The organism is Paenibacillus terrisolis (genome assembly GCF_056171975.1).
Map to the genome: position 1 here is coordinate 1 of NZ_JBKFGG010000046.1, position 50,802 is coordinate 50,802.

Sequence of the window (50,802 nt, forward strand, 5' to 3'; positions counted from 1 at the left end):
AGAGCAAGACAAAGAGCAAGACAAAGAGCAAGACAAAGAGCAAGACAAAGAGCAAGACAAAGAGCAAGACAAAGAGCAAGACAAAGAGCAAGGTAACAGGGTAACGAGGTAACGGGGCAACAAGCAAGGCAACGAGACAAAGAACAATAGTTATCGAAAAGGGAAAACTTACTGTCGACCGGGCAGTGGGTTTTCCCTTTTTACTCAAAATAAGAATAAATCCCTCTTTGCCCGGGGAAGTAATAGGTAAACTGAAAACTCAAAATTTTTAAGCATGTTCGCCACGAAAGGACAATAGTTTACTCGGGGAAGCCGCTGCTGCATTTGCTCTCTCTTATCCTTGACAGCCTATAGGCCCTTTGCTAAGATGGCAATAATATATTTTCGTAAGCGGCGTTTTCAGTCCTTTCAGATCGCATAATATAAGGAAATTTGACCAACCAAGGAATACAAAACAAGGAGGAAGTTTCAAGGTGTGGGAGAGTAAATTCGATAAGGAAGGTTTAACGTTTGACGATGTTTTGCTGGTGCCCCGCAAGTCCGAGGTTTTGCCCAAAGAAGTCGATGTGTCCACGAGATTGAGCGACAACGTGAAGCTGAACATTCCTTTGATCAGCGCAGGCATGGATACCGTAACGGAGGCGGTTCTCGCGATTGCGATCGCCCGTGAAGGCGGCATTGGCATTATTCATAAAAATATGACGGTTGAACAGCAAGCGGAGGAAGTGGACCGGGTAAAACGTTCCGAAAGCGGCGTTATCACGAATCCGTTCTCGCTGACTCCGGATCATTTGGTTTCCGACGCCGAGCAGGTTATGGGGAAATTCCGCATCTCCGGCGTGCCGATCGTAAACGAAGAAAATACGCTGGTCGGGATTCTCACCAACCGCGATCTTCGGTTCGTCCATGATTACAACATCAAAATCAGCGATGTCATGACGAGAGAAAATCTGGTGACGGCTCCGGTTGGAACCACCCTGCAGGAAGCTGAAGTTATTTTGCAGAAGCATAAGATTGAGAAGCTGCCTTTGGTGGACGAGCAGAATCACCTTAAAGGGCTTATTACCATAAAAGATATCGAAAAAGCGATCCAGTTCCCGCATGCGGCGAAGGATAAGCAAGGCCGTTTGTTGGTAGGAGCTGCCGTGGGGATTTCCAAAGACACCTTTGAACGCACCGAAGCGCTCGTAAAAGCCGGGGTCGATTTGATTACGGTCGATTCGGCGCATGGCCATCACATCAATATTATTGAGGCCGTAGCGGAGCTTCGCAGACGTTATCCGGATCTTACGATTGTGGCCGGCAACGTGGCTACCGGTGAAGCGACACGGGCGTTGATCGAAGCCGGGGCTTCCGTCGTAAAAGTCGGAATCGGGCCGGGGTCGATTTGTACGACTCGCGTCATTGCCGGGATCGGCGTGCCGCAAATTACCGCGATATATGACTGTGCAACAGTGGCTCGCGAATACGGTGTGCCGATCATTGCCGACGGCGGTATCAAATACTCGGGCGAAATCACCAAGTCAATCGCTGCGGGCGGTCATGCCGTGATGCTGGGAAGCTTGTTCGCCGGTACGGAAGAAAGCCCGGGCGAATCGGAAATCTATCAGGGCCGTCGCTATAAGGTATACAGAGGCATGGGTTCAATGGCCGCCATGAAGCAAGGAAGTAAAGACCGTTATTTCCAAGACGACGACAAGAAGCTGGTACCGGAAGGGATCGAGGGCCGGGTAGCCTACAAAGGACCTTTGTCCGATACGATTCATCAGCTCATCGGCGGACTTCGTTCCGGTATGGGGTACTGTGGCACAAAAACGCTGGACGAGCTTCGCAACGATACGCAGTTCATCCGCATTACGGGCGCCGGACTTCGTGAAAGCCATCCGCATGATGTGCAGATCACGAAAGAAGCTCCAAACTACTCGCTGTAAATTAACGATCCATTCATAAATATTCCATTCTATGGCAGGGCGATTTCCGTCCTGCTTGTCTTTTTTTGCGGTATGCCCTGTGATAGAATAGAAAAAGTAAATGAAAGACAATATGAGGGGAGCTTTATGGCATTGAAACTCACAAAGACTGATCGTGCTACTACAACAACGAAATGGCGTTCCTTGCGTAAAGGTGCGGCTTCCGTTTTGGTTCTGAACATGCTCTGTTTCTCCCTGGTTCCGACCATGGCGCTTGCTGAAGGCCAGACACAATCCGCTACGACAAATACGACAGCCAATGCGCAAGCTGGAACAACCACACTGCCTTCCGCCCAGTCCTTGGGATTAAAAGTCCGGTCTGCGATACTGCTGGAGCCGGTTTCCGGGCAAGTTCTCCTGAATGTGAACGGAGACGAACCGTTGCCTCCGGCCAGTATGACCAAAATGATGACCGAATATATCGTTGCCGATCTCGTGAAGCAAGGCAAATTTAAATGGGGCGACGTAGTAACGGTTGGAAAAAATGCTGCCGAAACGATCGGTTCGCGTATTTTTCTCGCCGAAGGAGATCAGCACACTGTAGAGGATTTGTACACCGCGATGGCGATTGCTTCAGCCAATGACGCTACGGTGGCACTGGCCGAATATGCTGCGGGTTCCGAGCAAGCTTTTGTAAAAATGATGAATGATGAAGCCAAGCGGATGGGGATGAAAACCGCCCACTTTGCCAATGCAACCGGCCTGGATATCGCCGATATGCCGGAGGAATTCCGCACGCAGGATGGGAAAGAAACCGTCATGTCCGCCCTTGATGCAGCGATTCTCGCTAAATATATCGTAACGGATCATCCCGATTTCAATCGTTTTACGACGATTCAAAGCAAGAAGTTCCGTCCGACGGACCGTGAACCGATGGTCAATCTGGACTGGATGCTGGAGGCCAACAAAAGCATCACTAACTTCAAACAATATGCGTACGATGGGCTTGACGGGCTTAAAACGGGGCATACCACAAATGCGGGCAACTGTTTTACGGGCACGGCCGTGCGTAATGGGATGCGCCTAATCAGCGTTGTTATGGGCACGACTACGGAATCTGCCCGTTTCGTAGAAACGCGCAAAGTGCTGGATTATGGCTTTAACAATTTTGAGACCAAACAAATCGTTCCTCCGAAAACAACGGTGACCGGCAACGAGACCGTTACGGTGAAGAAGGCGAAAAATACCGAAATTCCGGTTGTGACCGATCAAGCCGTCAGCTTTGTTGTGCCAAAAGGTGTGGATACCAGCAAGGTACAAGCCAAAGTAACGCTGGTGGACGCAGGAAGCCTGACCGCTCCGCTGAAGCAGGGCTCAAAGGTCGGTACGGTGGCGTATTCCTTCAAAGCTCCGGGAACGGATCAAACACTGCAAAAAACCGTGAACCTGATTACGTCGGAAGATGCGGAAAAAGCAGGATGGTTCAAGCTGTTTATGAGAGCCGTCGGCGATTTCTTTAAAGACCTGTTTAACGGAATTAAAAATCTTTTCTAAAGGTGTGGAACGCATAAATTCCGAGTAAACGGGTTGTATATTTAAAGCGAATATTGTAAAATATCAAGTTAGATTATTGTCGGGAGGCGTAGACATGGAAACAGGAACATCGCGTGTAAAAAGAGGCATGGCCGAAATGCAAAAAGGCGGCGTCATTATGGACGTTATGAATGCGGAGCAGGCTAAAATCGCCGAAGCGGCCGGAGCAACCGCCGTTATGGCATTGGAACGTGTCCCATCTGATATTCGGGCAGCCGGAGGCGTAGCTCGTATGGCGGATCCTACAATTATAGAGGAAGTTATGAAAGTCGTCTCCATCCCGGTTATGGCTAAGGCCCGGATCGGACATTACGTAGAGGCGAAAGTTCTGGAATCTCTTGGGGTAGACTATCTGGATGAGAGCGAAGTGCTCACTCCGGCGGACGAAGTATTCCATATCGACAAACGGGAATTCACCGTACCGTTCGTGTGCGGCGCCAAGGATCTTGGCGAAGCGCTTCGCCGCATCAGCGAAGGCGCGTCGATGATCCGCACCAAAGGCGAGCCGGGAACCGGAAATATCGTGGAGGCCGTTCGTCATATGCGCTTGATCAACAGCCAAATCCGCAAGGTACAGAACTTGTCCAAAGACGAGCTGTATGCGGAAGCCAAAAACTTGGGCGTCGCTTATGATCTTCTTCTGGAAGTGCATGAAAACGGCAAACTGCCGGTGGTTAATTTCGCCGCAGGCGGCGTAGCCACTCCGTCCGACGCTGCGCTGATGATGCATCTTGGCGCAGATGGCGTATTCGTCGGCTCCGGGATTTTCAAATCGGATAGCCCTGAGAAATTCGCCCGTGCGATTGTAGAAGCTACAACGCACTACACGGATTATAAATTGATCGCCGAAGTATCCAAAAACTTGGGTACGCCGATGAAAGGCATCGAAATTTCCAAGCTGTCGCCGGCTGAACGCATGTCCGACCGCGGTTGGTAAGAATCGGCCAGTATTAGCGAATAAACGAAAGAAATAGCTGATTATCTACCCCGGCTGATCCGTGAGGATCGCCGGGGTACACCAGTTAGGCTTGTCTAGAGAAAGAAGGTTTGTCATGAGAGTGGGAGTGTTGGCGTTGCAGGGCGCCGTAGCGGAACATATTCGAAGCATTGAGCTCGCCGGAGCCGAGGGAGTCGCTGTGAAGCGTCCCGAGCAGCTTGCCGAGATAGACGGTTTGATCATTCCCGGCGGCGAGAGCACGACGATCGGCAAGCTGATGAGAAAATACGGATTTATTGATGCATTGAGAGATTTCTCGGGACAAAGGAAGCCGATCTTTGGAACCTGCGCCGGCTTGATTGTACTGGCGAATAAAATTGAAGGCGGGGAAGAACCTCACCTTGCTTTAATGAATATCTCCGTATCGCGCAATGCTTTTGGGCGCCAGCGGGAGAGCTTTGAGACCGATCTGCAGGTCAAGGGGCTGGATGAGCCGGTCCGCGCCGTATTTATTCGCGCGCCTTTGATCACGGCCGTAGGGACCGGGGTTGACGTGCTCTCTACCTATCAGGAAGAGATCGTGGCCGCACGCGAAGGTCATTTGCTCGTTTCATCGTTTCATCCCGAGCTGACGGATGATTTCTCGCTGCATTCCTATTTTGTCGAGATGATCAAATCGGCCCGATAATAAAGGCTTTACATAAGGTTTTTCAGAAAGGGACGGTTCGTCCTGTTAAGGACGGCATTGCCGAGTGAACTTGAATTCCAAGTTTCCGGCGTTTCCCGTGCGGCTCGCTTGCTTTCACAAGTCAGCAGGTCTGCCAAGGGATGATTCTAGGAGGGACTATCATGTTGGATGTTAAAGTATTGCGAAATGATTATGCACGCGTTGAACAAGCATTGAAGAACCGGAAGAAATCGCTGGATTTGATCTCCGGTTTTCCACCGCTGGACGAGAAGCGCCGGGAATTGCTTCAAGAAAGCGAATCGCTGAAGAACCGCCGCAACACGGTATCCGCGGAAGTGGCCCAGCGAAAGAAAAACAAGGAAAACGCCGATGAATTGATTATCGAAATGCGTGAGGTTGGAGACCGGATCAAGGAGCTTGACGAGGAAGTCAGGGCGCTTGAGGTTCAAATTGACGAAATGATGCTGGCAATCCCCAATATTCCAAGCTCAACCGTACCGGTTGGAGCTTCGGAGGACGAGAATGTGGAAGTGCGCCGCTGGAGCGAGCCGAAATCATTCTCTTTTGCTCCAAAAGCCCATTGGGATATAGCGGGCGATCTGGACATTTTGGATTTTGAAGCGGCAGCGAAGGTTACCGGATCGCGGTTTACATTCTATAAAGGGCTGGGAGCCCGGCTGGAGCGGGCGCTGATCAACTTCATGATGGATCTCCACAGCAACGAGCATGGATATGAAGAAATGCTGCCGCCGTACATCGTCAATCGTGACAGCTTGTACGGAACGGGCCAGCTCCCGAAGTTCGAAGAGGACCTGTTCAAGCTGAAGGACAGCGACTATTACCTGATTCCGACGGCGGAGGTTCCGGTAACGAACTATCATCGCGATGAAATTTTGAACGCCGAGGATTTACCTAAATATTACGTAGCGTACAGTTCTTGCTTCCGTTCCGAAGCCGGGGCGTCCGGTCGCGATACGCGCGGCTTGATCCGCCAGCATCAATTCAACAAGGTGGAAATGATCAAAATCGTTCATCCGGAAACCTCGTATGATGAGCTTGAAAAAATGACTACCAACGCGGAACGCGTATTGCAGTTGCTGGGCCTGCCTTACCGCGTGCTGGCTTTGTGTACGGGCGATCTTGGTTTTACGGCCGCCAAAACCTATGACCTCGAAGTTTGGCTGCCGGAGAGCGGCATGTATCGCGAAATTTCCTCTTGTTCGAACGTAGAGGACTTCCAAGCACGCCGGGCGAACATCCGGTTCCGTCCCGAACCGAAGGCAAAACCTGAATTCGTGCATACGCTGAACGGTTCCGGCCTGGCGGTTGGGCGTACGGTCGCGGCGATTTTGGAGAACTACCAGCTCGAAGACGGCAGCGTGGAAATCCCTGAAGTTCTGCGTCCGTACATGGGCAATGTGCAGAAAATTACCAAACGGAAATAGCTTGCGAAGCCGCAGGCGATATGGTAGAATCTGATTTGTTACGCCAATCAGGTTCGCCTTTGGAGAGGTACCGAAGCGGTCATAACGGGGCGGTCTTGAAAACCGTTAGGGTGCAAGCCCACGTGGGTTCGAATCCCACCCTCTCCGTTTAATTTATAAGGTATAAGGACTTAAACCTTCGAGGTTTATAGTCCTTTTCTTTTTTATTTTAAAGGCCGTATTTTCAAAATCCAAAAATTTGATATGATAAATGCAAACGATTTATATTTGTGAGGATACTGCGATGCCGTTATTATTCATTGTGTTTTTGGCTGTCGGTATTTTTACCATTGCCGTTTTAGTTGTATTTATATTTGCAATCCTGCAGTTGAGAAAATCAAACGTATACAAAGTTTTGGCCGTCGTTACCGGTAGCTATCTGCTCGTTCTGATGGTTTTTTTTACATGGAGAATTGCAGATATAACACTATCTCCGACAGCAATCTCTAATGACGGCAGGACTTTTGTTTTTGAAGGCCACCGTTATGCCCCTGCCGGCAGCTCTGAAGGATTTCCGTACGGTCAGAATATAAAAAGGATTGCTCTGCTTAAATATCCGACCGAATCCAATGTAACGGATTTAATAAATAATATATTTTTTCCGTCAAGTCTTTACTCGGAGAGCGGCGATTTTGAAAAAAACGTGCTTTGGGAAAGAGGTCTTATGCTCGAGATAAAATACCGAAGAATGGAATGAGTAAGTACGGAATAATCGGCCTCGAAATGCTTGTATCGGATCTAGCTGGAGGCTGTTCTCATTTTTGTATAATACGGCGGCGTTCATCACACATTAATCCCAGCAGTCAAATTGACGTTTAAGGGAGGGCTTATTTCTCATGACGAAGCCTAAGTCATATACCACGCCGGGAACCGAAAGGGGCTCGGGCGAGCGCCGGGAACATGACCACCGCGGTCCTGAGCCGTTGTCCGGCTCCAAAAAGGTCAAGAACCAAAATCATGTCAGCCACAACAATCCGGAAGGAAGCTAGGAAGCGGATGTCCGAAAATCGCATAAATTTGCATGCCTCAGCCTGCCGCTGAGGTTTTTTTGCTTAATTTTGAATAAAGCAAGACATCAAGCCAAGATAATGTCATAATAAATGTAGGGTGTCCATAGCAGGAAACTGTATTTTTATGAAACGGAGCGATGAAAGAAAAACAATAACCTACCGGAAAGGATCGTGATGCTTTTGAACGCGGTTAATTCTAACTCTTTTCCTATGCCCCCGGCTTCTTCTCCTCAGCAGGCCCGTCAGCATAAACAGCGGCCTTTTAAAAGTACCATCTTTAGAGCTCTATTTATAATGATTGGAGCCATTCTCGTTTCCGTTGCGCTGGAGTTATTTCTGGTCCCGAACATGATCACCGATGGTGGCATCACCGGCATTTCGGTCATGACCTCTTACTTATCAAGTCTGCCCCTGGGTATCTTTTTGTTTTTGTTCAATCTCCCTTTTCTGATTATCGGATATAAGCAAATCGGCAAAACGTTCGCGATTTCCACCCTGCTAGGCATCACGGTCATGTCCATCGGTACGGCGCTGCTGCACCCGGTGGAGGCTTTTGTTCATGATACGCTGCTCGCTTTTGTATTCGGCGGCATTTTGCTTGGCCTGGGAACCGGGATTGTCATTCGTTTCGGGGGATCCCTGGACGGCACCGAGATTGTAGCTATTCTGATTTCGCGCAAGACCGTTTTTTCCGTCGGAGAAATTATTATGTTTTTTAACTTCTTTATCCTGCTCAGCGCCGGGTTTGTGTTTACCTGGGAGCGGGCCTTGTTCTCTCTGCTTGCTTACTATATTGCTTTCAAGACGATCGACATCGTTGTTGACGGTTTGAACGAATCGAAATCGGTGTGGATCATCAGCGACCAGATCGATGAGATCGGGGATGCCATTTTGAGCCGTTTGGGCCGTGGCGTGACGTATTTGTCGGGAGAAGGCGGCTTCTCCGGGGATCCGAAAAAAGTGATCTTTTGCGTAATTACCCGTTTGGAGGAAGCCAAGCTGAAAGAGATCGTCAACCATTACGATGAAAATGCATTTTTGGCCGTAGGAAATATCCATGATGTTAAGGGTGGACGTTTCAAGAAAAAGGCAATCCATTAATTTTTGCGAAATGCCCCAGATCCCTTCCAAATGGTTTATGATATGTAAAGGGTCATAAAAATTGCTATATAAGTTGAACTAAGGATTTAGGACGGAAATATTTCCCGTTTTTTGCAAGGCTGCTTTTCCTTTGTTCAACTTATGTAACTGTACAACTGGGGAGAGGAAAGTTTATATGCCTAAAAGGCTCTTCGTGTCTGGGCTTCTGGTGCTCATGTCGGCGATTCTCGTTTTGTCCGGCTGCAGCTCCAAGAAAGAACCCAAACAAGCTTTAAGCAGTGCCGCCGCTCATGCGGCAGAGATGAAGTCGTATGTGTTGCACAATCAGGTCAAAATCTCCGATTTCAGCTTGGAGTCCGCTGAGACCGTGACCGAACCCGGGGCATCGAATATGGGCGCCGTGCTGTCCATGCTGAAAAACGCGGAAATCAATGTGGATCAGATTTATCAAAAAGACCCGATGCAGACGGAAGCGAAGCTTGAGATCAAGCTGGCCGGCGATGTCGCGACCACTATAACGATCCCGTTCGTGATGACGGCGGAGAAGCTGTACGTGAAAATCCCGAGCATTCCGTTTCTTCCTTTGCCGGAAGGGATTGTCGGGAAGTTTCTCGAGTTGGATCTAGGTGAGCTTGCGAAGCAGAACGGCGGGACGTTTAACCCGGATCTACTCAATCCGGATAAAACGAAGAAGCTGACTTCGGAGTTAACGAATGCGGTGCTTGGCGAATACGACTCGGATAAATATTTTAAAACTATCGATCCGAAAGACGCAGATCTGCCGGATGGCTTGAAAGCGAAGCAGGTCATTCAGTTCAATGTGACGAATGAAACGATGAAGGACGCGGCGGCGATCCTTGTCAACCAGGCGCTTCCGAAGGTGCTGGATATTCTCGGCAAAGAAGAGTACCGCTCCATGCTGCAACTGAAACCCGAGGATATCGAAAAGGCGAAGAAGGACCTGCAAGCCGGCGGTTCCGACCCGTTTGGCCAGACGCTGAATAAGCTGAAGGAGAATTTGCAGATCCATCAGTTCACCGCAACGACGGCGGTGGATGCGAACGATTATCCGGCTTACCAGGACTTGATCGCCAATGTGGAAATGACCGATCCGGGTACGAAGGACAAGATGAAGCTGTCGCTGCAAATGAAGAGTACCCTTAGCCAGATCAACGAAAAGGTTTCGTTTGATATCGGTATTCCGTCCAAGCCGGACACCCTAACGCTGGACGAATTCGAGCAGCAAATGGCTGGTATGGGATACTAAAAATAAGCCAGAAGAAGAAAACCTCCAAGATCACGATTCTTGTGATTTTGGAGGTTTTTCGGTATTTTTGCGCAAGCAGCGGAAAAACAGAGTCAGCAGGGAGGCGCATTCTTCCTGCAGAACGCCGGCGGTAATTTCCGTCCGGTGATTAAAGCGGGGCTCCTGCAGCAGATTCATCAGCGTACCTGCGCATCCCGCTTTCGGGTCGGGAGCTCCGTAGATGACGTGAGGCACCCGGCATTGAACGATCGCCCCGGCGCACATGGGACAAGGCTCCAGCGTGACGTAGAGGCGACAGTGCAGCAGCCTCCAGGCGCCGAGGGCCTCGCTAGCTTCGCGGATGGCGATCATTTCCGCGTGTGCGGTTCCATCGCGGGAGCTTTCCCGTAAATTGTACCCTCGGCCAACAATTTCGTCTCCATAGACAATCACGGCCCCGATCGGGACTTCGCCGATAGATTCCGCCTTTTTGGCTTCAAGAATCGCTTCGTTCATCCAATGCTCATGAGAAAAAGAAGAAACCGGCGGCTCCGGGATAAAAGGGAGAGGCATGTATAAATTTTCAGCTCCTTCGGTTAATATTCACAGGGATTGTCCAACGAACAAGCATTCGTTGTTAACATGATGTGGGTAACATTGTGTATAACCAGTCACTTATCCCCATTGTTATACACATATTAGACGTAAAGAATGTTAGTATGTTCACAATCTGTGAATAACTTATTCGCGTAAGCCAATAAGAATTAGGTATTTTTACTTATTGTAGGGAAGTGAACTGGGAATTTCAACGTCTTTGCAAAACTTGTCGTAAAAGGTATGATGAGAGTGTGAATTGAGGTTCTACCAAAAATAGTAAAATTATAGCCTTCAAGGTGGGAAGCACTTGACTATAAAAACCAAATTAGCGGTTATTATCGCTGCTTTTGCCTTAATCGTGCTGGCTCTGAATATGACGCTTAGTTATTTTTTTACTTTGGATAATTTGCGAAACGAGAGCGAAGCGAACATGATGCTAACGGCGAAGCACATCGCTTTTTCTGTCGAACAAAGTCGATCCGTATACCAATATGTCAAATTAACCTTTGGCAGCGGGGATATGACGGAAGGCATTTTAAACATGACCAGTCCGGAAAAAATCGCCCGGGAAACGCTGAATGCGAACAGCAGCCTTCTGGAGATTACGGGCATCGATCCGGAGACCTTTGGCGCTAGAAAACAGTTGGTGTTTGGAACCTATCAGTTTAACGACGACAAGGTGGTTATTGAGGCATCACGGAAAGCGCTTGCTAAAAACATCAGCCTGCTATATGACACAAAAATAGATGGTCGGCATGTTTTGCAAAGCTTTGTTCCCATCCGTCCGGAAAACCAGGATCCCTACGTTATACGAATTATTTCAAGCTATTCGCCGATCGCGTCGGCCGTTTCAAAGCATCTGGCGTATGAAGCCGCGATTTCGATTGTTTTTCTTGTGATCGTTTTATCTGCCAGCTATGTGATTGCAGGGTGGTTGCTGCGCCCTGTTCAAAATATATTTTCCCGGGTAAGCCAATTATCCTCCGATCAATTTGAACAAACGTTCCAGCTTGACCGTAAGGACGAGCTTGGCGTGTTGGCGCGGCAGATTAATGCCATTGCGGATAAATTGGGCAAGCGCGCGCAGGAGATCAAGCGAAAAAACGAGGAGAACCTGTCGATGAAGGAGTTTCTGGAATCGATCATCAATCAGACTGCGGATGCGATCCACATCACGGATCTGGACGGCAAAGTCCTGCAGGTGAATGCGGCTTTCGAAAGTTTGTACGGATGGAGAAGCCAAGAGATCATCGGTTCCGTCCTTGATATTTTTCCTCACTATGAGGAGGAGGAATTTCCGGAAAGCGCCCGGAAAGGGGGATTGGACGTGTCCGATCCGCTATTGACCGAGACGGTGCGAAAGCGCAAGGATGGCAGTCTGGTTGAGGTCAGCATCAGCGTGTCTCCAATCTATGACCAAAGCGGGAGAATTACCGCTTATATCAGCATTTCCCGTGACATGACGGAGCATAATCGCATGGACGAGCTCCTTCGGCGTTCGGAAAAATTGACGACGGTAGGACAGCTGGCGGCAGGGGTCGCGCATGAGATTCGCAATCCGCTGACCACGCTGCGGGGATTCCTGCAGATACAGCAGCATGCCAAAACCGTGAATTCCATGCACACAGGGGTGATGCTCTCCGAGCTGGACCGGATCAATTTGATCGTCAGCGAATTTTTGATCTTGGCCAAACCTCAAGCCGTTCAGTTTCTGACAAAGGACATTCGGTTCACGCTGGGAGATGTCATTTCTTTACTGGACAGCGAGGCTCATTTGCGCAACATTGAATTTGAAGTTCATTTCGCCAAGACGCCAATTTGGGTACACTGTGAAGAGAACCAAATAAAGCAGGTGTTCATTAACGTACTTAAAAATGCGATGGAGGCCATGCCCGGCGGCGGAACGATCCATCTGCAAATGAAAGAGGAGGAGCACGACCAGGCAGTGCTTCAGGTTATTGATGAAGGCGAGGGTATCCCGAAGGACAGATTGCAGAGGCTTGGCGAGCCGTTTTTTACGAACAAGGAGAAAGGCACCGGGCTGGGACTTATGGTAAGCCAGCGAATCATTGAAAGCCATCGGGGTACGATGAAGTTTGCCAGTGAGCTCGGAAAGGGAACCGTGGTCACCATAACATTGCCGAGTGTTTCTCCGGAAGAGCCTGAACAAGATAACGGGGTGGAAATACATAATGAGAATCAATAAATTCATTAGCGAAACCGGTTTTTGCTCCAGACGCGAAGCGGATAAGCTGGTGGAGCAGGGGAAAGTGACGATCAACGGCGTCACAGCTCTTCTGGGCAGCCAAGCTGAGCCCGGGGACGATGTCAGGGTCAACGGAAGGCCCATCGAGACAAAGCGGTCTCAGCACGTATATATCGCGCTTAACAAGCCGGTTGGAATTACCAGCACGACAGAGCAGCACATCAAGGGGAATATCGTCGATTTTGTCGGACATGAAGAACGGATTTTTCCGATCGGGCGCCTGGACAAGGATTCGGAAGGATTGATTCTGTTGACCAGCGATGGAGATATCGTCAACAAAATCCTGCGTGCGGAAGGCAAGCATGAAAAGGAGTATATAGTAACGGCCGACAAACCGTTAACGCCTTCCTTCTTGAAGGCTATGAGCGAAGGTGTAAAGATCTTGGGTGAGAAGACGCTGCCCTGTGAGGTGACCCGTGTTGCGGAGCGTGTGTTCCGGATCATTCTTACGGAAGGGAAAAACCGCCAGATTCGCCGGATGTGCAGCGCCCTCGGGTATGAAGTGCGGAAGCTGCAGCGCGTCCGTATTATGAATATCCGTTTGGGCAATCAGAAAATCGGAACCTGGCGGGATTTGACGGAGCAGGAGAAACGCGAGCTGGGTCAGGCTCTGAATTATACTCTCTATTAAAATCGGTATTCACGCACGGCCGCTAAGTATAAGAAAGGCCCTCACTCTACGGTGAGGGCCTTTTATGGTGAAATATTAGCGCGCTGTGGTTGCGCCAAGCTGTTGTTGATTGCTGCTATCCTGATATTTCCGGATGATGGATACCTCAACCCGGCGGTTTTGGGCGCGTCCCGTCGCGGTGGCATTACTGGCGACAGGATGGTATTCGCCGTAGCCGCTGTTGCTGAACTTCTTGGGATCCAGATTGGTATTGAGCAGCAGAATCTTCATGAAGTTAAGGGCCCGGGCCGAGCTCAAATCCCAGTTGGAGGAGAACTTGTTGTTGGAAATCGGGATATTGTCGGTGTGGCCGGAAACGATGACTTCATAATCCGGGAATTGCTGGAGCATCGCCGAGATGGCTTTGGCGAGTATCCGGGCGTCCGGCTTCACTTCTGCTTCTCCCGAAGGGAACAAGGCTTTGTCGCTGATTGTGATCATGAGCTGGGATTGATTCAATTTCGTATCCAGCTCGTCGGTCAGGCCGTTGTTTTTGATATAATTGTCGAGCTGCTTTTTGAGGGCCTCCAAGCTTTCCTGCTCTTTACGCATCAGTTCGCTTTTATTGTTCATGGCGCCGTCAGAAGAGGGCTTTGGAATTTGTTTATCACTGATCGAATTTTTGGTGTTGCTGTTCATGGAGTTTTGATCCAGAACACCCATACCTCCGGTCAGCACGCTGTTAAACGCTTCGCTCATTTCCTCGAATTTGTTCGCATCAATGGTACTCATCCCGAACAGTACGATAAAAAGCGCCAACAGCAAAGTCATCAAGTCAGAATAAGGGAGCAGCCAGCTCTCGTCGGAGTGCTCCTCGTGATCCTGGTGCTTATTCTTTTTGCTCACCTTCACCCGCCCCCTTTTCTAGAATTTCCGCACGTTCGGCAGGGGTTAAGAAGACAGCCAGCTTCTGTTGAATGGCAATTGTGGATACGCCGGATTGAATGGATAGAAGACCTTCCACCATCATTAGCCGGATCTCCATTTCTTTCTTGGAGAGACGTTTCAGCTTATTGGCAATCGGATGCCATAAAACATAACCGGTAAATATACCAAAAATCGTAGCGATAAAAGCACCCGAAATCGCATGGGACAACCGTTCGATATCGCTCATGTCCGACAATGCGGCGATCAGGCCCACAACGGCTCCAAGTACCCCGAGCGTCGGCGCGTACATCCCGGCTTGGGCAAAAATGAGCGCACCGGCTTTATGCCGCTCTTCGGTTGCCGCAATATCCTCCGTGAGAACATCCTGGACAAATTCCTGGTCGTTTCCATCAATAATCATGCGCATACCGCCGCGAAGGAAATCATCATTTATTTCTTCTACCTTGGCTTCCAGGGCCAGCAGCCCCTCGCGCCGGGTAATGGTCGCCCATTCCATAAACAGCGTAATGAGTTCCGCCTTGCTGATCATTTTCGGTTTTACGACCGTCATTTTTAGCAATTTAGGGAATTTCTTCAGTTCCGTCATCGGGAAGGCCATGAACAAAGTGGCCGCCGTACCGACGAAGATGATGACGAAGGCTGCAGGGTTGGAAACCAGGCTTGCGATAGGCGCCCCTTTCAGGAACATCCCTACAATAAGCGCTATGAGTCCGAGAATAAGTCCGATAATTGATGAAATTTCCATTGTACACCTCGTCCTTGAGATAAATTGATTCCAATCTTTGGCCAAACCGCATCCTTGCAGATTGACTCCTTTGGTTTTTCCAAAAAAATGATTTATCTACTTTATCGACAGATTTCCGTTTTTTTTTAAGTGGTTTTTTCCGGTATAATAAGATCACAGCCTGAAGAACAGGGTCAAGAAGGGAGATTGTTGCCCGTGGGAGTAAAGCACGGTAGGGACTATGAATATATTCTGGCAGATTTGACGGCCGCAGTCGGCCGCATCTCGGATAGCTACGAATTTTTCGAAATGGAGCAGGAAGATTGGGAACGGTTGTCTGCTGAAGAAAAAAATGAGGTATGGGAGGCGCTGGCCGAGGATCTGTTCTACGGGCTTGGGACGGAACCCGTGATTTCGGTAGGAAGCGCGGTTGTGATTTACGATGCCGAGACGCATCGGATAAATTTCCTTATCGGGGAAGAAGAGCTTACCTCCATCAAGCTGGTTTGATGGCAAACAAAATATTTAATAATAGATGATGTTATAGAGTCTCTTTGGACTAAGGCGCATGAAGATGAGATCAGGGGAATACAATATGTAGCAAAGAGCCCGGCACAACATCAGTGAAACCGTTATCTAAAGGGAGCTCTTGAAGAGAACGGGGAGGAAGAAAAATGCCGTTTACACCGCAGGAAATAGAGGCGCACCTGGAAAAATTGGAAGGATGGGAGCTTGAGGAAGGACGCTGGATTTACCGAAAATATACGTTCTCCAATTTTATGAAAGGGATTGCTTTTGTGGATGAGGTCGCCGCCATTTCGGAGGCGTTTAATCATCACCCTTTTATCACCATTGACCACAAAACCGTGACGCTTCGTTTAACAACTTGGGAGGAAGGCGGAATTACGGCGATAGACATCAAAGAAGCCCAGCAATATAATGAGGCATTTGAAAAAACGCGTTCCGCCGATTGACGGGTCGAGGGCGATTAAATCGATAGCTTGCCAAAAAGCCCGCCAGGAACTTCAGGTTCCCGGCGGGCTTGCTTTGCTTTGCGCCGATGCCGTCATTTTTTCTCGGAGAGCCACATCGCGACGTTAGCAATTTCCTCATCTTTCAAACGATCTTTGAATGAAGGCATCATTCCGCCCTTGCCCTTGGTAATAATTCCATACAATTCGTCAGCCGTCAGCTCCGCTCCGATCTTCTGCAGGTTGGGACCTACCTGTCCCTGCAGCTGGTCTCCATGGCAACTGATGCAGTTCGCCTCAACCGTGGCTTGGGCTTGCTCGGCATTTAAAGTAACTGCGGGCATTTGAGGCTTAGCCTCCTGTTCGGTTTGCTCCCTGCCCGGCAGGGTGAACATCAGCACGACAGCCAAAGCGCATGCCGCGAAAAAAAGTCCGCTCATGATCCACTTTTGCATTCCATCGCCCCTCCATATGTAAGCTACCATTTCCATTATAACGGAACAATATGGTGGATCATAGCCTTTATGTCAAAAATAGCACACAATCAACGAAAAATACTGCCATTAAAGTGCAATTTATCATAGGCGATTTGTCGGTTTGGTCGAATGCAGTTGCGAGCGGCACTTACGCAAGACCGGGATCTCCACGGTAGACCATACAGTAAAAGGGTTTGGATACGCCTCCGGGGGTCATTTTCTCGTATAGGTCGGTGATCGTAAAGCCAGCTTTCTGGTAAGCCCGGATCGCCCGGTTGTTCCAAGTGAGAACCTCCAGATCAACCTCGTGGTCCGGATTTCTGCGAACCGCTTCTTTTACGATTGCGGAAACAAACGCCTTTCCGTGGCCGTGTCCGCATAATTCAGGCTTCATGCCAATTCCTAAGCGTGTTACGCCGGTAAGGGGGAAATATTGGGCGAAACCCGCCATTACTCCGTTCTCGTCTAAAACGGAAACATATTGCTCGGCCCGCAAAACCGGGTTGCCAAACTCCACATCAAGCGCTTTCATTTGCTCCCACGGGAGCCAGCCATAAATATCGTAAGGGGAGTCGTAACGCCAGGTGCAGATTTCCGCGCCATGACTTTCCTCCATGGGAACGACATGAAATTCCGGGATAAACTTATCCATCTTTGCGCCTCCTTCTAATGTAGGAATGCCGTCACTAAGATGAACTCCGTAGAATCTTGTAACCTCACTCTACCGGGAAAAGACGGGCTTGTAAATATTCAATTGAAACACGCAGGAAAACGGTAACCTTTCGCGGGCTTATCTCGTTATATAAGCAGGGAACAAAAAACCGCTCCGATTCCGGCAAGAATCAGGGCGGCTCCAAAATAGAGGGTCAAATAAAGATTCATGAAATCAGTTTGCGGCAAATACGGAAAATTTGTATTGGCTCAGAATTCTTTTCGCTCCAACGTAACGGTTGTTGTAGTAGTTGTTGCTCAGCTTGTCGATGCGGATGCCTTTTGAGGAAGAGGCGTGCGCAAAGCTGCCGTCACCGACGTAGATGCCAACATGGGATACTCCGTTGCCAAGCGTATTGAAGAAGACAAGATCGCCCGCTTTCAAGTTGCTTTTGGCTACCGGCGTTCCTTGCTTGTATTGGGCGGTTGATACGCGAGGAAGCTGAACGCCGATTTTGCTGAACACGTATCTGGTAAATCCGGAGCAATCGAACCCGGCAAGGGTGGTTCCTCCGAATTTGTAAGGTGTGCCGTATACGGATTTGACGACACTGCTCAAAGTAGTCGTAGTCGGTGTGGCCGCAAAGGCACTTCCGGCTCCCATAGTGAACACCAAAGCCAAACTCGTTACCGCTGCTGCAATCGTCTTTCTCATGATGTCTTGCTCCTTCCGAGGCCTGCGAGGTTAGCTTAAGGATTCGGTTGAAGGTTCCCTATGATCCCTTTGGAGCGAGATCAATTCACCCTGATGTGGTTCCCCCGTTTCCCGTGCACCGGGAATTCGGCAGTTTTGTTGTAGTATGTGCACAAAAACAAAGTTACAGCAAAGATTACAAAGTTGTTACTATTGCCTTTGGTTATTCTACCAAACGCGCCCAGCTTTGACAAGTTCGATGCCTGATATTTAAGAAAAAGAAGGCTTAAGTCCTGATTGAAATGGCCGTCAGCCGGGTAATGATTCCTAGATGGGAAATACCAAATAAATAGAAAAAACCCGCAAGAAAATGATCGAAGCATCGAATCACTTTCTTGCGGGTTTCCGGTTCCTGATTATTCTACGTTGTCTTGCTCAGCGGAATCTCCTGTAACGTCTTCATATTTGTCGGTACTCATAACGCGTTTAGCGCCAACATAACGCTCAACATAATACTTTTCGCTTAATTTGCTGATGACTACTCCATTGGAAGAGGAGGCATGAGCAAATTTCCCGTCGCCTACAAATACTCCTACGTGTGAAACGCCTTTGCCGGAAGTGTTAAAGAAAACCAGGTCGCCTGGGATCAACTCATCTTTGGAAACGGCGGTTCCCATTTTGTATTGAGAGCCGGATTGATGAGGAAGCTTGATACCAAGCTTAGAGTACACGTACATCGTAAATCCAGAGCAATCGAAGCCTGCTGTGGTTGTTCCACCGGATACATAGCTGGATCCAAGAGCCGAATCGACTACAGTGTCCAGTTTGGAATCCGCGAAAGCGCTACCAGCTCCAATTGTGAAAAGAATGGCAAAACTTACTGCTGCTGCGGCTAACTGTTTTTTCAAGAAGTTATGCTCCTTCCAATGCCTACGAGGTTAGCTTGAGGATTCGGTTGAAGGTCCCCTATGATTCCTGACTTCGGAATCAATTCACCCAAAATGGTTCCCCCGTTTCCCTGGCGAAGGGAATTCGGCTCTTAGTTCACACCTGAAATTACTAGTTCGTCATTCAGTAGAAGATTCTTGCCAAAGGTGACAAAAATGATTACAAAACTGTTACTGAAATTGTGCTGTTGTTATTGTAACAAATACAGGCATCTTTTGGCAATGGTTAATTAACAAGTTTAAGAGGGCACTTTAACGCACAAGGCCCCCGCGTATCCGCGGAGGCCTTGTGCTTTCAAGGTTTGAAAGTGGTGAAAAAAAATTAACTATTTTGTGACTTGGCTTGCCAGAGCCGATATTGAGAGGTGACTCTCCATATTTTAAACGCGCTGCGAATAAGAGGATAGGATTGCTGCAGAATCAGGGCGAGAAGGCCGGTCCAAATCCAAGAAACCGTGCCGAATAAAGTGAAAAGAACAAGTCCGAAAGCGATGAGAATCAGGGATATGGCGAGACCCTGAAGAAGATGCCTGAAACAAATCAACAGGGAATTCCATACACCGGCTTTGAACAAGTAGCCAAACAATGCGAACAGCAAGGTTTGCCGGATGAACCATCCGTAAGCGAGCCAGCCCAGCACATAGCCGAGGATCGTTAAGGAGGATGGCAGGTCAAGTCCTTTTTGCAGCAGGCCGGGCCACAGAGAGGTCAGCTTTGGAATAATCCAGAGCGAAGGCAGCAAAGTAAGCGCAAGCTCCAGGATATAAAAAAGGACAACCGGCTTCCAGAATTCCTTCATTCCCTGAAAAAGAGGAAGCCCCGTTCCTCTGGCGTCATTTGGAACAAGTCCGTAAAGAATTCCGGCCTGGATTAAGGGGGTCATCAGCAGACGGACCGCAGTCATGCCAATCAGCAGCCAGAAATACAGGCGTACATCCGGGTTGGTGCTTAGCCCGAGCTGTCCTTCGAACAGGAACAGGATCCGGCTGAGCCCGGTGGGCGGCGGGTCAGGGTATCTTTGCAGTACCTGGGTCACTGCGGTGTCGATGAGCCTGTAAAGGAAAATCCCCCACAGCAGCTGGTACAAAAACAGGATGATGACGGAGGGAAACTGGTTCTTCATCAGGCTCCAGCCTTGGCGCACATAGGTCATATCCTTCTCTCCTTAAAGTTTTGTGAGTAGGGTAGTTCAATAATTCATCTTTTGATCACAAAGCTAAGCATGAAGCCTAATCGGCATCGAATCTTGAATTGAGCCGGGCCTTCCGTTGCTCACGTAGGTTCAGCCTACGCTCCGCTACTCAGTCCCTAGCTTCATCCAACCTTCTCGGTGCTGAAAATCTGAATTATTGAACCATTTTTAAAGTTTCAAGCACTTCAAAACTACTTCGTAAGCATTCGCCTTTGTGAACGGATTTCTAATCCATTTGAATTAAATGAATCAAAGAAAACCAGGAGCAACAGCAATCGAAAGAATATTTCACACGGCTGCCGTTATGTGGATTCAATCTTTGGTTCAACTTATTTAGCTTTTAAGCCCGATCACCACAAGAACGAGCCGAGCACGGTCTCCAGCAGCTTGGTTACGCTGATATTGGAGCGGGTTCTGACTGGTTCGGGGACTTCGGCTTTCAAGTAATTGTTGATGTGCTTGTTTTCGAGCACGAGGGTATAGTCGGGATCGATTTGCACCCAGGCTAAGGGTTCTTTGTAATCCAGCTTGAGCTGAACCTTGCTGCCTTCCCCGTTCCACTGTTTCCGGACGATGTGACCGTCCTTGAAGGTGAAGAGCAGCGGCACTTTGGGGGCGGATCCGCCTTTTCGGCTGATATCGATCGTGGATTCGTATACTTCGGTGCCCTTCCGGTTGACCTGATTCACCGTGATTCGATCGACCGAGAAGTCGGCCATTTTCCCATCATAGACATACTGCGAGAAGTAGGTTTTCCAAGAGCGACCCGTAACCTGCTCGACAACCTGTTGGAAGTCCGCGGTTGTGGGATGCTTGAACCGGTATTTGATGCTGTAGGTCGACATAATCCGTTTCATCGTCCGGGTTCCCACACGCCGTTCGATATCAAGCAGAATCAATTTGCCGCGGTAATATGCGTTTTTGGCATAGCTGTCCCCGGATCCGTATTTCCAGGCGTTTTGCGTAAGTGAAGCCGGGGTTGTGATCAAAGCCGACTGAATCGGCAGATTCGGGGTAATGCCGAATTCCTGCTCCATCAATTTATCTTCCGCGTATGAGGTAAAAGCTTCGTCAAGCCAAGCTTCTTCGAACTCATTGCTGGCGACCATGCCGTAGAAAAACTGGTGCCCGATTTCATGAATAACCGTCCTTTCCAGTTCGTCGTAACCGGGAGTATCGCTGCTTGCGCCAAAGGCGGTAATCAGGGTTGGATATTCCATTCCTCCGGCTCCGTTCCCCAGTGCGGGGGGCACGACGATGGAGAGAGTGGAGTAGGGATAACGCCCGTACCATTTGCTGAAGTTGGACAATGCTACTTTGGCGGCGTAGAAGTAACGTTCCTTCAGATCCTCGTGGGCGGGATCCAAGTACAGCTTGATGCGGACCCCCGGTACGTCTGCGGACGAGAAGGGCTCTTCCGCGTAAACGAAGTCGGGTGAGGTGGACCAGGCAAAATCATGAACGTCGTCGGCGTAATATTGCACGAACTTTCGTCCGTTTTGAATAACCGCGGCCTTGGTCGGAAATCCGGTTGCCGCCACCGTGTATTTTTCCGGGACGTTGATTCTTACGCTGTATATGCCAAAATCGGAATAAAACTCGGAATTCCCGTGGTATTGGTGCAGGTTCCAGCCTTCCGTCGTACGGTCGCGCGTCCCCACAGGTTCATAGACGCACAGTTTCGGAAACCATTGGCCGGCCATGACGAAATCGCCCGCAGTCCCCATTCTGGCAAAGACCTTCGGCAGCTTGACGGTGAATTTCAGGTTCAGTGTGATGCTCTCTCCGCCTTGAACCGAGACGGGAAGCCGCACCTTCACCAAGGTTTTATCCTTTGAATTTCCGTCGTCGGGCTGGACGTACTGAATCCGGTGGAGCAAGGAGATTCCGTCGGTCGTCCGCAACTCCGTGAGCTCCATGGAGCCCCAGCCGTCTTTAGGCATGACATCGCCGCGGAGCTTGCCTCCGGATTCCTTCATAAAGGTTGAATCGCCCGAGGCGAATGCGTTGGGATATAAATGCAAATACAACTCATTTACGCTTTTTTTACCGGGATGGGTCCAGGTCAGCGACTCCGTGCCGGTCAATGTGCCTTCCTGCTCGTTCAGCTTCACGTCGATGTGGTATTCCGTGACCCGGTTGCTTAGCACCTCCGCCTTAGGCTGCTGAATGCTTTCAATCGGCGGGGCGACCGGCGTTTTGCTCGCTTTTTGGACGGCCCCAGGCTTGCCCTTTTCCGGAGCAAACGAAGACAGGTTCTGTTTTTGATGCTGATGAAGCGCAAAAAAGGCCGTTCCCAGGATGAGGCATAGAGAAAGGATCGAAATGCCGAAGATATTAGTTCGTCGGGTCATACAATGGATACCTCCCGTTGACAAGCATCTAAAGCATGTATATGTTTGCATCTGGGAGATTATTAGCTAAAATTAAATTAATCTGAACCGGCTCCAATCCGGCAGTGGGGGCTCGTGGAGGAATGGAGGGAATTATGGACAATTCGCAGAAATCGGATAAAAAAATATTCGCTTTGAACATTATCAGCAATAACGAGAAAAGCAAACATAAAGGTTTCGGCGCGGGTTCGATCGATTTGAACAGCATGTCCCCCGTCATTATTGACGGAGATGACATTTATATCGATACCGGCGCCATGCATGCCAAAAGCAAAGCGGAGAAGGGAATCAAGTTCTCGACGAACCGCGAGGACGTTCCCGAAGGACGGCAGGTATGGATTGTCTGGGTCGCGGTGGACCGCGGACCGGAGGGGCAGTTTTACGGCGGGATGACCGCCTGCGAGATGTGGATCGACGCCGAAGCGCGCCGCGGCTGGAAGATTCTTGCCGATCACGTCAATAAAATGGATTACGCGCTGAAGCGCAGAGTTATATTGGACGGGTTAACCGGCGAGCAAAAAGCGGGACTGAAAAAGCTGCTGATGGGCACGAATGCGGACTGGTGGGAGCGTACGCCGGAGGAATTGAAGGCGGTTTTGTAGAGAAGAAAAGTTTATAGAAAAGAAAATCAATAGCGATCATTCGTGTGATGGAACTGCACGAATGATCGCTATTTTTAACGAGCCTGATTTATCCGCAACGCTTTACCGCAGATCACTTTTTAGATAAATCATAACTTTTGGGGGTAACCGTGTTGACGCCGAAAGGCTTCCAGTCGAACTGAAGCACGGATCCCGAACGGCCGGTGTATTTTAAACCGTCATCAAGCTTGAAATCATAGGTGTCAATCATTTGAATGCTTTCCTGATCGAGCAGACTTAGATAAAGCTCCGTCTTCTCCCCTGTGGTACGGTCGATCAGCAGCAAAGTGCCTTGGGAATACGGGCGAATCAGCATGATGTCCTTATCCAGGACTTCCAGGCTGTAAATATCTTTCGTACCGCCTAATTGATCCATATCGATCGCTTCGGCAAGCGTGCCATTCGGCGTGTACAATTTGGCTTGATGACCGTCGCTCAGCACGATTTTGCCGTCAAACGTCAAGACGTTATTGTTCAGAATCACATAAGATGCCGGACTCCCGAAAGACATGGTGGATTGCTGCACGATTTTACCGTTATGGATCAGAACTCGGCACCAGTCATTCTTAAAATGGGGCTCGCCATAAGAGTTGCCAATATCGAGAACATAGGTGGCTGCGTCAACTTGCTTGGCTTCCATGCCTAACACGTCAGGGTATTTAAAGATGACCTCCCCCGCGCGCGAGGGCAGCTGGCCGCTCGGGCCGGCGTAAATCACGCCGTGCTCCCGGTTCATCCAAAACAGCATATTGCCGGTACGCGAAGTTGTATATTTCATTGCATAGTCGGTGCTTATTTCAGTTGGTTTTTTCGACGTGACGGTGATTCCGAACAGTTTGGCGAAAAGAGAGGCCGGGACATACGTTACTCCTTTTTTAGCCAGGACGGGGGCACCTAAAGTAACGGTCCGGTTTCCTTTTCCTTCGGCTTTGGAGCTTCCGATTTTCAGTTTGGCCCACTGCTGGATTCCGGTCACTTCAACCGTATTTGTCTTACTGTCGAATCCGGCCTGTAAATCAAGAAACATCGCCGTTTCTTTCAACGGCAGATAAAGCTGACCCGATTGCTTAAAAGTCGGGCCGGCAAGTCCGTATTCGTTCTGCACCTTCGCCGGCGCGGCGGCGTCCGTCCGGCCCGGACGCATGCCGGGTACGTTCCCGACGGTTATCGTGATGGACAACACAAGCATAGCGGCAGCTATTTTGACAAACGACCCTGAACGTTTCATATTTCGGTTGCCTCCTAATATGGATGGAATAGATATCCTACAGTTAGACGACTAACAATTGGAAAAAGTTGTGACACCCAGGAAAAAGCCCCCCTGTCAAAGACAGCGGGGCTTATGAAGGCATCGGATTAGGGTTGTTTCGCTTTTCCCAAAAGCACCGTGAGTCCTAGCAGAGTCACGATTATGGTCGCTCCCATATCGGACAGGACGGCGATCCAAAGCGTCAAATATCCGGGAATCGTCAGCAGTAGAGCAATCAGCTTAAGCGTCAGGGAAATACCGATATTCCAGGAAATGACCCGGCTGGTCAGCCGTGCAACCCGGATGGCTCCGGGGAGCTGCCCAAGATGATCCTGCATCAAAACAATATCCGCGGTCTCGATGGCACTATCGGTCCCTTTGCCCATCGCGATGCCCAGGCGGGAAGCCGCCAGGGCTGGAGCATCATTGATGCCGTCGCCGACCATGGCGACGTTCCAGCGTCCGGATAGTTCTTTGATCCGTTCAACTTTCTGCTCCGGCAGCAGGCCGGCGAACCAATCGGTGACTCCGCTTTTTGCCGCAACGGGACGGGCGGCCCGTTCATGATCTCCCGTCAGCATAACGGTATGCTTGATCCCGGCCCGATGCAGCTGGGCGATCACGTCCGGGCTTTCCGGGCGCAACTCGTCGGCGAGGCCGAACAGGCCAAGCACGCTGTTGCTGTCTGCGGCGAGCACAACCGTCAGGCCTTCCGCTTTTAAGCGTTCGAGGTCACCCGCAATCTTTTCACGAGCAGTTGCGGTCAAATAGACCTTCTCCAGCATTTCCTCGCTGCCGACAAAGTAACGGATTCCGCCCAAATCGGCGCTGAGTCCCAAGCCGGGATACGTGGTTAACTGGTTTGGCTTCGGCAGTCCGTCCGTTTGGGAGGCATCATTGTCGGAAGCAGGGGAAACTATGCCGGGAATAGGACCCGCCGGTGCGGCGTTTTCAGCGACATGGCGCATGATCGCGGCGGCCAGCGGGTGCAGCGAGCCGCTCTCCAAAGCGGCTGCGGCCTTATGAAAGCGCAGCGGATCATAGACGATTTCTCGGACGACTGCAGGACGCCCTTTGGTTAGGGTGCCGGTTTTATCGAACGCGATCGCGTCGATTTTGCCGAGCTGTTCCAGATGCATGCCGCCTTTCACAAGCACGCCGCTGCGGGCGCTGCGGGTCATCCCGCTTACCAGCGCGATCGGCGAAGAGAGCACCAGGGCGCAAGGGCAACCGACGATCAAAATCGCCAAACCTTCATAGACCCACTTCATCCAAGGCTCTCCCATCAGGAGAGGGGGAATGAGCATAATCAGCGCGGCCAGAATCATGATGGCTGGCGTATATACTCGCGCAAACTTATCGATAAAAAGCTCGGTAGGCGTCTTCGTATCCTGGGCCTCGCGGACTAGGTGCATGATTTTGGCCAACGACGAATCCTCGTAAGGCTTCGCAATCGTGATCATTAGCAATCCTTCCGCATTGATGCTGCCGCCAAAGACGGGAGTTCCCGGGCTCTTCGGTACAGGAATGGACTCTCCCGTGATGGCCGCCTCATCAACGGCGCTGTGTCCTTCAAGGACCGTTCCGTCCGAAGGAATACGTTCTCCGGCGCGAACGGCGACGATATCCCCGCTTTGAAGCTTGGCGATCGGTACGGTAACCTCTTCGCCCCCGCGGATGAGCGTCGCCTGCTTCGGAGCGGCGTCCAGCAGCGCCTTGAGCGACTTTCTGGCCCGGCCCATGCCGTAGCCTTCGAGCAGCTCGTTAAATCCGAACAAAATCGCAACCAAAGTGGCTTCTTCCCATTGCCCGATCAGAACGGCGCCCGTAATGGCAACGGTCATCAGTGAATCCATGTTGAATTTCAGACGAAGCAGATTCCGGAAACCTTTAATGAACGTAGGGTAGCCGCTGATCACCAGAGAAATGAAATAGACCGGGATCAACACGAACAGCGGAATAGAGCCGTTCAGCGCCAAAGCGGCGGCGTAAAGCAGGATGGAAAGACCAAGCGGCCAGAATTCGGACCAATGCAGCCCCGTCTTGTCCTCGCTTGCTTCTTCTTTCGCGGGGCTCAGTTCGGGTACAGCCGAACTTTCATCCGTAGAATCGTTCGCCTCCCTGGCATGCTCCGGCCGGATCAATGCAGCCCCGTCCTTGCTCAGAATGCGCTCGACAAGAGCGAGATCCACTTGCGGATGGATCAGCAGACGGCTGCTGTTGTACATCAGAGAGGCGTCTTTGCCGTGTTCGAGCTTTTGAATTTCTTCCTGCATTTCGCGCGTGCAATTGGGACAGGAGAGGCCTTGAACTTGATATTCGACACGATCTTCCAAACCTAATCCGGCATTGTTCATACCAATGCCCACTCTCTTTGGTGCTCCCGGGTCATCTTGACCAGAGCCTGAATGTGATGGTCGCTTAAGGAATAGAGCACGTTTTTTCCCTCTTTACGCGACTTGGCGATATTCATCAGCTTGAGCTGACGCAGATGATGCGACGCGGTTGCGACGGAGCTGTCCAAAATGGCAGCAATGTCGCATACGCACAGCTCTTCGCCGTCCTGAAGGAGATAGACGATTTTAACCCGGTTCGGGTCGGACAAAGCTTTGAAAATCTGCGCCATGCCGACAATCTCGGTTTCATTCAGTTTTTTTCGCAGTTCATCCGTCTTAACGGGGTTCGTACAAAATTGTTCGCAGAAATCATCCTGCGGTAGCGGGTTTGTAGCCATACGGACCGTCTCCTGTCGTAAGGATTTAATTGAAAACTCATGCTCAACCCAGAAATCAGTGCTTGACGGGGCTGATCGAAGAGGAAGCGTCTTCCTATTTCGTCTAACGAACCCAGGAATCCTTATTCGTCCCAAAACAGCACCAAATGCGTGTTTTCGGACCCAATAAGGGCTGTGGGATCCGTTACATTTCTCAAGCGCATGATTTCGCTAAAATAACGGCATTTCGATTCGTTAGAAGACTGACGTTCGCTGCATCTTCTTGTCAAGCACCGATTTCGGTATGGAGCCAAGATTTATGCTATATAAATTGAGCCAAAGATTGAACGTAAATCATTCAAATATTCATTTGATTGTTTGAATGTAGTATATCGCCTTTTCGTATTTTATTCAAACGATCGTTTGAATGTTCGCAAAAAAAGAAGACGCCTCGCAGCGCCTCAATAAATACTCAACATCGATTTTCATATTATCCTGTCCAAACCTGCGCATTCGGATCAATGACAGACACATAGCGGTTATCCCGAAAATAAAATCTCCACGGCTTGGCGGCATACTCTTCCGAATAGTCGATGTTCACCCGCGGGGCTTGCATGATGACGCTATCGCGCGCTTCCGCAGCACCCGCTTCAATCCAAAGCGGCCCGCCCGCCAAGGTCAGCGGCTGTCCGTTCAGCGATTTGTCGATTCCGAGCGCCCGGCACAGCTTGCCGGGGCCGCCGGACAAATCGGCAGGACGCCGTGCTGCGGTGCTGCGGTGCCTGCGCATCAGCGCTTCATCGTCCGCAGTTAGCGGCTCCACGGCCCGTATCAGCACCGCCTGAGGGTCTCCGGCGCCGCCGGTCACCACATTAAGGCAGTGATACATGCCGTAAATCAAGTAAACATAGGCGGCGCCGCCCTCGGCGAACATTACTTCCGTCCGGGCGGTTCTGCGCCCGCCGTAGGCATGGCTGCCTTTGTCGGCGATCCCGCCGTAGCTCTCCGTCTCGACAATACGGCAGCGGATATCGCCGTCCTCCGTCTTGCGGACGAGCGTTTGCCCCAGCAAAAGGGGGCCCGCCTTCAGCGCCGAAACTCCAAACCAAGCCCGGGGTAACGCGGCTTGGTTTTCCATACCGTTTCCCGTTCCCGGGATCGGATGATTCAACATAAGGGCCAGTCTCCTTCGCCTTCATTTGGTTCGTGCGTTTCCCTTATGTTACAAAACAATCCCGGGTTTAGTCCATCCACCAGCGCTTCAGATCGGCCCACCAGGAGTGGCTCTCCGGTTTTTCCTTGACCGGGATCGGTTCGGCCGCGCCGTCGTTCTTTCCATGCTCCGAGCAGAATTCCTTGGGTTCTGTCCCCTGGATGAACACCTCAAGCTTCTTTTCCGGGCAATCGGCAGTGGCCAGCTTGCCGGTCTCGGGATCGATGTAGACGCTGACCACACCGTCGGGGATCGGAAAAATCTTCGGCGGTACCTTTGACAACGCCTGCTCGGTATACTTGGCGAAGATCGGCGCGGCTTTGCGCGATTCCACTGTGCCGAGCGTCTTTCCCTTGTCATACCCGACCCAAACGGCGGTGGACAACTCCGGCGTAAAGCCAACCAGCCACGCATCCGTGCTGGTCGTGCCCGTTTTGCCGGCGACCGGGCGCTTGATCTCGCCCGAAACGCGGTTTCCGGTACCGCCGCTTTCAAAAACGCTCTCCATTAGATGTGTCAGCACATAAGCCGCTGCCGGCTCCACGATTTGCTCCGGCTTCGGTGTATCGGCCTGGTAGAGAACATGTCCTTCGTCATCGGTAATCTTCAGCACCGCGATCGGATTGACGCTGCGTCCCTGGTTGCTGATGACCGCAAAAGCCGTTGCCATCTCGAACGGGCTCACCGGCGAGGTGCCGAGCGCCAGGGACGGGACTGCCTGAAGCGGGCTGGTGATGCCCATTTTCCGCCCCATGTCGATCACCTGTTCGGGGCCGACCGTCATCATCGTGTTGACGGCGTAGATATTGTCCGAAGCGGCGATGGCCTGACCCATATCGATATCACCCAAATACTTGTCCCCGAAATTCTTGGGGCTGTATGTCTTCCGGTTGTCATCGTAATGGAACAGAGTCGGTTGGCTGCTGAATTTGCTTGCGCTGGTCATTTTCTCCGAAGCCAGCGCCGTTAAATACATGATCGGCTTGAAGCTGGATCCCGGCTGCCGGGTTGTGGCAAACACGTGGTTATACTGGCTTTGCAAGTAGTTGGCGCCGCCCACCAGCGCTTTAATGTACCCGTTCCGGGGGTCGATGGAGATCAGGGCGGTTTCCAGCCCCGAGGTTCCGCCGAGCTCGGAAGCGACAGCTTGTTCCGCCGCCTGCTGGGCATCGGGGTCAAGCGTGGTAAAGATATTCAGCCCGCCGTGATCCAGCAGACTTTCGTCGAAGCCTAAATTATTGACGACGATGCTGCGCACATAATCACGGAAATAAGGTGCTTTATCGACGGTCGTCCGCTGTTTGGGCGATTGAAAAGAGAGCATTTCACCATACGCCCGGTCTGCCTGGGCTTGGCTGATGTCTCCCGTGGCGACGAGCGCTCCCAAAACGGTCCGCTGACGGTCCTTGGCGTTTTTCATATAGTTGAAGGGAGAATAATAGGTCGGGCCTTTCGGCACGCCGGCCAGCATTGCGCTTTCCGCCAGATCGAGGTCCTTGGCGTGTTTTCCGAAGTACATTTGCGATGCGGCTTCAATGCCGTAAGCTCCGTGCCCATAGTAAATTTCATTTAAATACATGCGGAGAATGTCCGATTTGCTGTATTTCATTTCGAGCTGCGCCGTGTATATCGCTTCTTTGATTTTTCGGGACCAGGTGCGTTCATGAGTCAGGTAAAGGTTTCGGGCAAGCTGCTGAGTCAGGGTGCTTGCGCCCTGCACGGTTCCCATCTCTTTGATGTTGACGAGCATGGCCCTTGCCATGCCTTTGAGGTCGAAGCCGAAATGCTCATAGAACTGCCGATCTTCCGTAGCCAAAGTCGCTTTGACCAGCCAGGGAGAAATGGAGTCCAATGGGACGTTCTCCCGGTTTCGTTCTTCACCCGAGAATACCGCGATCGTATCTCCTTTCAGATCGATCAGCCGTGAGTTTCGGTCGGAATCGGCCACGGGGAGATCCGCCCGGTATAAATAGAAGAGCAGAATGCCGGCTGCGCATATCCCTAGGACTAAGGCGGATGCCGCAAGCTTAAACAACCGCGTGAGCCTGTGCCGTTTGCTTTTGCTGCCGTTTCTATCACTGCGAACGAGTCTTTGCAATAGAGAGGACCTCCTTTCTTTCCGGACAAGGATGTTACCCGGGTCATCATACTTTTCAGTATGGGAAAGTTTAGAAGGGAACATTCACGATAAATTGCTCAAATTGCTTGAAGAGACGCATGAAGAACGGTTCTTTTCATATAATCCCGTTTGTTTGGTACAATAATATAGCGCTAAACACAAATCTGGCGGAAAGAAGGGCTGAAGGGTGGAGTTGTGGTTTACGGAGAAGCAGACGCCCGTCTTTGGCATTACGGCTAAGATCCGGGAGACCTTGGTAACGGAGAAAACGGAATTTCAGGATCTTGCGATGATCGATACGGAACAATTCGGCCGGATGCTAGTGCTGGATGGTATGGTGATGACGACTGTCAAGGACGAATTCGTGTATCATGAAATGATGACTCATCCTGCGCTGAATACGCACCCGAGCCCCAGGCATGTGCTGGTTGTCGGAGGAGGCGACGGCGGGGTGATCCGCGAAGTGATCAAGCACCCCGAGGTCGAGAAAGCCATACTTGTCGAAATCGACGGCAAGGTAATCGAATATTCGAAGAAGTTTTTGCCGGAAATCGCCGGAGAGCTGGGTAACCCTCGGGTTGAGGTTCAGGTGAACGACGGCTACATGCATATTATTGAAAGTAAAAACAAATACGACGTCATCATGGTGGATTCCACCGAACCGGTAGGGCCGGCTGCGCCGCTGTTTGAGCGCGGTTTTTATCAGGGCATATACGAAGCTCTCAAGGACGACGGCATATTTGTCGCGCAAACGGACAATCCCTGGTTCAAGGCCGATCTCATTCGCAAAGTGAACAAGGACGTCAAGGAAATTTTCCCGATCGTGCGCGTGTACGGAGCGAATATTCCGACGTATCCAAGCGGCTTGTGGACGTTTACGATGGGCAGCAAAATGTATGATCCTCTGCAGGTCGACGAGACGGAGCTGCCGGAAATGCAGACAAAGTATTATACTCCCCGTTTGCATAAGGCGGCCTTCGCGCTGCCCAAATTCGTGGAGGATCTCGTGAAGTAAGACAAGGGCGGTGATTCGGATGAAAACCAGACCAACCATCAACCCGACGTCGGGATTGATTCTGATTATAGGCGTGCTTTTGATAGCATGGACCCTCAACGGCTTCGACTTATCTTCCTCGGACAAGGACAAGGGTGACCCCGGTTCGGGCACCAAGACGGATAGTCAAAATCAGGCGGCAGGCGTGCAAGAAGAGACGCAGGGGGCTTTATCAGGAAACGAGCCGGGCCCCGATTCGGCGGGGGATTTAGCCAATTCGCCTTATTTGCTGGATCGTTTGCCTTTCCGAGAGACCGAGGTCAAATCGGTTTCCGCCGAATGGAACGGCACAAAAAAGGAAATTCCCGCGAATCGGTTGTTCGTGTTGTTTCAAAGCCTTGGAGGAACTGATACGAGCACGGCGTTGGCAGCGTCCGAGCCGGAGGCCGTCAAACCGGCCGCAGTGCTGCATTTTACACTTCAAGACTCCGGTTTCGATCTGCCGTACGGTATGGAGGACAACACATTTCGGTGGAACAACCAGGCGTATTATGCGGATGAACAGGTCATGCTGCTGATGCAAGGGTTGTTCAAAGAGAATGCCGAACTGGCCGTTTTGGACGGATTCCTGGAGCAATCGCGGGTCGAGCAGGTTCAAATGGGAAGCCAGGATACCAAGGCGGTTGACGATAAAAAGACTCTCGTGGACGGCCTGGATTTCGCCGGGTGGGAGAAGCGGCTTGAGCAATCCAAGCCGGATGATCTTGTCTGGAGCAAGCCTTATTATGATAATGACGGGGGAACGGTTAAACAGGTCCGCAAGTTTAAAGACGGCGTGCTGGAGCTGAACCAAATGATCGTATTCACCGATCCGTCTCATCAAACGAAGGATGGAATCAAGGCAGGTGTTCCGGCAAGCGAAGCCGACGCAAAACTGGGGCCGGAAGCATTCAAGCTAAGCACCAGATGGAGCTATAAAGTTGGAGATTACTATCGGTTTCATTTATATATTGCGGACGAAATCGTCAAATACGTTGCTTTAAGCCAGCCGCTATAAAATATAACTTAACCTTCTGTAACGCCGCTTAATCCGCATGGGATGGCGGCGTTTTTGAGTGCATGCCGGGCCGTGCATATTGAATTACGGGGGCGAACTGGATATAGTAGTACAGTAAGAAACCATGTAAGATAGAATGGAGATAGACGGCATGCCGGAGATGAACCAGGTGATGATCGTGCTGACGAGCCGACAAGGCGGGGAAGAAACGGTCCAATCCATAAAATGCGAAGCCGCGGTCAAGGGCGATACCGTGTATATCCGGTACGAGGAGCCTGAGAAAGGACCAACCGGCGGGATCACCCGAGCGATGGTCAAAATATCCGGCAGCGAGCTTAAAATTATGCGCCACGGGGATGTGGAATCGGAGCAGACCTTTCGGGCCGGACGACGATTGCCGGGATTTTACCGCTCCACCTATACGAAGTTCAATCTGTCCACGGACACCGGACGACTGGAATCGCGGCTTGACGGAGCGCTCGGCCGGGTGGACTGGGAATATGACTTATATATTTACGATGAACTATCGGGACATTTCGACATCAGTTTACATATACGGGAGGAAGTTTGAACAATGACACACAATCCACTGGAGCAAATGAATCTGCAATTAAAAGAGGCGGTTCTTGAATCGATCGTCGCGGCGGGTCTCGCGGAGCGCGCGGAAATTCCGGCCATCGTTCTGGAAGTGCCAAAGGATAAGGCGCATGGCGATTTTGCGACCAACGCGGCCATGCAGCTGACACGGATCGCGAAGAAAAACCCTCGCCAAGTCGCCGAGGAGATTCTCAGCCATTTGGATTACGCCAAGGCCGGGATTGAAAAAGCCGAAATTGCCGGACCGGGCTTCATCAACTTTACGCTCGGCAAAGGATACTTGTATCCCGTCCTTTTGCAGGTTCACCGCCAAGGCAAGGACTACGGCCGGGTGAACAGCGGTCAAGGGCAAAAGGTTCAGGTCGAATTCGTCAGCGCCAATCCGACGGGCAGCTTGCATTTGGGACACGCCCGCGGCGCAGCGGTAGGGGATGCCCTGTGCAATGTGCTCGATTTTGCCGGATATGACGTGACCCGCGAATATTACATCAACGATGCCGGAAATCAAGTCGTCAACTTGAGCAAATCCATCGAAGCGAGGTACTTGCAGGAGCTGGGACAAGACGCGGAGATGCCGGAAGACGGCTACCACGGCGAGGACATCAAAGGTTTCGCCAAAGAGCTTGTCGCCGAACGGGGTGACGCGCTTTTGAAGCAATCGCCGGACGAGCGGGCCGCTTTCTTGCGCAAATACGGTCTTGAGAAAGAGCTTGCGAAAATTCAGCGCGATCTTGGGCGTTTCCGGGTCGGTTTTGACGTATGGTTCAGCGAGACCTCTCTGTATGAGGACGGTCAAGTCGAGGCGTCGCTTGCGGAGCTGCGCTCCAAAGGACAAACCTATGAGCAGGACGGAGCCACTTGGCTGCGGACGACGGAATACGGGGACGACAAAGACCGCGTGCTTGTCAAAAATGACGGGACCTATACTTATTTGACGCCGGATATCGCTTACCACCGGAATAAATACGACCGCGGCTTCGACCGCATGATCAACATTTGGGGCGCCGACCACCACGGCTACATTCCGCGGGTGAAGGCCGCCATGCAGGCGATCGGCAAAGATCCCGAGAAGCTGACGGTGCTGATCGCGCAAATGGTCAGCCTGTTCCAGGACGGGGAAAAGGTGAAGATGTCCAAACGGACCGGCAAGGCCGTGACGATGGTCGATCTGATGGATGAAGTCGGCGTCGACGCCATCCGCTATTTCTTTACGATGCGCAGCATGGACTCGCATCTGGATTTCGATATGGATTTGGCCATTTCGACTTCAAATGAAAACCCGGTTTATTATGTGCAATATGCGCATGCCCGGATTTGCAGCATTTTCCGCCAGGCGGAAGAGCAAGGCATCGCCGTTCCATCGCCGGAAAACGTCGATTTAACAAAGCTGACGGCGGAACACGAATTCGACATCCTGCTCAAACTCGGTGAGCTGCCTGAGGAGATCGGAACGGCTGCGGACAACTTTGCGCCGCATCGTCTGGTCCGGTACGTGTATGAGCTGTCTTCCTTGTTTCACAGCTATTATCGCGCGGAACGCGTTATTACGGAGGATGCCGAACAAACGGCGGCCCGGCTTGTGCTGCTTGGCGCAGTCCGCACGGCTTTGACCAACGTTCTGGCACTCATCGGCGTTTCTGCACCGGAGAAGATGTAACGCCGGAGCCTTTCAGCCATAAAAGTTGAAATCGCCTTTTTCCGTCAAACCCGGCGGAAAAAGGCGTTTATTTTTAATGTCCCCCAAATGGTGCGTTATCTCTAAATCCCCACTTCTTCGTTACGTCGTCCGGCGGGCCGGCTTTGTCCGCATCAGTCGCGCGGCGTTCACTTCACCCGCGCTGGCTTTGGTTCTCGTAGCCGTAGTTCCGGCGAGCGGACGAGCGGTCCGGCGCAGCCGCCGTTTGATCTCGCCCGGCTTCAGGTCGGGGTATTCGGCAAGCAGCAGAGCGATGGTCCCGCTGACATGGGAAGTAGCCATAGAGGTGCCGTTCATTTCGCGATATCCCCCACCGATCCAGGAGGAGGTTATTTTTTCGCCGGGCGCATAAATATCGATCAAGGAGCCGTGATTGCTGAACGAAGCGATGCGGCCGTCTTTCCCGGTGGCTCCGACAGAGATCGTCTGAGGATAACGGGCCGGATAATCGACGCTCCGGCTCTTTTTGTCATTGCCGGAGGAAGCGACGACGACAGTCCCCGCAGCGTGGGCTTTGCGGATGATATTTTCCAGGGACGGACTGTTCGTTTTCATCCCGAAACTCATGTTGACGATGTTCATCTGATTGCGGACGCACCAGTCGATGCCAAGAATGATATCCGAGACATAGGCGGAGCCGTTGTGGTCAAAGGCTTTCACGGGATATATCAGGGAGCGCGGCGCCACGCCCATCATGCCCTGTGAGCCGCCCGCAGCGGCGATGGTGCCGGCGATGTGGGTACCGTGGCCGTTGTCGTCATACGGCAGACTGACCCGGTTGAGCAAATTGATTCCCCGAGCCAGAGAATGGCGCAGATCGGGGTGGTTGTAATCCACGCCTGTGTCGATAACGCCGATGCGAACCCGGTATCCTGTGGATACGGACCAGGCTTCCGGCGCCCCGATTCGCCTGACACCCCAAGGGATTCCGGAATTTTGCCCTTTCCCGGCGGGGTCGAGCGCGTGAACGCTGATTTTTGTATCCTCCTCCAGGCGGAGGCCGTAATGGGAGCAGGCTGCTTCTCCACGAAAACCAAGGGGACAGATCAGAACCTGAAGCAGGGAAGAAGTGCGTACCCGCCGTAATGCCGAGTACCGGCTTTTCAGCTTAAGGAGCTGCCGGACACATTCGGTGTATTGGGCCGGGTGCGGAAAGCGGATGATGTACCGTCCGCCTTTTCCGGAGGTATCCAAGTGATTGTTCAAAAACTTCAGGAATCCGGAGTAGTCCATTATGAGTAGCCCCTCCTGACGAAACGTGTTGCAGTATATTATGACAACGCCCTAACCCTGGAATGGGGAAGCGGCCCTGTTTTGCGGAAATGGGCATCCGAGCTTAGGCAATCATCCGGAGGAATATCGAAGATAGGCACTTCCCTCACGTGTCAAAGCGGAAATCTGGACATAGGATGAAGGGAAGGCTTTAAAACGCCTTCACCATCCTAATGGAGACCCGAGGTCCCATTGGGGGAGGGTACAGTCAAGAGGCGGTGAACCCGGGGTTCCCGTCTCTTTCCCATGGACGAATCCGGGCACCGCTTCGATGTATTTTTAAAACTTGCAATTTGGTTCCAAATAGGTTTTACTTAGGTGTGATATGGATATGTTAGTGAAGATAATCAATCATAGATTGGTTCTGTCTTTGCTTGATAGTTGAACATTGCGTGAGAGGAAGTGTCCGTAACGTGAGTACCCCGCTCAATTTGAAAATCGACCCGGAGAAGGTTCACGAAATACCGATGGTCGACTTAGCTTTTATGATTTTGAAAGCGGCCAATACACCGTATTACTACCGTGATCTGATGAACGAGGTAGCCAAAGTCCGCGGCATGTCCGAGGAAGAAATTAACGAAGCGATCGCACAATTGTATACGGAAATCAATATCGACGGCCGTTTTGCCTGCGTTGGTACCAACCTGTGGGGCCTGAAACGCTGGTATCCGGTTGAACGTTCCGAAGATCCGCTTGGCAACGCCAAACGTCCGCGGATTATCAACGACGACGATGACGATTTGGAAGAAGACGACTTCACGGAAGAGGAAGACAACTACGCTTCCGACGACGATGAGGACTTCGATTCCATGGATGAGGATTCTGAAGACGAGTTGTTCCCGGAAGACGACGACGATGACGTCGATGAAGTGGAAGATGAATCTCTTCTGGAAGACGAAGAACTGGATGAAGAGGACGAAGAGTTGTCCGAAGAGGAAGAGTCGGAAGAGGAAGAAGAGTTTGAAGAAGAGGACGACGATCTCTAAGCCGATTTTCATTCGCCCGGAAGCATTGCTTCCGGGCTTTCAATTATCCTGGAATTACCCCTGATCTTGACTTGACAGAGGCTAGGGTAACGGGTAAACTATTGCATGGGCTTATGATTCAAACCTATAAAATATGAATTTTAAAAAGTGCCCCGACCTATTCGGGTGTCACTTTTTTGTTTTTTTAGGCCATTTTGGCTATGATTTACCGGTCAATGGGTTACGCTAAAGATCTAAGTCGCCTGAATTTCTGGAATCTGGGTTTTCTGAAGATGTACTACTTTAGGGGGTTTTTGGACTGTGGCAAAATATATTTTCGTGACAGGCGGTGTCGTTTCCTCACTCGGCAAGGGGATTACGGCCGCATCGCTCGGCAGGCTGCTTAAGAACAGAGGATTAAAGGTAACGATCCAGAAATTCGATCCTTACATCAACGTCGATCCGGGGACGATGAGCCCTTATCAGCACGGGGAAGTTTTCGTAACGGACGATGGAGCTGAGACGGATCTTGATTTAGGGCACTACGAACGTTTTATCGATATTAACTTGTCTAAAAACAGCAACGTAACCACCGGAAAAATCTATTCATCTGTGATTGGAAAAGAACGCCGCGGGGAATATCTGGGCGGTACGGTTCAGGTCATTCCGCACATTACGAACGAAATCAAAGAGCGTGTGTTCCGGGCCGGCCGCGAGGCGGGTTCGGACGTGGTCATTACGGAAATCGGAGGCACGGTTGGAGATATCGAAAGCCTGCCGTTCCTTGAAGCGATTCGCCAAATCAAAAGCGATATAGGCCGCGAGAACGTAATGTACATCCATGTTACGCTTATTCCATATATCAAAGCTGCCGGCGAAGTAAAAACCAAACCGACGCAGCATAGCGTCAAAGAGCTTCGAAGCATCGGGATTCAGCCGAACGTGATCGTCTGCCGTACGGAGCATGAACTGTCGGACGACATGAAAGCCAAGATCGCTTTGTTCTGCGATATTGACGCCAGCGCGGTCGTAGAGTGCCGGGATGCCGACACTTTGTACGAAGTACCGCTTAACCTGCGTGAAGAAGGACTCGATGAAATCGTGGTGAACCACCTTAAACTGACGACGCCGGCTCCTGATTTGCGGGAGTGGGAAGGCCTGGTTTCACGGATCAAAAAGCTGGAGAAAACGGTTGAGATCGCCATTGTCGGCAAATATGTGGCGCTGCACGATGCTTATCTGAGCGTAGTGGAAGCCTTGTCCCATGCCGGCTTTGACGCAAACGCCGAAGTGAAGATCCGTTGGGTGAACGCGGAGGATGTTACGCACGACAACGTGGATGAACTCCTGAAAGGCGTCGGCGGCATTCTCGTGCCGGGCGGCTTCGGAGACCGGGGGATCGAGGGCAAAATCACGACGATCCGTTATGCGAGAGAGAACAAGGTACCGTTCTTCGGTATTTGCCTCGGCATGCAGGTAGCGGTGATCGAATATGCCCGTTCTCTGGCGGGACTGCAGGGCGCGAACAGCTCGGAAATCAATCCTTCGACCGAATATCCGGTGATCGACCTCCTGCCGGAGCAGAAGGATATCGAGGATTTGGGCGGCACGATGCGTCTTGGTTTGTACCCGTGCAAATTGATCCCGGGATCGCTCGCCATGCAGTGCTATGACGATGAGCTGGTGTACGAAAGACACCGTCATCGCTATGAGTTCAATAATGTTTATCGCGAAACGATTGAAGCGGTGGGTATGCGCATATCCGGCACCTCGCCGGATGGCCGCCTCGTGGAAATCATCGAGCTTCCGGATCATCCTTGGTTCCTGGCGGTGCAATTCCATCCGGAATTCACGTCCCGTCCTAACCGTCCGCAGCCGCTGTTCCGCGAATTCGTAAAAGCATCGATTACGCACTTGTCTTAATTTGTTAATCGAATGATAACGCCTAAAAGGCAGCCGTGTGAAATGTTCCTCCGATCGCTGTTGTTCCCGGATTTCTTTGATTTAATGAATTCAGATATTGTAGAAATCCGCTCACGAAGGCGACCGCTACCGTTTCTTCCGGAACATTTCACACTCTTGCCGTATGGCTCCTATTATTTCTTTTTCTTCCATGCAAACATGTCTCAAACGACGGTTTCCGGCGGCTTTCCGAACCCTGACGAAATTTCGAGTCTCTTTTTTCCAGTTTAGAAGGGATTTCCTAATTGGGGGCGAATTATTAGATTTAACCGGAATTCAAGGGTGGACGCGTAGGAGGTTTGTTCAGTGGAAGAAAAGAAAGTGTTAATTGTCGACGATCAGAACGGAATCCGCATTTTATTGATGGAAGTGTTCAGCAGCGAGGGGTATAAGACGTTCCAAGCGGCGAACGGCAAGATGGCATTGGAAATCGTCCGCAGCGATTCGCCGGATTTGGTGCTTTTGGACATGAAGATTCCGGGAATGGACGGACTTGAAATCCTCAAGCACATTAAGGACGCCAACCCTGCGATCAAGGTCATTATGATGACGGCCTACGGTGAACTGGATATGATTAAAGAAGCCACCGAGCTTGGTGCTTTGATGCATTTCACCAAGCCGTTTGACATTGACGAAATGCGCATGGCGGTCAATATGCAGTTGAAAGGCGCAGTCCGTTAATTCTTACGATGAGGGGCCCTGAAGGGGTTCTCCAGCCTGTTCGAGATTTCTCGGGCGGGCTTTTATTTTTGCGCAGTGAGAATGCCCGCTTTTCCCAAAATCAAACACATCCCGTTCACAATCCGGAGGGAAAGCATGAATAGTATTTTTGCCCGGTTGTGGTATAATAAACAAGTGTGAATGTCGGCAATTAATACAGATAAACCCTATCAGCTTAGGAGGATTGAAAACATGCCATTAGTATCTATGACAGACATGTTGAGTAAAGCACTTGAAGGTAAATATGCAGTGGGTCAATACAACATCAACAACCTGGAATGGACTCAAGCCATTCTTTCCGCTGCGGAAGAAGAAAAATCCCCGGTCATTCTCGGCGTATCCGAGGGCGCAGCTCGTCACATGAGCGGTTTCTACACTATCGTTAAAATGGTGGAAGGTCTCATGCATGACTTGAAAATCACCGTTCCTGTTGCGATCCACCTTGACCATGGCTCCAGCTTCGAGAAATGTAAAGAAGCGATCGACGCAGGTTTTACTTCCGTTATGATCGACGGTTCCCATCATCCGATCGATGAGAATGTAGCTATGTCCAAAAAAGTTGTAGAATACGCTCACTCCAAAGGCGTTTCCGTTGAAGCCGAAGTCGGCACCGTTGGCGGACAAGAAGACGACACGGTTGGCGGCATCATCTACGCGAAACTGGAAGATTGCGTTCGCATCGTCAAAGAAGCCGGCGTAGACGCTTTGGCTCCTGCTCTTGGTTCCGTACATGGCCCTTACCATGGCGAACCGAATCTTGGTTTCAAAGAAATGGAAGAAATCCGCGATGCCGTTAAGCTTCCGCTCGTTCTTCATGGCGGGACAGGCATTCCTACCCATGACATCAAGAAATCCATTTCCTTGGGTACTTCCAAAATCAACGTCAACACCGAAAATCAAATCGAGTTCTCGAAAGTTGTCCGTGAAGTGCTTGCCGCTAAACCGGAAGCTTATGATCCTCGTACTTTTATCGCACCAGGCCGTGAAGCGATCAAACAAACCGTTATCGGCAAAATCCGCGAATTCGGCTCCAACAACAAAGCCTAATTGTCTGGATTTATCGGCTGTATAGCTGAATAGCGTGATTTGGAAAGCACACCGCTAGCCGGTGTCTTTCCATTTTCACCGCTATATTTGGCGGCAAATCTCTTTTTCGACGCAAAATAAGTAGGGGGACCCTTAAGCTTATGGAGAAATTAATGATCAGCGGCGGACGCCCGCTGCGCGGCAGCGTGTCAATCAGCGGCGCCAAAAACAGCGCGATTGCGTTGATTCCGGCGGCGATCCTGGCAGAATCCGAAGTGGTGCTCGACAATTTGCCGCTTTTGAGTGATGTTGCGGTCTACTCGGAAATTTTGGAGGAACTGGGTGCTCGAGTTTTGCGGGAAGGCAGCTGGATGAGCATCGATCCTTCCAATATTAAATCTATTCCGATGCCAAACGGCCCGGTGAAGAAACTTCGGGCTTCCTATTATATGATGGGTGCATTATTGGGACGTTTCAAAGAGGCGACGATCGGTCTTCCGGGTGGATGCAATTTTGAACCTCGGCCTATCGATCAACATATTAAGGGTTTTGAAGCGCTAGGCGCTACTGTTACCAATGAACATGGTTCTATTCATTTGCATGCCAAAGAGCTCCGCGGCGCGAAGATTTATCTCGATGTCAGCAGCGTGGGGGCAACGATCAACATTATGCTGGCGGCAACACGCGCCAAAGGGCTAACGATTATCGAAAATGCGGCCAAAGAGCCTGAAATTATAGATGTTGCTACACTATTAAATTCGATGGGCGCAGTGATTAAAGGCGCGGGCACGGAAACGATCCGGATCGAAGGCGTCAATGAACTGAAAGGCTGCCGCCACTCGATTATCCCTGACCGCATTCAGGCGGGAACTTACATGATCGCGGCGGCTGCAACGCGGGGCGACGTAATTATCGATGGAGTGATCCCTAAGCATTTGGAAGCTCTTACGGCCAAACTTATTGAAATGGGCGTCGGCGTAGAAGAGCTCGATGAGAGCATCCGCGTCGTCGGCCGGACGAATTACGGACATGTCGATGTCAAAGCATTAGTCTACCCCGGTTTCCCGACGGATATTCAATCTCCGATGACCAGCTTGCTGTCGCAAGCCGAAGGCGTAAGCGTACTGAGCGACTTCGTATACAGCAACCGATTCAAGCATGTTCCGGAACTGGTACGCATGGGCGCCAAGATTCGCGTTGAGGGACGCTCCGCGATTATTGAAGGCAGCAAGCTGAACGCCGCCAAAGTAAAAGCGGCCGATTTGCGGGCAGGCGCCGCGCTGGTGGTTGCCGGTCTGACAGTGGATAGCGGGATTACGGAAGTGTCGGGGGTTGAGCTGATTGACCGTGGTTACGACAATCTTGTTCCCAACCTTCGCGCGCTCGGCGCAGATGTGTGGCGGCAAGCGGAATAATCCGCTGTCGCTCGCATAAGCGGCCCAAAAAAGGGTAATACTATATCAGTAAGTCTATTAATCATGTTTCACTTCATAGACCCATACTCATATTTTATGGCTTTATAGCAAACGGAAGATAAAAATTGAATAGGTGGTTATTTTATGGATCTTCAAATCGCCGATTTGGAAGGGATGAAGCTGACCGAGCTGTATAAGCTTGCGAAGCAATATCAAATTCCTTACTACGGCCAGTTAAAAAAGAAAGAATTGATTTTTGCCATTTTAAGAGCTCAGGCCGAACAAAGCGGACTTATGTTTATGGAAGGCGTACTGGAAATTTTACCTGAGGGGTACGGCTTCCTGAGGCCGATCAACTATTTGCCAAGCGCAGAGGATATTTATATCTCGGCTTCGCAAATTCGCAAATTCGACCTTAGAACCGGGGATCTGGTTTCCGGGAAGTGCCGGACGCCGAAAGAGAACGAAAGATATTTCGGTCTTCTTCAGGTCAACGCCGTCAACGGAGAGAATCCGGCCGTGGCCGCGGAACGTCTCCACTTTCCGGCACTTACTCCACTATATCCGCAGACAAAGCTCGTGCTTGAAACATCCCCCAATCATTTATCCACCCGCATTATGGATGTACTTGCCCCAGTCGGACTCGGACAACGCGGTTTGATCGTAGCGCCCCCCAAGGCGGGGAAAACGCTGCTGCTCAAAGAAATCGCCAACAGCATTTCCACCAACAATCCCGAAATCGAATTATTCGTACTATTGATCGACGAACGACCCGAAGAAGTGACGGATATGCAGCGTTCGGTCAAGGGCGAAGTGATCGCGTCCACCTTTGATGAACTTCCGGAGAACCATATCAAGGTTGCGGAATTGGTGCTGCAGCGCGCTTTGCGTTTAGTGGAACACAAGAAGGATGTTGTGATTTTGCTGGACAGCATTACCCGTTTGGCCCGGGCTTATAACCTGGTCGTTCCGCCATCCGGCCGGACGCTCAGCGGGGGGATTGATCCTGCGGCGTTCCATCGTCCGAAACGGTTTTTCGGCTCGGCCCGGAACGTGGAGGAGGGCGGCAGCCTGACGATTTTGGCAACCGCTTTGGTGGATACGGGATCGCGTATGGATGATATTATTTATGAAGAATTTAAAGGTACCGGGAATATGGAGCTGCATCTTGACCGTAAACTGGCCGAGCGCCGCATCTTCCCGGCCATCGATATTCGCCGCTCGGGGACGAGACGCGAAGAAGTGCTGCTTACGAAAGAAGAATTGGATACCATCTGGACCATTCGCAAAAATATGAACGATTCCTACGATTTCGTCGAAGGTTTCCTGAAGAAACTGCGGGACAGCAAGACTAATGCCGAGTTTCTGGCTTCTTTTGACGCGGCCGGAAATTCGACTGCCGGCAACGGGAGCGGCGGTACCCGCCGTACGACCCGGACTGTGACAACTTCTTCGGGCTCAGGATCAGGCTCTTAATCGCAGGCTGAAGTGAGGAGAACATCATGAATTTAGTATATGCAGATCAGCAAGGACAAGTTTACGACCATCCGTCATTGTACGGTTTGGCGCGCAGCGCCGATATGATCGTGGAAATCATGGAGGATGAGCTGATTCCCCTGCCGCAAGGAGCTACCTTGGTAGGTCTGCCGTGTACGCGTCCGATCGGGATGGATCCCGAAACGGGCGAAATGATTCCGTTACCCGGAGATGTGCAGGCGGTAGGCGCTTTGCTGCCTCAAGGGTTTACCCGGCTTTGCCTGCCCGGCTACGTGAAGACGGACAAAGACTATAAGCTTCCTTTATTCGGCTACTCGGCCGTAGTGTGGAAGGACGGCCAGTTCTACGTGACCGCCCGCATGTCGGACGATCCCGAGAAGTGGAACCCGCTGAACTGCGATCCCCTGGAATTAAAAAATCAGGTCAAATCCTACAAATCCAAATACCCGGAAAACCGGCTGTATGATCATCTCTCGAATTGCGCGCTGGGTTACGAGTGCCTGACGGCGTCGAATACGTTCTTAAACCGTTGGGAGGGCGCGGTCCCGGTTTCCTATTCTTGCAATGCCGGCTGCTTCGGCTGCATTTCGGAACAGCCCGACGACAGCGGTTTCGTCTCGCCGCAGACCCGGATGAACTTCCGCCCGCGCGTGGAAGAATTGGTGGAGATCATGCTGGAGCATTTGAAGACACCGGAGTCGATCATCAGCTTCGGTCAAGGCTGCGAAGGGGAACCTTCCACCCAAGCCAAACTGATCATCGAATCGATTCGCGAAGTTCGGCGCCAGACGGATATGGGTTATATTAATATCAATACGAATGCGGGCTTGTCCGATCATATCCGCGGCATCGTTGACGCGGGTCTGGACCTGATGCGGGTCAGCACGATCAGCGCGCTGGACGATCATTATAACGCGTACTATCGGCCACGCGGCTATACGCTTGCCAATGTCGAGAAATCGCTTCGCTACGCTTCCGAACAGGGCGTGTATACTTCCATCAATTATCTGATTTTCCCTGGGGTTACCGACCGTGAGGAAGAGATCGAGGCGATGATTGAGCTTGCTCGCCGCACGAAGCTGCGGATGATTCAACTGCGCAACCTGAACATTGATCCCGAAAGCTATCTGGAGCTGATTCCGAAGGCACAGGGAGATATTTTGGGGATGAAGCAGGCGATTGAGATTTTTCAGGAAGAACTGCCGGATGTGGTTATCGGGTCGTACACCCATGTTCCTCCGGCGGAATTGGCCCGGGTAAAAAAACGAGTCGAGGCGCCCAAACTTCCGTAAAACATCCAATTGCACCTTGATAAGAGCCATGCTATAATGTTCTACGTGTCATTATAACTCTGTGCACGATTGAGGCTCAGGGCGGAAAGAGGTGAAAGTGATGAAAGAAGCTATTCAACCGAAATATCACGTAACTACAGTGACTTGCGCTTGCGGGAACACCTTTGAAACAGGTTCCGTAAAACAAGATCTGCGCGTTGAAATTTGCTCCAACTGCCATCCATTCTTCACGGGTAAACAGAAATTCCTGGATGCCGGTGGTCGTGTGGACAAGTTCAAAAAGAAATACGGCATCTAAGGCGATCTACCCGCAGTGCAACAACTCGAATACATGCAAAATCCCCCGCTTCGAAAGCGGGGGATTTTTTCTGTTTGAAGAAATTATGAAATTATTTCTTGAACTCCACACTTTTGCGGAGGCTGGTCCATTCATCGCTGCCGATGAGGCCAAGCCGCCACAGAGCGATACCCTTCAGGTCGTATCGTTTGGCGAGGCCGGTCAAAGTGATGACGGATTGGGCATTCTCGCTGTCCAGGTTGAGCCCCAGTACCAGCTTGGTTTTGCTTGTCGCCTGAAGCGCAAGCCGAATGGCTTCGTCGACTTTGGCGGCCGGTTCGGGTCCGGCGCTGCCGGATGTTTGGTAATCGTAGGCCATGATGATCAGTTCGTCCGCGATACCGCCAAGCGCTGTGTAATCATAGCCCTGATAGGACGAATTCAGCGGATGAAGCGCGAGCGACAGCTTCATGCCGGCGGATTTGGTTTCGGCGGAAAGCTGCTTGACGAATGCGGTAAAAGAGCTGCGCGTCGCCGTCTTGTCCGTCGTCAGGCCAAGGCCTTCGAAATCAAGCATAATCCCTTGAAAATTCGTGTCCGTAGCCGTTTTAACCATATCCGATATCGCTTGCTGGCGTAATTCGGCATTGTCTAAAATCTTGGTCAGTTCCCCTTTGGTGTCCCCGGAATACACCATCAGATACGGGGTTGTCCGGGCGTCGGAGGCATCCGCAACTAAGCTCTCCGGCGTTGTGTCCCCGGCAGGCTCAGGCATACGGAAGTCTTTTCCCGTCAGGGTAAATTTACCGTTTTCGTCAATGCGGCTCCATCCGAAGGAGACGGCGTCCAGGCTGGGGATGGAAGATACGTCGGAAAAAGAAGAGATTGCATAAAAACCCAGCGTGTACATTCTTTTTTGCGGAGAAGCGATGGAAACGGTTTTGGTTTGCTGATTCCAGCCAACCCCCGCGCCGAACTGCTGGCTGAAAAAGCTCAGCGGAATCAGCGTGTTTCCTTGAACGGACATCGGCGCCACCGCCAAATTGACGCTGGACTGATTAACCTTTGCTTTTTTACTGTTAAGCGTCAACTCAACCCGAACCGCTTCCGCTCCCGTGCCTTTTATGGCGGATATGGTTTTGGAAGCCGGGTTCCATGTAACATTGACGCCAAGCGCTTCGGAAATGACCCGGAACGGAACCATCGTCGTTCCCTGAACCACCGTCGGTTCGGCCGGGAAGGACAAAGGATAGCCGTCCAGCAAAATCCGGATCGAAGATGCCGCTTCCGTCCGGTGCGGTGCCAACCCCGTCAATAAGCCTGTGGCGAGGACCGCGGTCAGCGCAAGTTTTCCCATTCTCTTCATCAAGCTCATCCTCTCAACTATATCTCTATCTAAGTCTATAGCATTCTAGTAAAATATCAAGTTTCCAGTATAATCCAGATTGAGACCGCCTTTACAGTTTTGATAGATTCCAAAGAGCGCTTTCAGCCAAGTTCTGCCTTCAGGTTGCATTTTGTACAGGCATGAGATATACTTAGTTTCGCCGTGCTAGATGGGGAGGTAGCGGTGCCCTGTAACTCGCAATCCGCTGTAGCGAGGTTGAATTCCTGTTAGAGGTCTTGTCGATGTGAGGCCGGTCTTTACGGCAGACGTTGACGGACGGGTCCTCCGCAAGGAGTGCCTGTGAACCTGGTCAGGTCCGGAAGGAAGCAGCCATAAGCAGTTCCACTCTTGTGCCGGAGGGTAGCCTGTCCCGAGTTGCGCTTTAAAGGTGCCGCTCGGATCGCAACGATCAATAACAGGTGCACGGTATAACGTTTGGAGAAGATACATCTTTGTCCTTGGGCAAGGGTGTTTTTTTGTGCCGTTTTCAGGGGATTTTCGGGGCGATATGAATAGAAGTTTTGCTCTCCACCCGAGTATAGTATAATAAGGAAGCGACGTTTGTCGCCTAAGGATAGAAAGAGGTGCCGCATATGGAGCATATTGCGCTGTACCGTGCTTGGCGGCCGCAGTCGTTTCAAGACATGGTTGGGCAACAGCATATCATCCGCACGCTGCAAAATGCGATTCGCGAACAGCGACTGGCCCATGCGTATCTGTTTAGCGGGCCGCGGGGAACCGGGAAGACGAGTGCCGCCAAAATTTTGGCCAAAGCCGTAAACTGCGAAAAAGGTCCTGCCGTGGAACCGTGCAACGAGTGCGATGCGTGCCGGCGGATTACCGCGGGCGCGGTGATGGACGTACTTGAAATTGACGCCGCTTCCAACCGGGGAGTCGAAGAAATTCGCGATCTGCGCGAGAAAGTGAAATATGCCCCGACGGAAGTGCGGCAGAAAGTTTATATTATCGATGAAGTTCATATGCTGACGACGGAAGCTTTTAATGCGCTGCTCAAAACGCTGGAGGAACCGCCGCCGCATGTCATGTTTATTCTCGCCACGACAGAGCCGCACCGGCTGCCGGCTACGGTGATCTCCCGGTGCCAGCGGTTTGATTTTCGCCGGGTTTCGCTGGAGGAGCAGAGCGAGCTTTTGAAGGCGATATGCGAGAAGGAAGGCATCGAAGCCGAAGAGGAAGCCATTCAGTATATCGCCCGATTGTCTGACGGAGGGATGCGGGATGCGCTTAGCATCTTGGATCAGATCTCTTCGTTCTCGGAAGGGAAGGTTTCGTATCAGCAAGTGCTGGACATGACGGGAGGCATTCCTTCACGGAAGTTCGCCGAGCTAGCCCAAACGCTGCTGGACGGCGATGTGGGCGGGATGCTGCAGTTGATCGACACCTTTATGCAGGAAGGCAAAAGCGCCGACAAGTGCATGGAGAACCTGCTCTACTATTTCCGCGATTTACTGATGATCAAAATGGTTCCGAAAGCGGACAAGCTGACGGAACGTGTGCTTGATCCTGAGGATTTCGGGGAAATCGCCGAAAAGTTCTCGCGGTCGCAGCTGTTCGGAATGATTGAAACGTTAAATCACTACCAGACGGAAATGAAATACGCAGCACAGCCGCAAACGCTGTTTGAGGTAGCGCTGCTTAAGCTGTGCAGTGTGCCTAGGGAGGAAGCTCCGGCGGTACAAGGAGCCGTGTCTCAAACTGGCGGTACGGCGCCATCGGCCGCTTCCGACGCGGAAGTGAAGCAGCTCAAACGCCAAGTCGCCGAACTTGAAAATAAGCTGGAGCGTGCGTTGCAAGGTGGGCTGGCCGCTGCCGGCGGCAGTACGACAGCAGCGGCTGCTTCGAATGGTCGCTCGCCGGGCCGAAGTCCCGCGCCGCGGGTTTCTTCCACCGCAAAGCTGCCTTCGGGCTTGGACCGTTATGTGGCACAGCGTAGCAGCCAGGAGCTTACCGCTGTTCAGAATAAATGGAACCAGATTCTGCAAGCCGTTAAAGATGAGAAGGTTACCATCCATGCCTGGTTCATGAACGGGGAGCCGGTATCGGCTCTGGAGGATTCCGTTCTGGTTGCCTTTAAGAACGATATTCACCGCGAAACGACGGAGAAGCCGGCCAACAAGCAGGTGATTGAACAGGTACTGGAACGTCTGCTTGGCGCTCCTTATCGTTTGGTCACCATGATGCTGAAAGACTGGACGGAGGCGATCGAAGGAGCGGCCGAGCCGCCGAAGGAACCCTTCGAACTGGAGCCTCCTCCGGAAGAGGGCGGAAGCAGCAAAGAACCTTGGGTAGATGAAGCGCTCCAAATGTTTGGCGACGATCTCGTCGTCATCAAGGAGTAACTTTTTTATCAAATAAGCAATTTAATATTAACCATGAAGACTAAAAAAGGAGATGCGTATAATATGAACAATATGAATCAAATGATGAAGCAAGTGAAAAAAATGCAGGAGCAAATGCTGAAAGCCCAGGAGGAACTCGGCGGCAAGATGATCGAAGGCAGTGCTGGCGGCGGAGTGGTGACTGTGCAGGTAAACGGACATAAAAAAGTGATGTCCTTGAATATTAAACCGGAAGCTGTCGATCCGGATGACGTGGAAATGCTGCAGGATCTGATTCTGACGGCCGTTAACGACGCTTTGAATAAAGCGGAAGAGCTTGCTAACCAAGACATGGGTAAATTTACGGGCGGAATGAAGATTCCCGGCCTGTTTTAATGAATACTTAACCGAAGGAGAACGCCCCATTGTATTATCCCGAACCGATCGCTAAACTGATCGACGCATTTACCCATTTGCCCGGAATCGGGCCTAAAACGGCCGCTCGGCTTGCTTTTCATGTTCTGCGCATGAAGGAAGACGATGTGATCGATTTTGCCAAAGCCTTGGTCAGTGTAAAGCGCAATCTCCATTACTGCTCGGTTTGCTGCAATATTACGGATACCGATCCCTGCCGGATTTGTCAGGATAAGACCCGGGATCCGTCCGTAATTTGCGTGGTGCAGGAGTCCAAGGATTTGGTGGCGATGGAACGGACAAAGGAGTTTGATGGCTATTACCATGTGCTGCAGGGAGCCATTTCTCCGATGGAAGGCCTTGGCCCGGACGATATCCGTCTCAAAGAATTGGTCACTCGCCTTAGCGACGAGCGTGTGAAAGAACTGATTTTGGCGACCAATCCGAATATTGAAGGCGAAGCGACAGCGATGTATATCTCCCGGCTGGTCAAGCCGTTTGATATTCGTGTGACGCGGATTGCCCATGGCTTGCCGGTCGGCGGCGATTTGGAGTATGCGGACGAAGTGACGCTTTCCAAGGCGCTGGAGGGCCGGCGCGAACTTCATTGACCGCTTATGCTTTGTTCAGATGCAAACCGTAAAGAGTCTTGTCCCGTAATGAGTTTCGGGGGCAGGGCTCTTTTTTGTTTTGTCGGCGAGTTCTAAGTTCTAAGTTTGTCCCTTTCCCGATACACATGAAATAAACCGGATGGGGGGCGAGCTGTAATGAGACTGGGAAAAGTGTGGGCTGTAAATCACTTGCCTGCTTTGAAAGCGAAAGAGGAGATGGACCACAAAAAGATGCTCTATCAAGAGGTGCGCAAAGCGCTGGGGGAATGGGAACAGGCTTCTGCGGCTTTTCAGCAGGCGGTCGGTCGTGATGAGGTAGATGTGGCGATATATACGTTGGAGGCGGCGGAGCGGCGTTATCAAATTCACTTAAAGGCGGCCAAGCAAGCCGACTTGGTATGGGATGCGTTTAAGCATGGAGCGTTTTATTGACCGATTGATGGAGAAGGGAGTGGCGAAGGAATGAAGATATTGCTAACCGGAACACTGATCGTATCTTTGATCTTGCTGCTGTATGTCTTGTTTTCGAAAAAGCTTGGTTTCGCCTGGATCACCCGTTTAGGAGTTCACATCGTATTTGCGGCGCTTGGCATCTATATCGTGAATTTCTCCGGACTGTTCACCGAAGCATACATTCCGATGAACCCGGTAACGATAAGCACCGCTCTGGTTCTGGGGCTGCCGGGAGTAGCCTTATTGCTCGGCCTCAAGCTAACCATAATTTGAATGGTTGACGGAGATTTGCTTTCTGTGGTACATTATAAATCGCTTCTTCGATGGGACGCGCTTTCATAAGGATTGGCGAACAAGCCTTTGAAAAAAATGCTTGACTATCGAACGGCGCACATGATATATTATAAAGGTCGCTGCTGAAACGAAGCGGAGACAAAAAACGAAGTTTGATCTTT

At 51.1% G+C, this 50,802-nt stretch carries 48 protein-coding genes, 1 tRNA gene, 1 other RNA gene and 2 riboswitches; of the genes, 33 read left to right on the plus strand and 17 right to left on the minus strand.

The genetic code is table 11. The features are described 5' to 3' along the window. Window positions 1-473: 473 nt before the first annotated feature. The 10 genes from guaB (at window position 474) to ACI48K_RS23735 (ending at window position 9,990) form a co-directional block, all read left to right on the plus strand. Window positions 474-1,931 carry an IMP dehydrogenase gene (gene guaB / locus ACI48K_RS23690; RefSeq protein WP_475030109.1) on the plus strand — a complete coding sequence of 486 codons (1,458 nt, stop codon included), beginning with the start codon at window positions 474-476 and terminating at the stop codon, window positions 1,929-1,931. A gap of 126 nt (window positions 1,932-2,057) precedes the next feature. Next, entirely contained in the window at window positions 2,058-3,464 is a 1,407-nt protein-coding gene (locus ACI48K_RS23695; RefSeq protein WP_475030110.1) for a D-alanyl-D-alanine carboxypeptidase family protein, read from the plus strand. Window positions 3,465-3,558: 94 nt separating this feature from the next. Continuing rightward, window positions 3,559-4,440 carry a pyridoxal 5'-phosphate synthase lyase subunit PdxS gene (gene pdxS, locus ACI48K_RS23700; RefSeq protein WP_475030111.1) on the plus strand — a complete coding sequence of 294 codons (882 nt, stop codon included), beginning with the start codon at window positions 3,559-3,561 and terminating at the stop codon, window positions 4,438-4,440. A gap of 115 nt (window positions 4,441-4,555) precedes the next feature. Next, entirely contained in the window at window positions 4,556-5,128 is a 573-nt protein-coding gene (gene pdxT, locus ACI48K_RS23705; protein ID WP_475030112.1) for a pyridoxal 5'-phosphate synthase glutaminase subunit PdxT, read from the plus strand. 161 nt (window positions 5,129-5,289) lie between these two features. Beyond that, window positions 5,290-6,573, plus strand: a complete 1,284-nt coding sequence (gene serS, locus ACI48K_RS23710) for a serine--tRNA ligase (protein WP_475030113.1) — start codon at window positions 5,290-5,292, stop codon at window positions 6,571-6,573. Window positions 6,574-6,634: 61 nt separating this feature from the next. Further along, window positions 6,635-6,720, plus strand: a tRNA-Ser gene (locus ACI48K_RS23715). Window positions 6,721-6,856: 136 nt separating this feature from the next. Continuing rightward, the gene (locus tag ACI48K_RS23720) at window positions 6,857-7,309 is read left to right on the plus strand and encodes a hypothetical protein (RefSeq protein ID WP_475030114.1); all 453 of its coding nucleotides are present in this window, start codon (window positions 6,857-6,859) and stop codon (window positions 7,307-7,309) included. Window positions 7,310-7,448: 139 nt separating this feature from the next. Continuing rightward, on the plus strand, window positions 7,449-7,601 hold the full coding sequence (locus tag ACI48K_RS23725) for a small acid-soluble spore protein P (protein WP_475030115.1): 153 nt from the start codon (window positions 7,449-7,451) through the stop codon (window positions 7,599-7,601). Window positions 7,602-7,916: 315 nt separating this feature from the next. Next, window positions 7,917-8,723 (plus strand): YitT family protein, encoded by an 807-nt coding sequence (locus ACI48K_RS23730; RefSeq protein ID WP_475030116.1) that lies wholly within the window; start codon window positions 7,917-7,919, stop codon window positions 8,721-8,723. A 175-nt stretch (window positions 8,724-8,898) separates the two neighbouring features. Beyond that, window positions 8,899-9,990 (plus strand): hypothetical protein, encoded by a 1,092-nt coding sequence (locus ACI48K_RS23735; protein WP_475030117.1) that lies wholly within the window; start codon window positions 8,899-8,901, stop codon window positions 9,988-9,990. 30 nt (window positions 9,991-10,020) lie between these two features. On the opposite strand, the gene tadA is transcribed toward ACI48K_RS23735, so the two are convergent. Next, window positions 10,021-10,542 (minus strand): tRNA adenosine(34) deaminase TadA, encoded by a 522-nt coding sequence (tadA, locus tag ACI48K_RS23740; protein ID WP_475030118.1) that lies wholly within the window; start codon window positions 10,540-10,542, stop codon window positions 10,021-10,023. A gap of 331 nt (window positions 10,543-10,873) precedes the next feature. Here tadA and ACI48K_RS23745 point away from each other — a divergent pair, with 331 nt between their 5' ends. Both ACI48K_RS23745 and rluF read left to right on the plus strand, forming a co-directional pair. Further along, on the plus strand, window positions 10,874-12,772 hold the full coding sequence (locus tag ACI48K_RS23745; RefSeq protein ID WP_475030119.1) for an ATP-binding protein: 1,899 nt from the start codon (window positions 10,874-10,876) through the stop codon (window positions 12,770-12,772). Beyond that, window positions 12,759-13,463, plus strand: a complete 705-nt coding sequence (gene rluF / locus ACI48K_RS23750; RefSeq protein ID WP_475030120.1) for a 23S rRNA pseudouridine(2604) synthase RluF — start codon at window positions 12,759-12,761, stop codon at window positions 13,461-13,463. The genes ACI48K_RS23745 and rluF overlap by 14 nt, the downstream gene beginning before the upstream one ends. Before the next feature lie 75 nt (window positions 13,464-13,538). On the opposite strand, the gene motB is transcribed toward rluF, so the two are convergent. Together motB and motA are read right to left on the minus strand one after the other, a co-directional pair. After that, window positions 13,539-14,348 (minus strand): flagellar motor protein MotB, encoded by an 810-nt coding sequence (motB, locus tag ACI48K_RS23755; protein WP_475030121.1) that lies wholly within the window; start codon window positions 14,346-14,348, stop codon window positions 13,539-13,541. Beyond that, a complete protein-coding gene (motA, locus tag ACI48K_RS23760) occupies window positions 14,332-15,135 on the minus strand; it encodes a flagellar motor stator protein MotA (RefSeq protein ID WP_475030122.1) in 804 nt (267 codons plus the stop codon). Before motA ends, motB begins: the two co-directional genes overlap by 17 nt. Window positions 15,136-15,330: 195 nt before the next feature. Between motA and ACI48K_RS23765 the strand changes: the two genes are divergently transcribed. Together ACI48K_RS23765 and ACI48K_RS23770 are read left to right on the plus strand one after the other, a co-directional pair. Continuing rightward, window positions 15,331-15,624, plus strand: coding sequence for a hypothetical protein (locus ACI48K_RS23765; protein WP_475030123.1), 294 nt, complete (start codon window positions 15,331-15,333; stop codon window positions 15,622-15,624). Between the two features lie 164 nt (window positions 15,625-15,788). After that, window positions 15,789-16,088 (plus strand): 4a-hydroxytetrahydrobiopterin dehydratase, encoded by a 300-nt coding sequence (locus ACI48K_RS23770; protein WP_475030124.1) that lies wholly within the window; start codon window positions 15,789-15,791, stop codon window positions 16,086-16,088. Window positions 16,089-16,180: 92 nt separating this feature from the next. On the opposite strand, the gene ACI48K_RS23775 is transcribed toward ACI48K_RS23770, so the two are convergent. From ACI48K_RS23775 to ACI48K_RS23800, 6 genes are all read right to left on the minus strand, one after another. Beyond that, on the minus strand, window positions 16,181-16,540 hold the full coding sequence (locus tag ACI48K_RS23775; RefSeq protein WP_475030125.1) for a c-type cytochrome: 360 nt from the start codon (window positions 16,538-16,540) through the stop codon (window positions 16,181-16,183). A 169-nt stretch (window positions 16,541-16,709) separates the two neighbouring features. After that, the gene (locus tag ACI48K_RS23780; RefSeq protein WP_475030126.1) at window positions 16,710-17,213 is read right to left on the minus strand and encodes a GNAT family N-acetyltransferase; all 504 of its coding nucleotides are present in this window, start codon (window positions 17,211-17,213) and stop codon (window positions 16,710-16,712) included. A gap of 234 nt (window positions 17,214-17,447) precedes the next feature. Next, the gene (locus tag ACI48K_RS23785; RefSeq protein WP_475030127.1) at window positions 17,448-17,927 is read right to left on the minus strand and encodes a C40 family peptidase; all 480 of its coding nucleotides are present in this window, start codon (window positions 17,925-17,927) and stop codon (window positions 17,448-17,450) included. A gap of 4 nt (window positions 17,928-17,931) precedes the next feature. Next, window positions 17,932-18,069: riboswitch (cyclic di-AMP (ydaO/yuaA leader) on the minus strand. A gap of 253 nt (window positions 18,070-18,322) precedes the next feature. Then, window positions 18,323-18,814: a C40 family peptidase gene (locus ACI48K_RS23790; protein ID WP_475030128.1), complete on the minus strand. Its 492-nt coding sequence runs from the start codon at window positions 18,812-18,814 to the stop codon at window positions 18,323-18,325. Between the two features lie 4 nt (window positions 18,815-18,818). Further along, window positions 18,819-18,954: riboswitch (cyclic di-AMP (ydaO/yuaA leader) on the minus strand. Between the two features lie 221 nt (window positions 18,955-19,175). After that, window positions 19,176-20,006 carry a hypothetical protein gene (locus ACI48K_RS23795; RefSeq protein ID WP_475030129.1) on the minus strand — a complete coding sequence of 277 codons (831 nt, stop codon included), beginning with the start codon at window positions 20,004-20,006 and terminating at the stop codon, window positions 19,176-19,178. 389 nt (window positions 20,007-20,395) lie between these two features. Next, window positions 20,396-22,399, minus strand: coding sequence for a M1 family metallopeptidase (locus tag ACI48K_RS23800; protein WP_475030130.1), 2,004 nt, complete (start codon window positions 22,397-22,399; stop codon window positions 20,396-20,398). A 134-nt stretch (window positions 22,400-22,533) separates the two neighbouring features. On the opposite strand from ACI48K_RS23800, the gene ACI48K_RS23805 reads away from it, so the two are divergent. Continuing rightward, window positions 22,534-23,040: a YwhD family protein gene (locus ACI48K_RS23805; protein ID WP_475030131.1), complete on the plus strand. Its 507-nt coding sequence runs from the start codon at window positions 22,534-22,536 to the stop codon at window positions 23,038-23,040. Between the two features lie 112 nt (window positions 23,041-23,152). Here ACI48K_RS23805 and ACI48K_RS23810 read toward each other — a convergent pair whose 3' ends face one another. The 5 genes from ACI48K_RS23810 to ACI48K_RS23830 all read right to left on the minus strand — a co-directional run bounded on the left by ACI48K_RS23810 (window position 23,153) and on the right by ACI48K_RS23830 (window position 30,352). Then, on the minus strand, window positions 23,153-24,307 hold the full coding sequence (locus ACI48K_RS23810) for a copper amine oxidase N-terminal domain-containing protein (protein ID WP_475030132.1): 1,155 nt from the start codon (window positions 24,305-24,307) through the stop codon (window positions 23,153-23,155). A 128-nt stretch (window positions 24,308-24,435) separates the two neighbouring features. After that, window positions 24,436-26,685, minus strand: a complete 2,250-nt coding sequence (locus ACI48K_RS23815; protein WP_475030155.1) for a heavy metal translocating P-type ATPase — start codon at window positions 26,683-26,685, stop codon at window positions 24,436-24,438. Next, window positions 26,682-27,062: an ArsR/SmtB family transcription factor gene (locus ACI48K_RS23820; protein WP_475030133.1), complete on the minus strand. Its 381-nt coding sequence runs from the start codon at window positions 27,060-27,062 to the stop codon at window positions 26,682-26,684. Before ACI48K_RS23820 ends, ACI48K_RS23815 begins: the two co-directional genes overlap by 4 nt. 469 nt (window positions 27,063-27,531) lie before the next feature. Then, complete coding sequence (locus ACI48K_RS23825) at window positions 27,532-28,215, minus strand: DNA-3-methyladenine glycosylase (RefSeq protein ID WP_475030134.1); 684 nt, start codon at window positions 28,213-28,215, stop codon at window positions 27,532-27,534. Window positions 28,216-28,282: 67 nt separating this feature from the next. Continuing rightward, window positions 28,283-30,352, minus strand: a complete 2,070-nt coding sequence (locus ACI48K_RS23830; RefSeq protein ID WP_475030135.1) for a transglycosylase domain-containing protein — start codon at window positions 30,350-30,352, stop codon at window positions 28,283-28,285. Between the two features lie 208 nt (window positions 30,353-30,560). Here ACI48K_RS23830 and speE point away from each other — a divergent pair, with 208 nt between their 5' ends. From speE to argS, 4 genes are all read left to right on the plus strand, one after another. After that, the gene (speE, locus tag ACI48K_RS23835; RefSeq protein ID WP_475030136.1) at window positions 30,561-31,388 is read left to right on the plus strand and encodes a polyamine aminopropyltransferase; all 828 of its coding nucleotides are present in this window, start codon (window positions 30,561-30,563) and stop codon (window positions 31,386-31,388) included. Window positions 31,389-31,407: 19 nt separating this feature from the next. Continuing rightward, on the plus strand, window positions 31,408-32,424 hold the full coding sequence (locus tag ACI48K_RS23840) for a hypothetical protein (RefSeq protein ID WP_475030137.1): 1,017 nt from the start codon (window positions 31,408-31,410) through the stop codon (window positions 32,422-32,424). Between the two features lie 151 nt (window positions 32,425-32,575). Then, complete coding sequence (locus tag ACI48K_RS23845) at window positions 32,576-32,995, plus strand: YwiB family protein (protein ID WP_475030138.1); 420 nt, start codon at window positions 32,576-32,578, stop codon at window positions 32,993-32,995. A gap of 3 nt (window positions 32,996-32,998) precedes the next feature. Further along, window positions 32,999-34,678, plus strand: a complete 1,680-nt coding sequence (gene argS, locus ACI48K_RS23850) for an arginine--tRNA ligase (RefSeq protein ID WP_475030139.1) — start codon at window positions 32,999-33,001, stop codon at window positions 34,676-34,678. 120 nt (window positions 34,679-34,798) lie between these two features. Here the strand turns inward: argS and ACI48K_RS23855 are convergent, their stop codons facing one another. Next, window positions 34,799-35,950, minus strand: coding sequence for a S8 family peptidase (locus ACI48K_RS23855; RefSeq protein WP_475030140.1), 1,152 nt, complete (start codon window positions 35,948-35,950; stop codon window positions 34,799-34,801). A 452-nt stretch (window positions 35,951-36,402) separates the two neighbouring features. Between ACI48K_RS23855 and rpoE the strand changes: the two genes are divergently transcribed. The 8 genes from rpoE (at window position 36,403) to rpmE (ending at window position 45,164) form a co-directional block, all read left to right on the plus strand. Next, the gene (gene rpoE, locus ACI48K_RS23860; RefSeq protein ID WP_475030141.1) at window positions 36,403-36,975 is read left to right on the plus strand and encodes a DNA-directed RNA polymerase subunit delta; all 573 of its coding nucleotides are present in this window, start codon (window positions 36,403-36,405) and stop codon (window positions 36,973-36,975) included. 300 nt (window positions 36,976-37,275) lie between these two features. Continuing rightward, a complete protein-coding gene (locus ACI48K_RS23865; RefSeq protein ID WP_475030142.1) occupies window positions 37,276-38,877 on the plus strand; it encodes a CTP synthase in 1,602 nt (533 codons plus the stop codon). A gap of 345 nt (window positions 38,878-39,222) precedes the next feature. Continuing rightward, window positions 39,223-39,597, plus strand: coding sequence for a response regulator (locus ACI48K_RS23870; RefSeq protein WP_475030143.1), 375 nt, complete (start codon window positions 39,223-39,225; stop codon window positions 39,595-39,597). A gap of 231 nt (window positions 39,598-39,828) precedes the next feature. Then, window positions 39,829-40,683: a class II fructose-1,6-bisphosphate aldolase gene (gene fba, locus ACI48K_RS23875; protein ID WP_475030144.1), complete on the plus strand. Its 855-nt coding sequence runs from the start codon at window positions 39,829-39,831 to the stop codon at window positions 40,681-40,683. A gap of 140 nt (window positions 40,684-40,823) precedes the next feature. After that, window positions 40,824-42,077 carry a UDP-N-acetylglucosamine 1-carboxyvinyltransferase gene (locus tag ACI48K_RS23880; RefSeq protein WP_475030145.1) on the plus strand — a complete coding sequence of 418 codons (1,254 nt, stop codon included), beginning with the start codon at window positions 40,824-40,826 and terminating at the stop codon, window positions 42,075-42,077. A gap of 144 nt (window positions 42,078-42,221) precedes the next feature. Next, entirely contained in the window at window positions 42,222-43,553 is a 1,332-nt protein-coding gene (gene rho, locus ACI48K_RS23885; RefSeq protein WP_475030146.1) for a transcription termination factor Rho, read from the plus strand. A 26-nt stretch (window positions 43,554-43,579) separates the two neighbouring features. After that, complete coding sequence (locus ACI48K_RS23890; protein ID WP_475030147.1) at window positions 43,580-44,866, plus strand: radical SAM family protein; 1,287 nt, start codon at window positions 43,580-43,582, stop codon at window positions 44,864-44,866. A 100-nt stretch (window positions 44,867-44,966) separates the two neighbouring features. Beyond that, a complete protein-coding gene (gene rpmE / locus ACI48K_RS23895; RefSeq protein ID WP_211024737.1) occupies window positions 44,967-45,164 on the plus strand; it encodes a 50S ribosomal protein L31 in 198 nt (65 codons plus the stop codon). Window positions 45,165-45,255: 91 nt separating this feature from the next. Here the strand turns inward: rpmE and ACI48K_RS23900 are convergent, their stop codons facing one another. Beyond that, a complete protein-coding gene (locus ACI48K_RS23900; protein ID WP_475030148.1) occupies window positions 45,256-46,509 on the minus strand; it encodes a stalk domain-containing protein in 1,254 nt (417 codons plus the stop codon). 181 nt (window positions 46,510-46,690) lie between these two features. Between ACI48K_RS23900 and ffs the strand changes: the two genes are divergently transcribed. The 6 genes from ffs (at window position 46,691) to ACI48K_RS23930 (ending at window position 50,620) form a co-directional block, all read left to right on the plus strand. Continuing rightward, window positions 46,691-46,957: signal recognition particle sRNA large type (gene ffs, locus ACI48K_RS23905), an RNA gene on the plus strand. A 166-nt stretch (window positions 46,958-47,123) separates the two neighbouring features. Further along, window positions 47,124-48,890 (plus strand): DNA polymerase III subunit gamma/tau, encoded by a 1,767-nt coding sequence (dnaX, locus tag ACI48K_RS23910; RefSeq protein WP_475030149.1) that lies wholly within the window; start codon window positions 47,124-47,126, stop codon window positions 48,888-48,890. Between the two features lie 63 nt (window positions 48,891-48,953). Beyond that, window positions 48,954-49,265: a YbaB/EbfC family nucleoid-associated protein gene (locus ACI48K_RS23915; protein ID WP_475030150.1), complete on the plus strand. Its 312-nt coding sequence runs from the start codon at window positions 48,954-48,956 to the stop codon at window positions 49,263-49,265. 29 nt (window positions 49,266-49,294) lie between these two features. Further along, complete coding sequence (gene recR, locus ACI48K_RS23920; RefSeq protein WP_475030151.1) at window positions 49,295-49,894, plus strand: recombination mediator RecR; 600 nt, start codon at window positions 49,295-49,297, stop codon at window positions 49,892-49,894. 156 nt (window positions 49,895-50,050) lie between these two features. Beyond that, window positions 50,051-50,326, plus strand: a complete 276-nt coding sequence (locus tag ACI48K_RS23925; protein ID WP_475030152.1) for a DUF2508 domain-containing protein — start codon at window positions 50,051-50,053, stop codon at window positions 50,324-50,326. A 30-nt stretch (window positions 50,327-50,356) separates the two neighbouring features. Continuing rightward, a complete protein-coding gene (locus ACI48K_RS23930) occupies window positions 50,357-50,620 on the plus strand; it encodes a pro-sigmaK processing inhibitor BofA family protein (protein WP_475030153.1) in 264 nt (87 codons plus the stop codon). Here ACI48K_RS23930 and ACI48K_RS23935 read toward each other — a convergent pair. Continuing rightward, the coding region (locus ACI48K_RS23935; RefSeq protein WP_475030154.1) for a hypothetical protein at window positions 50,601-50,802 on the minus strand (202 nt) is incomplete at its 5' end. The two genes, ACI48K_RS23930 and ACI48K_RS23935, sit on opposite strands and share 20 nt — an antisense overlap.

Coding starts and splice junctions, on each gene's coding strand:
- ACI48K_RS23775 (WP_475030125.1), bottom strand. CDS start 16,540: ATGCAAAAGTGGATCATGAGCGGACTTTTTTTCGCGGCATGCGCTTTG.
- motA (WP_475030122.1), bottom strand. CDS start 15,135: ATGGAAATTTCATCAATTATCGGACTTATTCTCGGACTCATAGCGCTT.
- serS (WP_475030113.1), top strand. CDS start 5,290: ATGTTGGATGTTAAAGTATTGCGAAATGATTATGCACGCGTTGAACAA.
- ACI48K_RS23890 (WP_475030147.1), top strand. CDS start 43,580: ATGAATTTAGTATATGCAGATCAGCAAGGACAAGTTTACGACCATCCG.
- ACI48K_RS23785 (WP_475030127.1), bottom strand. CDS start 17,927: ATGAGAAAGACGATTGCAGCAGCGGTAACGAGTTTGGCTTTGGTGTTC.
- dnaX (WP_475030149.1), top strand. CDS start 47,124: ATGGAGCATATTGCGCTGTACCGTGCTTGGCGGCCGCAGTCGTTTCAA.
- tadA (WP_475030118.1), bottom strand. CDS start 10,542: ATGCCTCTCCCTTTTATCCCGGAGCCGCCGGTTTCTTCTTTTTCTCAT.
- ACI48K_RS23820 (WP_475030133.1), bottom strand. CDS start 27,062: ATGGCTACAAACCCGCTACCGCAGGATGATTTCTGCGAACAATTTTGT.
- ACI48K_RS23855 (WP_475030140.1), bottom strand. CDS start 35,950: ATGGACTACTCCGGATTCCTGAAGTTTTTGAACAATCACTTGGATACC.
- pdxS (WP_475030111.1), top strand. CDS start 3,559: ATGGAAACAGGAACATCGCGTGTAAAAAGAGGCATGGCCGAAATGCAA.
- ACI48K_RS23720 (WP_475030114.1), top strand. CDS start 6,857: ATGCCGTTATTATTCATTGTGTTTTTGGCTGTCGGTATTTTTACCATT.
- pdxT (WP_475030112.1), top strand. CDS start 4,556: ATGAGAGTGGGAGTGTTGGCGTTGCAGGGCGCCGTAGCGGAACATATT.
- ACI48K_RS23815 (WP_475030155.1), bottom strand. CDS start 26,685: ATGAACAATGCCGGATTAGGTTTGGAAGATCGTGTCGAATATCAAGTT.
- ACI48K_RS23915 (WP_475030150.1), top strand. CDS start 48,954: ATGAACAATATGAATCAAATGATGAAGCAAGTGAAAAAAATGCAGGAG.
- fba (WP_475030144.1), top strand. CDS start 39,829: ATGCCATTAGTATCTATGACAGACATGTTGAGTAAAGCACTTGAAGGT.
- ACI48K_RS23845 (WP_475030138.1), top strand. CDS start 32,576: ATGCCGGAGATGAACCAGGTGATGATCGTGCTGACGAGCCGACAAGGC.
- ACI48K_RS23810 (WP_475030132.1), bottom strand. CDS start 24,307: ATGAAACGTTCAGGGTCGTTTGTCAAAATAGCTGCCGCTATGCTTGTG.
- ACI48K_RS23695 (WP_475030110.1), top strand. CDS start 2,058: ATGGCATTGAAACTCACAAAGACTGATCGTGCTACTACAACAACGAAA.
- ACI48K_RS23900 (WP_475030148.1), bottom strand. CDS start 46,509: ATGAAGAGAATGGGAAAACTTGCGCTGACCGCGGTCCTCGCCACAGGC.
- ACI48K_RS23770 (WP_475030124.1), top strand. CDS start 15,789: ATGCCGTTTACACCGCAGGAAATAGAGGCGCACCTGGAAAAATTGGAA.
- ACI48K_RS23725 (WP_475030115.1), top strand. CDS start 7,449: ATGACGAAGCCTAAGTCATATACCACGCCGGGAACCGAAAGGGGCTCG.
- ACI48K_RS23930 (WP_475030153.1), top strand. CDS start 50,357: ATGAAGATATTGCTAACCGGAACACTGATCGTATCTTTGATCTTGCTG.
- rluF (WP_475030120.1), top strand. CDS start 12,759: ATGAGAATCAATAAATTCATTAGCGAAACCGGTTTTTGCTCCAGACGC.
- ACI48K_RS23780 (WP_475030126.1), bottom strand. CDS start 17,213: ATGGATAAGTTTATCCCGGAATTTCATGTCGTTCCCATGGAGGAAAGT.
- ACI48K_RS23730 (WP_475030116.1), top strand. CDS start 7,917: ATGATTGGAGCCATTCTCGTTTCCGTTGCGCTGGAGTTATTTCTGGTC.
- ACI48K_RS23800 (WP_475030130.1), bottom strand. CDS start 22,399: ATGACCCGACGAACTAATATCTTCGGCATTTCGATCCTTTCTCTATGC.
- ACI48K_RS23840 (WP_475030137.1), top strand. CDS start 31,408: ATGAAAACCAGACCAACCATCAACCCGACGTCGGGATTGATTCTGATT.
- ACI48K_RS23825 (WP_475030134.1), bottom strand. CDS start 28,215: ATGTTGAATCATCCGATCCCGGGAACGGGAAACGGTATGGAAAACCAA.
- ACI48K_RS23795 (WP_475030129.1), bottom strand. CDS start 20,006: ATGACCTATGTGCGCCAAGGCTGGAGCCTGATGAAGAACCAGTTTCCC.
- rho (WP_475030146.1), top strand. CDS start 42,222: ATGGATCTTCAAATCGCCGATTTGGAAGGGATGAAGCTGACCGAGCTG.
- ACI48K_RS23925 (WP_475030152.1), top strand. CDS start 50,051: ATGAGACTGGGAAAAGTGTGGGCTGTAAATCACTTGCCTGCTTTGAAA.
- ACI48K_RS23735 (WP_475030117.1), top strand. CDS start 8,899: ATGCCTAAAAGGCTCTTCGTGTCTGGGCTTCTGGTGCTCATGTCGGCG.
- ACI48K_RS23880 (WP_475030145.1), top strand. CDS start 40,824: ATGGAGAAATTAATGATCAGCGGCGGACGCCCGCTGCGCGGCAGCGTG.
- ACI48K_RS23805 (WP_475030131.1), top strand. CDS start 22,534: ATGGACAATTCGCAGAAATCGGATAAAAAAATATTCGCTTTGAACATT.
- argS (WP_475030139.1), top strand. CDS start 32,999: ATGACACACAATCCACTGGAGCAAATGAATCTGCAATTAAAAGAGGCG.
- rpmE (WP_211024737.1), top strand. CDS start 44,967: ATGAAAGAAGCTATTCAACCGAAATATCACGTAACTACAGTGACTTGC.